The 57,671-nt window shown below is 69.2% G+C and carries 52 protein-coding genes, 1 pseudogene and 1 riboswitch (2 of these 54 running past the window's edge); of the genes and pseudogenes, 8 read left to right on the top strand and 45 right to left on the bottom strand.

From position 1 onward, the window contains the following. The 8 genes from uvrC to BPODLACK_RS15410 form a co-directional block, all read right to left on the bottom strand. Nucleotides 1–20, bottom strand: partial view of an excinuclease ABC subunit UvrC gene (gene uvrC / locus BPODLACK_RS15445; protein WP_024497120.1) — the 5' end (the start) only. 2,032 nt of this gene lie to the left of the window's left edge; the window shows 20 of its 2,052 coding nt (coding positions 1–20); the start codon lies at nucleotides 18–20; its stop codon lies beyond the left edge, outside the window. Between the two features lie 10 nt (nucleotides 21–30). After that, entirely contained in the window at nucleotides 31–495 is a 465-nt protein-coding gene (locus BPODLACK_RS15440; RefSeq protein WP_006436282.1) for a PH domain-containing protein, read from the bottom strand. Beyond that, on the bottom strand, nucleotides 492–1,004 hold the full coding sequence (ribH, locus tag BPODLACK_RS15435) for a 6,7-dimethyl-8-ribityllumazine synthase (RefSeq protein ID WP_024497121.1): 513 nt from the start codon (nucleotides 1,002–1,004) through the stop codon (nucleotides 492–494). Before ribH ends, BPODLACK_RS15440 begins: the two co-directional genes overlap by 4 nt. Beyond that, nucleotides 1,001–2,320, bottom strand: coding sequence for a bifunctional 3,4-dihydroxy-2-butanone-4-phosphate synthase/GTP cyclohydrolase II (locus BPODLACK_RS15430; RefSeq protein ID WP_024497122.1), 1,320 nt, complete (start codon nucleotides 2,318–2,320; stop codon nucleotides 1,001–1,003). Before BPODLACK_RS15430 ends, ribH begins: the two co-directional genes overlap by 4 nt. A 20-nt stretch (nucleotides 2,321–2,340) precedes the next feature. Continuing rightward, complete coding sequence (locus BPODLACK_RS15425) at nucleotides 2,341–3,000, bottom strand: riboflavin synthase (RefSeq protein WP_159405601.1); 660 nt, start codon at nucleotides 2,998–3,000, stop codon at nucleotides 2,341–2,343. 44 nt (nucleotides 3,001–3,044) lie between these two features. Continuing rightward, nucleotides 3,045–3,201: riboswitch (FMN riboswitch) on the bottom strand. A 94-nt stretch (nucleotides 3,202–3,295) separates the two neighbouring features. Then, a complete protein-coding gene (gene ribD / locus BPODLACK_RS15420; RefSeq protein WP_006436288.1) occupies nucleotides 3,296–4,321 on the bottom strand; it encodes a bifunctional diaminohydroxyphosphoribosylaminopyrimidine deaminase/5-amino-6-(5-phosphoribosylamino)uracil reductase RibD in 1,026 nt (341 codons plus the stop codon). Between the two features lie 8 nt (nucleotides 4,322–4,329). Beyond that, nucleotides 4,330–5,034 (bottom strand): ribulose-phosphate 3-epimerase, encoded by a 705-nt coding sequence (gene rpe / locus BPODLACK_RS15415; protein WP_040004721.1) that lies wholly within the window; start codon nucleotides 5,032–5,034, stop codon nucleotides 4,330–4,332. 559 nt (nucleotides 5,035–5,593) lie between these two features. Next, nucleotides 5,594–6,853 (bottom strand): DUF222 domain-containing protein, encoded by a 1,260-nt coding sequence (locus BPODLACK_RS15410; protein WP_201450621.1) that lies wholly within the window; start codon nucleotides 6,851–6,853, stop codon nucleotides 5,594–5,596. Nucleotides 6,854–7,043: 190 nt separating this feature from the next. On the opposite strand from BPODLACK_RS15410, the gene BPODLACK_RS15405 reads away from it, so the two are divergent. The 3 genes from BPODLACK_RS15405 to BPODLACK_RS15395 are packed head-to-tail and all read left to right on the top strand — an operon-like array spanning nucleotide 7,044 to nucleotide 8,502. Further along, nucleotides 7,044–7,379 (top strand): ArsR/SmtB family transcription factor, encoded by a 336-nt coding sequence (locus BPODLACK_RS15405; protein ID WP_159405599.1) that lies wholly within the window; start codon nucleotides 7,044–7,046, stop codon nucleotides 7,377–7,379. Beyond that, nucleotides 7,376–7,855, top strand: a complete 480-nt coding sequence (locus BPODLACK_RS15400) for an SRPBCC domain-containing protein (protein ID WP_159405598.1) — start codon at nucleotides 7,376–7,378, stop codon at nucleotides 7,853–7,855. Before BPODLACK_RS15405 ends, BPODLACK_RS15400 begins: the two co-directional genes overlap by 4 nt. Further along, nucleotides 7,852–8,502: a dihydrofolate reductase family protein gene (locus BPODLACK_RS15395; protein ID WP_159405597.1), complete on the top strand. Its 651-nt coding sequence runs from the start codon at nucleotides 7,852–7,854 to the stop codon at nucleotides 8,500–8,502. Before BPODLACK_RS15400 ends, BPODLACK_RS15395 begins: the two co-directional genes overlap by 4 nt. Here the strand turns inward: BPODLACK_RS15395 and BPODLACK_RS15390 are convergent. From BPODLACK_RS15390 to BPODLACK_RS15305, 18 genes are all read right to left on the bottom strand, one after another. Then, nucleotides 8,499–9,878: an RsmB/NOP family class I SAM-dependent RNA methyltransferase gene (locus BPODLACK_RS15390; protein WP_159405596.1), complete on the bottom strand. Its 1,380-nt coding sequence runs from the start codon at nucleotides 9,876–9,878 to the stop codon at nucleotides 8,499–8,501. The two genes, BPODLACK_RS15395 and BPODLACK_RS15390, sit on opposite strands and share 4 nt — an antisense overlap. Then, complete coding sequence (gene fmt / locus BPODLACK_RS15385) at nucleotides 9,875–10,834, bottom strand: methionyl-tRNA formyltransferase (protein ID WP_159405595.1); 960 nt, start codon at nucleotides 10,832–10,834, stop codon at nucleotides 9,875–9,877. Before fmt ends, BPODLACK_RS15390 begins: the two co-directional genes overlap by 4 nt. Then, nucleotides 10,835–12,802, bottom strand: coding sequence for a primosomal protein N' (locus tag BPODLACK_RS15380; RefSeq protein ID WP_159405594.1), 1,968 nt, complete (start codon nucleotides 12,800–12,802; stop codon nucleotides 10,835–10,837). A gap of 60 nt (nucleotides 12,803–12,862) precedes the next feature. Next, nucleotides 12,863–14,071 carry a methionine adenosyltransferase gene (gene metK, locus BPODLACK_RS15375; RefSeq protein ID WP_159405593.1) on the bottom strand — a complete coding sequence of 403 codons (1,209 nt, stop codon included), beginning with the start codon at nucleotides 14,069–14,071 and terminating at the stop codon, nucleotides 12,863–12,865. Between the two features lie 122 nt (nucleotides 14,072–14,193). Beyond that, a complete protein-coding gene (coaBC, locus tag BPODLACK_RS15370) occupies nucleotides 14,194–15,453 on the bottom strand; it encodes a bifunctional phosphopantothenoylcysteine decarboxylase/phosphopantothenate--cysteine ligase CoaBC (protein ID WP_159405592.1) in 1,260 nt (419 codons plus the stop codon). Between the two features lie 14 nt (nucleotides 15,454–15,467). Next, nucleotides 15,468–15,767 carry a DNA-directed RNA polymerase subunit omega gene (gene rpoZ, locus BPODLACK_RS15365; RefSeq protein WP_006436300.1) on the bottom strand — a complete coding sequence of 100 codons (300 nt, stop codon included), beginning with the start codon at nucleotides 15,765–15,767 and terminating at the stop codon, nucleotides 15,468–15,470. A 41-nt stretch (nucleotides 15,768–15,808) separates the two neighbouring features. Next, nucleotides 15,809–16,438: a guanylate kinase gene (gene gmk, locus BPODLACK_RS15360; RefSeq protein WP_182156064.1), complete on the bottom strand. Its 630-nt coding sequence runs from the start codon at nucleotides 16,436–16,438 to the stop codon at nucleotides 15,809–15,811. Nucleotides 16,439–16,478: 40 nt separating this feature from the next. Further along, a complete protein-coding gene (gene mihF, locus BPODLACK_RS15355) occupies nucleotides 16,479–16,793 on the bottom strand; it encodes an integration host factor, actinobacterial type (RefSeq protein WP_004021989.1) in 315 nt (104 codons plus the stop codon). Nucleotides 16,794–17,269: 476 nt separating this feature from the next. Then, nucleotides 17,270–18,100 carry an orotidine-5'-phosphate decarboxylase gene (gene pyrF, locus BPODLACK_RS15350; RefSeq protein WP_159405590.1) on the bottom strand — a complete coding sequence of 277 codons (831 nt, stop codon included), beginning with the start codon at nucleotides 18,098–18,100 and terminating at the stop codon, nucleotides 17,270–17,272. A 13-nt stretch (nucleotides 18,101–18,113) separates the two neighbouring features. Continuing rightward, a complete protein-coding gene (carB, locus tag BPODLACK_RS15345) occupies nucleotides 18,114–21,449 on the bottom strand; it encodes a carbamoyl-phosphate synthase large subunit (protein WP_159405589.1) in 3,336 nt (1,111 codons plus the stop codon). Further along, nucleotides 21,449–22,636 carry a glutamine-hydrolyzing carbamoyl-phosphate synthase small subunit gene (carA, locus tag BPODLACK_RS15340; RefSeq protein ID WP_159405588.1) on the bottom strand — a complete coding sequence of 396 codons (1,188 nt, stop codon included), beginning with the start codon at nucleotides 22,634–22,636 and terminating at the stop codon, nucleotides 21,449–21,451. Before carA ends, carB begins: the two co-directional genes overlap by 1 nt. Further along, nucleotides 22,633–23,247 (bottom strand): PH-like domain-containing protein, encoded by a 615-nt coding sequence (locus tag BPODLACK_RS15335; protein ID WP_096273928.1) that lies wholly within the window; start codon nucleotides 23,245–23,247, stop codon nucleotides 22,633–22,635. Before BPODLACK_RS15335 ends, carA begins: the two co-directional genes overlap by 4 nt. After that, a complete protein-coding gene (locus BPODLACK_RS15330; protein ID WP_006436306.1) occupies nucleotides 23,244–24,554 on the bottom strand; it encodes a dihydroorotase in 1,311 nt (436 codons plus the stop codon). The genes BPODLACK_RS15335 and BPODLACK_RS15330 overlap by 4 nt, the downstream gene beginning before the upstream one ends. 31 nt (nucleotides 24,555–24,585) lie before the next feature. After that, complete coding sequence (locus BPODLACK_RS15325) at nucleotides 24,586–25,536, bottom strand: aspartate carbamoyltransferase catalytic subunit (RefSeq protein ID WP_006436307.1); 951 nt, start codon at nucleotides 25,534–25,536, stop codon at nucleotides 24,586–24,588. After that, a complete protein-coding gene (pyrR, locus tag BPODLACK_RS15320; RefSeq protein WP_024497141.1) occupies nucleotides 25,536–26,120 on the bottom strand; it encodes a bifunctional pyr operon transcriptional regulator/uracil phosphoribosyltransferase PyrR in 585 nt (194 codons plus the stop codon). The genes BPODLACK_RS15325 and pyrR overlap by 1 nt, the downstream gene beginning before the upstream one ends. Before the next feature lie 122 nt (nucleotides 26,121–26,242). After that, nucleotides 26,243–26,728 carry a transcription antitermination factor NusB gene (nusB, locus tag BPODLACK_RS15315; RefSeq protein ID WP_006436309.1) on the bottom strand — a complete coding sequence of 162 codons (486 nt, stop codon included), beginning with the start codon at nucleotides 26,726–26,728 and terminating at the stop codon, nucleotides 26,243–26,245. 3 nt (nucleotides 26,729–26,731) lie between these two features. Continuing rightward, on the bottom strand, nucleotides 26,732–27,295 hold the full coding sequence (gene efp / locus BPODLACK_RS15310; RefSeq protein WP_006436310.1) for an elongation factor P: 564 nt from the start codon (nucleotides 27,293–27,295) through the stop codon (nucleotides 26,732–26,734). 21 nt (nucleotides 27,296–27,316) lie between these two features. Next, nucleotides 27,317–28,435: a M24 family metallopeptidase gene (locus tag BPODLACK_RS15305; RefSeq protein WP_096273926.1), complete on the bottom strand. Its 1,119-nt coding sequence runs from the start codon at nucleotides 28,433–28,435 to the stop codon at nucleotides 27,317–27,319. Between the two features lie 109 nt (nucleotides 28,436–28,544). On the opposite strand from BPODLACK_RS15305, the gene BPODLACK_RS15300 reads away from it, so the two are divergent. Continuing rightward, a complete protein-coding gene (locus tag BPODLACK_RS15300; RefSeq protein WP_096274953.1) occupies nucleotides 28,545–29,030 on the top strand; it encodes a B-4DMT family transporter in 486 nt (161 codons plus the stop codon). An 81-nt stretch (nucleotides 29,031–29,111) separates the two neighbouring features. On the opposite strand, the gene aroB is transcribed toward BPODLACK_RS15300, so the two are convergent. The 14 genes and pseudogenes from aroB to aspS form a co-directional block, all read right to left on the bottom strand. Beyond that, a complete protein-coding gene (gene aroB / locus BPODLACK_RS15295; protein ID WP_096273924.1) occupies nucleotides 29,112–30,224 on the bottom strand; it encodes a 3-dehydroquinate synthase in 1,113 nt (370 codons plus the stop codon). 10 nt (nucleotides 30,225–30,234) lie between these two features. Next, nucleotides 30,235–30,783, bottom strand: a complete 549-nt coding sequence (locus BPODLACK_RS15290; protein ID WP_096273922.1) for a shikimate kinase — start codon at nucleotides 30,781–30,783, stop codon at nucleotides 30,235–30,237. Beyond that, entirely contained in the window at nucleotides 30,780–31,988 is a 1,209-nt protein-coding gene (aroC, locus tag BPODLACK_RS15285; protein ID WP_040004723.1) for a chorismate synthase, read from the bottom strand. Before aroC ends, BPODLACK_RS15290 begins: the two co-directional genes overlap by 4 nt. Nucleotides 31,989–32,030: 42 nt before the next feature. After that, complete coding sequence (locus BPODLACK_RS15280; RefSeq protein WP_159405587.1) at nucleotides 32,031–32,438, bottom strand: A24 family peptidase; 408 nt, start codon at nucleotides 32,436–32,438, stop codon at nucleotides 32,031–32,033. Between the two features lie 51 nt (nucleotides 32,439–32,489). Next, nucleotides 32,490–33,350, bottom strand: a complete 861-nt coding sequence (locus tag BPODLACK_RS15275; protein WP_442903275.1) for a shikimate dehydrogenase — start codon at nucleotides 33,348–33,350, stop codon at nucleotides 32,490–32,492. Further along, a complete protein-coding gene (gene mltG, locus BPODLACK_RS15270; protein ID WP_159405586.1) occupies nucleotides 33,341–35,164 on the bottom strand; it encodes an endolytic transglycosylase MltG in 1,824 nt (607 codons plus the stop codon). The genes BPODLACK_RS15275 and mltG overlap by 10 nt, the downstream gene beginning before the upstream one ends. Then, nucleotides 35,151–35,600 (bottom strand): Holliday junction resolvase RuvX, encoded by a 450-nt coding sequence (gene ruvX, locus BPODLACK_RS15265; protein WP_006436319.1) that lies wholly within the window; start codon nucleotides 35,598–35,600, stop codon nucleotides 35,151–35,153. Before ruvX ends, mltG begins: the two co-directional genes overlap by 14 nt. Beyond that, on the bottom strand, nucleotides 35,600–38,275 hold the full coding sequence (gene alaS / locus BPODLACK_RS15260; protein WP_159405585.1) for an alanine--tRNA ligase: 2,676 nt from the start codon (nucleotides 38,273–38,275) through the stop codon (nucleotides 35,600–35,602). The genes ruvX and alaS overlap by 1 nt, the downstream gene beginning before the upstream one ends. 93 nt (nucleotides 38,276–38,368) lie before the next feature. Next, nucleotides 38,369–39,742: a replication-associated recombination protein A gene (locus tag BPODLACK_RS15255; RefSeq protein WP_006436321.1), complete on the bottom strand. Its 1,374-nt coding sequence runs from the start codon at nucleotides 39,740–39,742 to the stop codon at nucleotides 38,369–38,371. A gap of 7 nt (nucleotides 39,743–39,749) precedes the next feature. Next, on the bottom strand, nucleotides 39,750–40,970 hold the full coding sequence (locus BPODLACK_RS15250; protein ID WP_159405584.1) for a hypothetical protein: 1,221 nt from the start codon (nucleotides 40,968–40,970) through the stop codon (nucleotides 39,750–39,752). Between the two features lie 180 nt (nucleotides 40,971–41,150). Next, nucleotides 41,151–42,065, bottom strand: coding sequence for a transglutaminase family protein (locus BPODLACK_RS15245; protein ID WP_159405583.1), 915 nt, complete (start codon nucleotides 42,063–42,065; stop codon nucleotides 41,151–41,153). Further along, nucleotides 42,062–44,791, bottom strand: coding sequence for a circularly permuted type 2 ATP-grasp protein (locus BPODLACK_RS15240; RefSeq protein ID WP_159405582.1), 2,730 nt, complete (start codon nucleotides 44,789–44,791; stop codon nucleotides 42,062–42,064). Before BPODLACK_RS15240 ends, BPODLACK_RS15245 begins: the two co-directional genes overlap by 4 nt. Then, nucleotides 44,788–48,278: pseudogene (locus tag BPODLACK_RS15235) on the bottom strand (transglutaminase family protein). The gene BPODLACK_RS15240 and the pseudogene BPODLACK_RS15235 overlap by 4 nt, the downstream one beginning before the upstream one ends. Before the next feature lie 143 nt (nucleotides 48,279–48,421). Continuing rightward, the gene (aspS, locus tag BPODLACK_RS15230; RefSeq protein ID WP_159405581.1) at nucleotides 48,422–50,275 is read right to left on the bottom strand and encodes an aspartate--tRNA ligase; all 1,854 of its coding nucleotides are present in this window, start codon (nucleotides 50,273–50,275) and stop codon (nucleotides 48,422–48,424) included. Nucleotides 50,276–50,468: 193 nt separating this feature from the next. Here aspS and ypfJ point away from each other — a divergent pair, with 193 nt between their 5' ends. Both ypfJ and BPODLACK_RS15220 read left to right on the top strand, forming a co-directional pair. After that, the gene (ypfJ, locus tag BPODLACK_RS15225; protein WP_024497158.1) at nucleotides 50,469–51,323 is read left to right on the top strand and encodes a KPN_02809 family neutral zinc metallopeptidase; all 855 of its coding nucleotides are present in this window, start codon (nucleotides 50,469–50,471) and stop codon (nucleotides 51,321–51,323) included. 21 nt (nucleotides 51,324–51,344) lie between these two features. After that, nucleotides 51,345–53,015, top strand: a complete 1,671-nt coding sequence (locus BPODLACK_RS15220) for a DUF885 domain-containing protein (RefSeq protein WP_159405580.1) — start codon at nucleotides 51,345–51,347, stop codon at nucleotides 53,013–53,015. Between the two features lie 3 nt (nucleotides 53,016–53,018). On the opposite strand, the gene BPODLACK_RS15215 is transcribed toward BPODLACK_RS15220, so the two are convergent. The 3 genes from BPODLACK_RS15215 to BPODLACK_RS23850 are packed head-to-tail and all read right to left on the bottom strand — an operon-like array spanning nucleotide 53,019 to nucleotide 54,518. Beyond that, nucleotides 53,019–53,834 carry an SDR family oxidoreductase gene (locus tag BPODLACK_RS15215; protein ID WP_159405579.1) on the bottom strand — a complete coding sequence of 272 codons (816 nt, stop codon included), beginning with the start codon at nucleotides 53,832–53,834 and terminating at the stop codon, nucleotides 53,019–53,021. After that, the gene (locus BPODLACK_RS23855) at nucleotides 53,831–54,139 is read right to left on the bottom strand and encodes a hypothetical protein (protein WP_328722124.1); all 309 of its coding nucleotides are present in this window, start codon (nucleotides 54,137–54,139) and stop codon (nucleotides 53,831–53,833) included. Before BPODLACK_RS23855 ends, BPODLACK_RS15215 begins: the two co-directional genes overlap by 4 nt. Next, entirely contained in the window at nucleotides 54,090–54,518 is a 429-nt protein-coding gene (locus BPODLACK_RS23850) for a hypothetical protein (protein WP_328722122.1), read from the bottom strand. Before BPODLACK_RS23850 ends, BPODLACK_RS23855 begins: the two co-directional genes overlap by 50 nt. A 111-nt stretch (nucleotides 54,519–54,629) precedes the next feature. Between BPODLACK_RS23850 and BPODLACK_RS15205 the strand changes: the two genes are divergently transcribed. Next, nucleotides 54,630–55,298, top strand: a complete 669-nt coding sequence (locus BPODLACK_RS15205) for a TetR/AcrR family transcriptional regulator (RefSeq protein ID WP_159405578.1) — start codon at nucleotides 54,630–54,632, stop codon at nucleotides 55,296–55,298. Here the strand turns inward: BPODLACK_RS15205 and hisS are convergent. After that, a complete protein-coding gene (gene hisS / locus BPODLACK_RS15200) occupies nucleotides 55,279–56,544 on the bottom strand; it encodes a histidine--tRNA ligase (RefSeq protein ID WP_159405577.1) in 1,266 nt (421 codons plus the stop codon). The two genes, BPODLACK_RS15205 and hisS, sit on opposite strands and share 20 nt — an antisense overlap. Next, nucleotides 56,541–57,287: an MBL fold metallo-hydrolase gene (locus BPODLACK_RS15195; RefSeq protein ID WP_159405576.1), complete on the bottom strand. Its 747-nt coding sequence runs from the start codon at nucleotides 57,285–57,287 to the stop codon at nucleotides 56,541–56,543. Before BPODLACK_RS15195 ends, hisS begins: the two co-directional genes overlap by 4 nt. Nucleotides 57,288–57,515: 228 nt before the next feature. On the opposite strand from BPODLACK_RS15195, the gene BPODLACK_RS15190 reads away from it, so the two are divergent. Further along, nucleotides 57,516–57,671: the start of a peptidylprolyl isomerase gene (locus tag BPODLACK_RS15190; protein ID WP_024497164.1), read on the top strand. The gene runs 765 nt beyond the window's last position; only the first 156 of its 921 coding nucleotides appear in the window; its start codon is at nucleotides 57,516–57,518; the stop codon falls past the right edge of the window.

Below are 57,671 nucleotides of genomic sequence, written 5' to 3'. Positions count from 1 at the left end.
TAGGTAGTCGGGTCGGCCACGTGTTCCAGGCTAGTTGGCGGGTCGGACGGTCCCGCGATAGCGCTCTTCGAGCTCGCGGAACCGCGCCATCGCCTCGATGGCCCGCGGACCGTCGCCCGCCTGGACCGCCAGCACGGTGATGTGTTCGTCGGACGGGAACAGCAGCCAGGCGCCGAATCCCTTCTCCGGATAGGTCAGTCCGAGGACCTTGTCCCAGGTGAACAGGCGCGTGGGTACCAGGTTGCGCACCTCGACGCCCTCGGGGCCGACACGCAACCGCGGCCGGGTCAGCAGCAGGGTGGCGCCCGTGAACAGGACACCGATGAGGATGATCGCGACCTGGTCGGCGCCGCCGAGGTTACGGACGCCGACGTCCTCGATCGTCAGCAGCAGCCCGAAGGTGATGTGGATCGCCATGATCACGACGGCTGCCGCGATCGCGTATCGCGGCAGCTTGCGCGGCCGGTACACCAGGTCCCAACGAGGGGAGGTCACGCCGATGCTCCTCCGACCGCGGTCGGCGGGGCCTCGCCGCGTTGCAGCGCGCGAAGGGTCAGCGCCGAGGCCAGCGCGGCCACGGTCGCCTGCGCCCCCTTGTCCTCGGTCGAGCCGGGCAGGCCCGACCGCGCGATCGCCTGCTCCTCGGTCAGCACCGTCAGCACACCGTTGCCGACAGGGGTCGACTCGTCGAGCGAGACGCGGGTCAACCCGGCGGTCACCGCGTCGCACACGTACTCGAAATGCGGTGTCCTGCCCTTGATCACGACACCGAGCGCGACGACGGCGTCATGGGTGCGGGCGAGCGCCTGCACGATGACCGGCAGTTCGATCGCGCCGGCGACCTGCACGACGGTGGGCTCGGTGACACCGTTCTCGTCGGCCGCCCGCAGCGCTCCGTCGAGCAGTGCGCCGCAGATCTTCTCGTGCCACTGCGACGACACGATCGCCAGCCGGAGCCGGCCGGCGTCGGCGAGTTCGAGGGTCGGTTCTCCGTGGCCGCTCATGCGGGGGCTCCTTCGGATGCGTCGTCGCTGGGATGCTCGTGATCGTCGAGGCCCACGAGGTCGTGTCCCATCCGGTCGCGCTTGGTGCGAAGGTAGCGCAGGTTCTCGGCATTGGCGCGCACCGGCATCGGCACGCGGTCGACGATGTGCAGGCCGTAGCCGTCGAGGCCGACGCGCTTGGCCGGGTTGTTGGTGAGCAGCCGCATCGACGTGACCCCGAGATCGACGAGGATCTGGGCGCCGAGGCCATAGTCGCGGGAGTCGGCGGGCAGGCCCAGTTCCAGGTTGGCGTCGACGGTGTCGGCGCCGGCGTCCTGCAGCTGGTAGGCCTGCAGCTTGTGCAGGAGGCCGATGCCGCGTCCCTCGTGGCCGCGCATGTACAGGATGATGCCGCGGCCTTCGGCGGCCACCATCTCCATCGCGGCGTCGAGCTGCGGACCGCAGTCGCAGCGCAGCGACCGGAAGACATCGCCGGTGAGGCACTCCGAGTGCACACGCACCAGGACGTCGTGTCCCTCGCCGTCTTCGCCGGCGATGTCGCCCTTCACCAGGGCGACGTGCTCGACGTCGTCGTAGACGCTGGAGTAGCCGACGGCGCGGAAGTCGCCGTGGCGGGTCGGGATCCGGGCGTCGGCGACGCGCACGACGTGCTTCTCGTGGCGGCGGCGCCACGCGATGAGGTCGGCGATCGAGATCAGCGCGAGGTCGTGTTCGTCGGCGAAGACGCGCAGCTCGTCGGTGCGGGCCATCGAGCCCACGTCCTTCTGGCTGACGATCTCGCAGATGACGCCTGCCGGTGCGAGGTCGGCGAGGCGGGCCAGGTCGACGGCGGCCTCGGTGTGCCCGGGACGACGCAGCACGCCGCCCTCCTTGGCCCGCAGCGGGACGACGTGTCCGGGACGGGTGAAGTCGCCGGCCGTGGCCGCCGGGTCGGCGAGCAGACGCATCGTGGTGGCGCGGTCCGAGGCGCTGATCCCGGTGCCGATGCCCTCGCGGGCGTCGACGGTCACGGTGTAGGCGGTGCCGTGCTTGTCCTGGTTCATCGAGTACATCGGCGGCAGGCCGAGGCGGTCGCAGGCGTCGCCGTCGAGCGGGACGCACAGGTAGCCCGAGGTGTAGCGCACCATGAAGGCGACGAGTTCCGGGGTGGCCATCTCGGCCGCGAAGATCAGGTCGCCCTCGTTCTCGCGGTCCTCGTCGTCGACCACGACGACAGCCTTGCCCGCGGCGATGTCGGCGATGGCCCGTTCGATCGTGTCGAACGTGACTCCCTCACCACTGGTCACGTCGTCACCGTCACGCGGCGATTCGTTCATCAGAACCTCACTCGTTGTGCTCATTTCGCCTCTGTCACATCAAGCGCAGGGACATCAAGCGCACGGACATCTCTGTGCTCGGAGCCCAGGTGAAGGCGCTCCACGTACTTCGCGATCACGTCGACCTCGAGGTTGACCACGGTGCCCGGCGTGGTGGCACCGAGGTTGGTCTCGTTGAGAGTGGTGGGGATCAGGGAGATCTCGAACCACGAGTCGTCACCCGACCCACCGACCGACGAGACGGTCAACGACACCCCGTCGACGGTGATCGACCCCTTCTCGACGAGGTAGCGGGTCAGCTTCTCCGGGACGCCGATCCGCACGACCGTCCAGTTCTCCGACGGACTGACGGACAGGACGCGCCCGGTCCCGTCGACGTGGCCCTGCACGATGTGGCCGCCGAAACGCCCGTTCGCGGGCATGGCGCGCTCGAGATTGACGGTGCTCCCCGCGGCGAGGTCGGACAGGGAGCTGCGGCGCAGCGTCTCACCGATCACGTCCACGGTGAACTCCCCGGGACGGAGGTCGACGACGGTCAGACACACGCCGTTGACCGCGATGGAGTCGCCGTGGCCCGCATCGGCGGTGACGATGGGTCCCCGCACGGTGAAGCGGGCTGCATCAGAGAGATCCTCGCGGTCGGCGATGACGCCGAGTTCCTCCACGATTCCGGTGAACACGCACTCCTCCTGCTCGCTCGGAGCAGACAGGGCGGCACTGTGTCGCCTGTTCTCTCGCATCCGGACTGTGACCGTCGGCTCCGGAATCTCACCGAATCTGCTGTCCCTGCCGTTCGACAGGCGCTCGCGGGCTGGAAGATGCGTATCCACCGCACCCTCATCACCGCCGGTGGGGAATTTCACCCCGCCCCGAGAACTGGTGACATCGACGCTAGCACGATGCAAGAACGGCGTCGCATTGCGATTTCGCTGAGTGAAATGGATGCCTGTCGGTGTGTCGCTCATCTCGGCCTGCTCAGTCCTGCCGGATCGTCGGCGAACGCCGTGCGAGTGTGATCAAGACGTCATCGCCGAGCGTCGTCGTGTGCGCGGTGCGGAACCTCTTGGCGTCGGCGAGCGTGGTGACACCGGGTATCTCGACCGAGCTACGACCGGCGCCCAGCACCATCGGCGCCACGTAGGCGTGCACCTCGTCGACGAGCCCGGCGTCGAAGAAGGCGCCCAGGATGTGCGGGCCGCCCTCCACAAGGACCCAGAGCGCGTCGGGAAGTGCGGCGAGGACGTCGGCCGGGTCGTGTGATCGGACCAGGACCAGCGGCCCTCCGGTGTCGTCGCGGAGGTTGGCGTCGGTGGGCAGGTCGCGGTGTCCGAGCACCACGCGTGCCGGCTGCTGTGGGTACAGGCCGCCGGCAGAGGTGCGGGCGGTGAGCGTGGGGTTGTCGGCGAGTGCGGTGCCGGTGCCGATCACGATGGCGTCGAGGCGTGCGCGCTGCCGGTGGGCGTGGTCGCGCGCTTCGGGGCCGGTGATCCACTGACTGGTGCCGTCGGGTGCGGCGATCCGGCCGTCGACGCCGGCGGCGATCTTGGCGGTGACCATCGGCCGCCCGAGCCGCTGTCGGGTGAGCCACGGACGCAGTGGACCGTTCTCCACGGTGTCGGCCGCGACTCCCCCGGTCACCCGGACGCCGGCAGCTCGCAGGGTGTCGGCGCCGCCCGCGGCGACCGGGTTGGGGTCACCGACCGCGTAGTGGACCTCGGCAACGCCCGCTTCGATGAGTGCCTGCGAACACGGCCCGGTGCGCCCGGTGTGGTTACAGGGCTCGAGCGTGACGATCGCGGTACCGCCCCGCGCTGCCTCGCCGGCCGCGCGCAGTGCCATCACCTCGGCATGCGGGCCGCCCGGCGGTTGGGTCGCACCGACGCCCGCCAGGGTGCCGTCGGCCGCCAGGATCACTGCTCCGACAGGAGGATTGGGTGAACTGACACCCATGGCCGCATACGACGCCTCGATGGCGCGATCCATGGCGGCGGCGATGTCCACGAGGTGCGTCAGACGTCGCTCTTGGCGCGCGCCCGGGCGGCGGATTCGCGCAGGGCGGCGACGGCCTGGCCCGGGTCGGCGGCACCGTAGACGGCCGAGCCCGCGACGAAGCAGTCGATTCCGGCCTCGGCGGCTTCTTCGATGGTGTCGGCGTTGATGCCGCCGTCGATCTCGACGAGCAGCCTCAGGTCCTCGGCGTCGATGAACTTGCGGATGGCGCGGGCCTTCTCGAGGACCTCGGGCATGAACTTCTGTCCGCCGAAGCCGGGTTCGACACTCATGATCAGCAGGGTGTCGAAGTCGCGGAGGATCTCCAGATAGGGATCGAGCGGGGTACCCGGCTTGAGCGACAGACCGGCCTTCGCGCCGGCGGCGCGGATGTCGCGGGCGACGCCGATCGGGTTCTCGGTCGCCTCCGCATGGAAAGTGACGTTGTACGCGCCGGCCTCGGCGTACGGCGGCGCCCAGCGCTCGGGGTTCTCGATCATCAGATGGCAGTCGAGCGGGATGTCGGTCGCCTTCAGCAGGCTCTCGACGATCGGCAGACCCAGGGTCAGGTTCGGCACGAAGTGCGCGTCCATGACGTCGACGTGCAACCAGTCGGCGCGGGTGGCACCCGGCTTGGCGACAGCGGCCGCCTCGTCGGCGAGATTCGCGAAGTCCGCGGACAGGATGGACGGGGCGATCATGGGCGCGTTACCGGCGGTGCACATGGTGAACAAGTGTAGGACGAGGTGGGGTCTGCGGACGAAAGCGCTCGGGTGTCTCAGACCCCGCCGGCCGGCCACCCGGGGGACGGCAGAAGCGTCGGCCAGGGCTGCAATCCCTCTTCGACGCCAACCGCGGGCAGATCCGGGTTCGGGGGGAGGGCATCGCACGCCACGATATCGGCCCGGTTCTCGGGTCCGACGCCGAGTCGGTCGTAGAAGGTGACGTGCCAGTTTCCGAACACGGAATGCGAAGGAGCCCGCCTGGCGCCTTCTTGTTTCGCTGACGGGCTTCCGCTCTCCGACCGCGTGAACTCGATCGTGACCGATCCGTGGTACGCGATACGCCGGGAACTGAGGGCCAGTCCTGAGGCACACCACAGCCCGCAACTACGACCGCGAGGAGTAAGCACCCGACGAAATGGGCTCTCCCAAAACGATCCGCCATCAGGTCCGTTCCCCCGTCCCCGGCGCAGACGCTCACGACGACACGCCACGTCAGACAACCTAATAGAGCCTACGAATGTCGGGAAGTGTCATCCACAACCCGGACTCGACCGAAGACTCAGGCCACCGCGAGCAACTGCAGAAGCTTCGTTTCGATGCCGCTTCGTCTGGGGTCTCGATGCCCGACGACCGGCGGTGCAGTACTCCGATGTCGTGCACCGGTCGGAGTGATGACGTCGATGACCCGGATGTCGCCGGCCACGCGGACCGAATATGTCCAGCCATCGGCCTCTTTCGCACGATTGTGGGTGACGCAGATGCCGTCGGCGTTGGCCTCGCTCGTGGGACCGTCGTGACGATGGGGTTTCGCGTGATCGATCTCCGTGATGGGCGCACCGCAGTACGGAGTGCGGCACCGCTGATCTCGTAACCGGATGAAGTGCGCGAGTGCGGGAGGGAACCCGCGGGAACGGGACTCCATCGTCACCAACGCACCATCGGACGGACGTGCATAGAGGCGACGCAGCGTCGAGGCGGTCTCACCATCCGGCGAAACCGAAGCAGAGACAAGTTCCCGCGCCACTTCTGCCGGAACAGGTCCGTACCCCACCACTTCCGCGGCCGAATCGTTCAGCCCGAGCAGACACTCATCGGACATCATCATGTCCACCGCAACCGGAACAGGCTCTGCGGCAGCGCGACCGGTGACGCGTTCGACCAGCGTGTCGGCCATGATCTGGGCGTGGGTGCGATCGTCTGCACCGAGCACCGAATCGGCGTGCTTCTTGAGCGCGGCGTACACCGAGATCCCCTGCGCCATCGGCAACAGCGCCGACAGCTTGGTCATCAGATCGGGCGCCGGCCGCACGCTGACGCGACGATCTTTCTCGGCCTTGGCCTTTCGCGCGACCACTGCCGCCGGCTCGAGTTCGTAGGCGTGACGCTTCGCCCGGGCTTCGATCTCTCGATCGGAAGCACCCACCAGGGCCTGACGGTCGTCACACACCCGCCGGTCGATCTCCTCCCGCGATTCGCGAGTCAGATAAGCGGTTTCGCGGACGAGGATCGTGGCTCGCCATTCTGTCAACACCCCGTCCGTGAGTGCGGCCATCGTGTGCGGCATCTCGTGCGCCAGAGCACGAGCGAACCCGAGGTACTGACTCCCCTTCTGCGGTGAGGCCTTGCGCGCCAGCCCGACTTCAGCGGCGAGCCCTCGACCCCGTCGCTGCTGCGGTACATTCCGCGCCGCCTCATCGTCAGCACGCAACTGATCGAGATTAGCGGTCTCACGCACCTGGGCCGCAGCGCACGCCGACTTGATCTCCTCGAGCAGAGTCAGCCGCTCCACCGACTCGGCCTCGCCAGCCCCCGCAGCCATGCCGGCAAGGAGGCTCACGAGGGCGCGCAAGTCGCCCGTTGCCGGCCTCCGCGTTTCCGCTACATCGGTTTCGTACATACGTTCGATAGTACCTGAATACCCACTGCTCCGCCGCGCCTTTCCACAACCACTTCTCACCCAGATCACTTAGCCGTTGAGTTCAGCGACAAACCATGCAACACTTAGCCACGTGGCAAACAGTTCGGTCACGCTCGACGAGATCTTCGGTGCGCTGGCGGACCCGACCCGCCGCGCCGTCGTCGAACGTCTCGGGCGCGGCCCCGCGACAGTCGGAGAACTCGCCGGCCCCTTCCCCATGACGCTCCCCTCCTTCATGAAGCACCTGAAGGTCCTCGAGGAGAGCGGACTGGTCATGACCAAGAAGACCGGCCGAACGCGGATGTGCACGCTCGACCGGCGACGCCTGCGACGCCTGCAGACCTGGCTCGAACACCAGCGCACCACCTGGACCGAGCGCACTGACCGACTCGAAGCCTTCGTCACCGAGCCCGAGGAGACACCATGATCGACCCCGAACTCGACCTCACCCTGCAACGCATCATCCGCGCACCGCGACAACGGATCTGGGATGCCTGGACGCGTCCCGAACAGCTCGCGCAGTGGTGGACGCCCTCCCCGACCGTCACCCGGGTCGAACGACTCGAGCCACGTCCCGGCGGCGCTCTCGTCACGCAGATGAGCGACGACGGCGAGACCTTCGTCCCGCACATGGACGCTGTCTTCTTGGTCGTCGACGACAACGAACGCCTGGTGTTCACCAATGCCATCGACAGCTCCTGGCGTCCCGCAGAGCCCGCGCCGGTTCCCATGACCGCCGAGATCACCTTCGCCGAACACACCGACGGAACCCAGTACAGCGTCGTCGTACGCCACGGCAATCCATCCGATCGCGACCGACATCATGAACTCGGCTTCTACGACGGCTGGGGCTCGGCGACCGCGGCGCTCACCGAACTGGTGGAAAGCGAGGCCCGGCAATGAAGATCACCATCACCGAATTCATGACTCTTGACGGCGTCACCCAGGGACCCGGATCGGCCGACGAGGACACCTCCGACGGCTTCTCCGCCGGCGGATGGCTCGTGCCGCACATGGACGAGACCTTCATCCGGAAGGCATCGGCGTGGCTCGACCTCGCCGACGGACTGCTCCTGGGGCGTCGAACCTACGAGGCCTTCGCCCGCGACTGGCCGCAGATCACCGACCCCGGAGACCCGTTCACGGAACGGATGAACGGCCTACCCAAGTACGTCGTGAGCAGCACGCTCACCGAACTCCCGTGGGGGCCCGCAACTCTCCTCGGCGGCGATGCAGTGGCAGCGGTGTCAACCATGCGATCGAAGTCTGGCCGCGAACTCCAGGTCCACGGCAGCAACACCCTCGCCGGGTCGCTCCTCGAAGCCGGTCTCGTAGACGCGCTACGCCTGGTCGTCGCCCCGACAGCGCTCGGCACCGGCCGACAGTTGTTCGGTCGCAACGCAACCAGCCTCGGATTCCGGCTGAGACACCAAACGGCAACGCCCGCAGGACTCCTGATCCTCGAATACGAACCGACCGGCCAAGCCGCGGTCGCCGACTACCAAGGCGTCGCAACAGTGACAGGGTCTCAGCAGGACACTGACTTCTAGTCCCTGGTGAGGACCGCCATGAACATCGCGTCGGTGCCGTGGATGTGCGGCCACAACTGCACATGCGGACCATCGCCGAGCAGTTCCGGTCCGAGCTCTCCGACGGTCACCAGCGGGCGGGCGTCGAGCTGACGAGCGCCGTCGACCGAGGCCAGTACGTCGGCGACCACCGCGGTGGTCTCGGCCGGATGCGGCGAACAGGTCGAATAGACCACGATGCCACCGGGTTTCACGAGCCGAAGCGCCTCGGTCAGCAACTGCTTCTGCAGCACGACGAGCTCGTCGACGTCGGCAGCGGTTCGGCGCCAACGCGATTCGGGCCGGCGACGCAGCGAGCCGAGCCCGGAACACGGCGCGTCGAGCAGGATGCGGTCGTATCCCGGTTCGAGACCACTCGACCGGGCGTCGGCGACATGGATCGTCACCGGCAGGTCGCTGACCACCTTTCGGATCAGCTCAGCGCGATGCTTCGACACCTCGATCGCATCCAGCCGGGCGCCGTCGATGTCGGCGAGCGCACCGATCAGCGCGGCCTTGCCGCCCGGGCCGGCGCACATGTCGAGCCAGCGGCCGGAGTCGTCGGCGACCTCGGCGACCGTCACCGCGCGCGCGATAAGCTGGCTGCCCTCGTCCTGCACACCGGCATAGCCATCACGGATCGCATCCACGTCGCCCGGATCACCGCTCGGCAGATACACGCAGTACGGCGAGAACCTGCCTTCCTCTCCCCCGCTGGTCAGCGCCAGCTCCTCGGCGGTGATGTAACCCGGCCGGGCGACCAGATGTACGGGCGGACGTTCGTCGTCGGCAGCGAGTGCCGCCTGCAACTGGCCTGCCGACCCGCCGAGGGCATCCCGGAACACCTCCGCGATCCAGCGGGGATGCGCATACTGGAAGGCAAGGTAGCCGACGAGATCCTCGGCGGGCGACGGCGCGAGCTCGTCGACCCACATCTCCTCGGTCTTCTGCGACACCTTGCGCAGCACGGCATTCGCGAAACCCGAAGGTCCCATCCCGTTCTCGGAACGCACCAGGTCCACCGACGTCGACACCGCGGCATGGGATCCGACGCGCGTACGCAGCAATTGGTAAGCGCCCAACCGCAGCACATCGAGCACCGGGCCGTCGATCTCGCCGACGGGACGCTTGGCCGCCGAGGCGATCACCGCATCCAGCAGCCCCTGGGCCCGCGCCGTGCCGTAGGCGAGTTCGGTCGCGAAGGCCGCGTCGCGACCTTCGATCCTGCGGTCCCGCAGCATCTTCGGGAGAACCAGATTCGCGTAGGCATCACGTTCACGGATCGCGCGCAGCGTGTCCCGCGCCGCGACGCGCGCCGGGTCCAGATCCTTCTGCCGGAACTTCCGGTCCGCACTCATCCCAGCACCGTCCCATCGGTCAGTCGGGCACCACGGGCCCAGTCGGCGGCCGGCATCGGCTTCTTGCCGGGCGGCTGCACGGAGCCGAGTCGTACCGGCGTCGAACCGGTACCGACGAACACCGCCTTCTTGGTCACCGCGATGACCCCCGCGGCCAGAGGCTCCGCGCGTACCGATTCCGGCAGCGACGTATCGTCGTCGGCGACGGGCCGCACGGGGCCCACCTTGATCCTCGCTTCGTCGAGACTCGTCCACGAACCGGGTGCCGGGGTGTAGGCGCGAATGAGGCGATCGATGATGTGCGCGGGCAGATCCCAGCGGATCCGCGCATCCTCGACCTCGACCTTCGGCGCGTGGCTGACACCGGCAGCGGGCTGCGGTTCCGGGACGAGTCCCCCGGCCTCGATGCCGTCGAGCGTGTTCACCAGTAGACCCGAGCCGGCCTCGGCCAGACGCCCGAGAAGATCACCGCTGGTGTCGGTGGGCCGGATGGTCTCGGTGACGACGCCGAACACCGGCCCGGTGTCGAGACCCTTCTCCAGGCGGAAGGTGCTCGCACCGGTCACCTCATCGCCCGCGGCGATCGCTGCCTGCACCGGCGCGGCGCCACGCCAGGCCGGCAGCACCGAGAAATGCAGGTTGATCCAGCCGTGGGCCGGGAGCGCGAGAAGATCCTCCGGCACGAGTCCGCCGTAGGCCACCACCGCACCGCAATCCGGGGCCCAGCGTCGCAGAACCTCGGCGACGTCCGGCTCGGACATCCGTCGCGGGGTGATCACCTCCAGGCCGTGCTCGTCGGCGAGCACGCCGATCGGTGACCGCACGACCTTGCGACCACGCCCCGACACCGCGTCGGGCCGGGTGATGACGCCGACGACCTCATGTGACGGCGAGTCCAGCAGGGCCTGCAACGACGGCACGGCCACCTCGGGGGTGCCGGCGAAAACGATGCGCATTCATCCGATCGTAGGCGGGTCCACCTGAACCCGGATCGGCCCGGTCTGCCGGTGCGTGTTGCGCCGCGCCTGCCCCGCGGCGAGAGCCTGCGCGAGGAGCCGTCCGTGCTTGCGCGGCAACCGCACCAGGATGCGGTCCATCTCGTCGTGCGCGGCGGCCTCCCACTCGGCGCTACCGGCCGGCGGCCGAACTCCCGGTGGAAGCGGCACGGGCCCGAGCACGTCCGACCCCTCGGGTAGTTCGAGATGTTCGACGAAGTCGGTGATCACCTGCGTCGGACCGTCCACCGACGCCATCGTGACCGCCGGCGGGAAGCCCAGTTCGACACGCTGATTCAGCTGCAGCGACGCGAAACCGACCGGATCCCAACGGATCAGCGCCTGGACCGGCGCCAGCGTCGAGTCGGCGACGATCACCACGCGACCTCCGTCGCCGTGCGGTCGGACCATGCCGGCCAGCGCCATCCAGCGTCGCACCGCGTGTTCCTCCGCACGAAGATCGGCGCGGTCGAGTTGTGCCCACGTGTCGACGACGATCGCCGCCCCGTAGCCGTCCGGGGCGACCGGTTCGGCCCCCGGTGTCGCGACGACGAGCCGTGCGCCGGGCTCGATCTCGTCGATGATGGTGTCTCCGCCACTGGTGTGGACCGGCACGCCCGCGAAGGCGCGTCCGAGTTCCTCGGCGGTCCGTCGGGCGCCGGTGACCGTCGCCCGCACCTTCGTGTTGCCGCACTCGGGGCAGCGGAACGATCGCTCCGGGCGGCCACACCATCGGCAACTGAGACGTTGGTGGCCGTCCATCTGCAGTGGTCCGTTGCAGGCACGACACCGCGCGTGTTCCCGGCACCGGGTACACGCCAGCGACGGCACGTAACCGCGGCGCGGAACGCTGAACACCACCGGCTGATCGGCGGCGAACGCCGAACGGGCTGCATCGAAGGCGACCTCGGGGATGCGTGCGGACCTCGCCATCGGATCGCGCGCGATCTGGCGGTCGTCGTCGGAGATGGCCTGCACCCGTGGGCTGCGGTGGCGGACGAGCGGACGGTCGGCGACGAGGTCGTGTGCCCAGCCCGATGCGACGAGCGCCTGCGCCTCCGCCGTCCGGGCGAAGCCGCCGAGGATGAGTCCGCAGCGTTCCTGGTGCGACCGCAGCACCGCGACTTCCCGCGGGTGCGGATACGGCGCCCGCGGATCGGCCATGCTGTCGTCGCCGTCGTCCCAGACGACCACTAGACCGAGGTCGGTGACCGGCGCGAAAATCGCACTGCGCGTGCCGATCACGAGCTTCGCCGCACCCCGGCGCGCGGCCAGCCAGCGGCGGTACCGCGCGGTGGGCCCGAGCCCGGCGGCCAGAGCCACTCCCCGATCGCCGATGAGTGGTTCACATTCCGCCCACACCCGGTCGAGGTCCCGCTGGTCGGGCACGACGATGATGCATCCGCGTCCGACCGCCAGGGTCGCCGCGGCGAGTTCGGCGAGCCGACGCGGCCAGTCCTCACCCGGCAGGGCCTGCCACGCCGCCCGCGGGTGCCCACCGTCGGCGAGCGCCTCGAGGAACGATTCGGCCAACGGATAGCGACACCACGCCTCCAGGTCGGGCGCCTCGACGACAGTCGCGGGCTCGGGCGTCGTCTCCTTCTCGGTCCGCGCATGGCGCGGCGGGATCGCCAGACGGACAACGTCTCCCATCGTGCCGGCGTAGCGATCGGCGACCGCACGGCACAGCGTCGCCAACTCCGGCGACAGGACCGGTTCGGCGGAGACGACCCGGTCGAGCCACCCCAGTTTGCCGGGGTGATCGCTCTTCTCGATCCGGCCGAGCAGGTACCCGTCGACGAGACGACCGGAGAACCGAACACGGACCCGCACGCCCGGAACCGCCGTCGCATCCTGATCGGAGTCGATCAGGTAGTCGAACGGCCGGTCGAGGTGTGCGAGTCCGAGAATGGGCAGAACACGGGCCACCGGCAGCGAATCAGCCGGGACCCGTGCGCCTTTCGGGGGCAGGGACTGCGCCCTTCGGGGTCAGAGACCGGCGGCCGCGCGCAGCTTGTCCGCGCGGTCGGTCCGCTCCCACGGCAGATCGACGTCGGTACGACCGAAGTGGCCGTACGCGGCGGTCGGGCCGTAGATCGGGCGCAGCAGGTCCAGGTCGCGGATGATCGCGAGCGGACGCAGGTCGAAGTTCTCCTTGATGACCCGCTCGATGACCGCGGGGTCGACGTGTTCGGTGCCGAAGGTCTCGACGAACAGGCCGACCGGCGCGGCCTTGCCGATCGCGTAGGCCACCTGGACCTCGATGCGATCGGCCAGGCCGGCGGCGACCGCGTTCTTGGCGACCCAGCGCATCGCATAGGCGGCGCTGCGGTCGACCTTCGACGGGTCCTTGCCGGAGAAGGCGCCGCCGCCGTGGCGGGCCATGCCGCCGTAAGTGTCGACGATGATCTTTCGGCCGGTCAGGCCGGCGTCACCCATCGGGCCGCCGAGGACGAACTTGCCGGTCGGGTTGACCAGCAGTCGGTAGTCGGAGGTGTCGAGGGTCGGCAGGTCGATGTCGGCGAGCACCGCGTCGACGACCTGCTTCTTGATGTCGGGAGCCAGGAGGTTGTCGAGGTCGATGTCGGCCGCATGCTGGGTCGACAGGACGACGGTGTCGAGGCGGACCGGGGTGTCACCGTCGTACTCGATGGTGACCTGGGTCTTGCCGTCGGGACGCAGGTACGGCAGCGTGCCGTCCTTGCGGACCTCGGTGAGACGACGGGAGAGACGGTGGGCCAGCGCGATCGGCACCGGCATCAGCTCGGGGGTCTCGTTGGTGGCGTAACCGAACATCAGGCCCTGGTCACCGGCGCCCTGGCTGTCGATCTCGTCCTCGGAGATACCGCTGCGGCTCTCGTGGGAGTTGAAGACGCCGCCGGCGATGTCCGGCGACTGAGCGCCGATCGCGACGTTGACGCCGCACGACGCGCCGTCGAAGCCCTTGGTGGAGGAGTCGTAACCGATCTCGAGGATCTTGGCCCGGACGATGCCGGGGATGTCTGCGTACGCGGTGGTCGTGACCTCACCCGCGACGTGGACCTGGCCGGTGGTCACCAGCGTCTCCACCGCGACCCGCGCGTTGGGGTCGTCGGTGAGGATGGCGTCGAGGATCGAGTCGCTGATCGCGTCACAGATCTTGTCGGGATGCCCCTCGGTGACGGATTCGCTCGTGAACAGGCGTGACGAGGTGGTCATCAGATCCTCTCGAGATCTCGCGCGCGGATCTTCCGGCGCCGTTTGGCAGGTATCGTCCGGTCGTCGTGGCCGGTGGGAGTCACTTCAAAACTACACAGCGGTCGGTTTCGCTGCGTTGCCGCTCAGGCCCCCGGACCATCAGGCACCAGTTGTCGCACTTCGTCAAGTATTCGACTCGACATGAGTGTTTTCGACCCGAAGGGCAGCGCGGTCTCGTCACCCTTGGCCGACAGCAGCCAGCCGGTGTTGTCCTCGGTGCCGAACGCCTTGCCGTCGCCGACCGCGTTCACCACCAGCAGGTCGCAACCCTTGCGGGCGAGCTTCGCGCGACCGTGGTCGAGGACCCCGCCGGTCTCGTCGCCGGTCTCGGCGGCGAATCCGACGATGACGGTCTCCGAGGGGATACGGCCGTCGTCCCGCGCCTCGACGAGCCCGCGGAGAATGTCCGGGTTGGTGGTCAGCTCGATCGGGGCCGGACCCTGATCGCCCTTCTTGATCTTGGCGTCGGCCACCGCGACGGGCCGGAAGTCGGCCACGGCGGCGGCCATGATGACGACATCGGCGTCGGCCGCGCGCTTGGTCATCTCCTCGGAGAGTTCCTGGGCGTTCGAGATCCGGACGATGTGCACGCCGGCGGGGTCACCGGGGTCGGTCGTCGAACCGGCGACGACGGTGACGCTCGCCCCACGCTGTGCAGCTGCCCGGGCCAGGGCGAATCCCTGCTTGCCCGAGCTGTGATTGCCCAGGTAGCGCACCGGATCGAGCGGTTCGCGGGTGCCGCCGGCACTGATCAGCACGCGGACACCGGCGAGGTCGTACGGCAGTGCGTCGGCGCGGTCGAGGAGCAGCTCGCCGATGAGGGCGATCTCCTGCGGGTCCGGGAGACGACCGCGGCCGGAGTCGGTGCCGGTGAGGCGACCGGACGCCGGCGTCATGACGGTCGAACCGTGTTCGCGCAGGGTCGCGATGTTGGCCTGGGTGGCGGGGTGCTCCCACATCTCGGTGTGCATGGCCGGCACGAACAGCACCGGGCACCGCACGGTGAGCAGCGATGCGGTGAGCAGATCGTCGGCGCGTCCCTGAGCAGCGCGGGCCATGAGGTCCGCGGTCGCCGGCGCGACGATCACGAGGTCGGCGCCCTGGCCCAGACGCACATGCGCGACCTCGTCGACGTCGTCGAAGACGGTGGTGCTGACCGGGTTACCGCTGAGCGCCTCGAAGGTGGCCTTGCCGACGAACTCGAGGGCCGCCGGGGTCGGCACCACTCGGACGTCGTGCCCGGACTCGGTGAAGTGGCGGATCACCGAGCACACCTTGTATGCGGCGATGCCTCCACCGACGCCGATGAGGATTCGGCGTCGTTTCTTGGTCGGTGTGGTCATACCCGACGCCGCGACTATTCGCCCTCGGTGTGCTCGAGCAGATCGGAGTGGATCTCGCGGAGCGCGATCGACAGCGGCTTCTCCTGGAGGCCGGGCTCGACCAGCGGGCCGACGTACTCGAGGATGCCGTCACCGAGCTGGTTGTAGTAGTCGTTGATCTGGCGCGCACGCTTGGCCGCGTAGATGACGAGGGCGTACTTCGACGAGGCGCGCTCGAGGAGATCGTCGATCGGCGGATTGGTGATACCCAGCGGTGTGTCGTATGCCGGTGCGTCGGCGATCTCGGTGATGTCGAAATTGGTCGGGGTGGTCACACAAACTCCTGCGTCGAGGTCTGGGATGTCAGAGAGGCTGGTCAGGTCGCGGGCGCGGTGGGCTGCTCAGGTCCGACCAGCAAGGATACCAAGTCGGAGGCCGCTCGGTCGACTTCGCTGTTCACGATGACGTGGTCGAACTCGTCCTGGGCGGCCATCTCGACCTTCGCGGTGGCGAGCCGGCGCTCGATCGCCTCGGGGCTCTCGGTGCCGCGGCCGGTCAGCCGGGCGACGAGTTCGTCCCAGCTCGGCGGGGCGAGGAAGACGGTGGTCGCCTCGGGCAGACGGGTGACGACGTTACGCGCACCGACGAGGTCGACCTCCACCAGAACGGGTTTACCGGCCTCCAGAGCAGCGAGGACGGGCGCGAGCGGGGTACCCGATCGCTGCAGGCCACCGTGGATCTCCGCCCACTCCAAGAGCTCGTCGCCGGCGATCATCCGGTCGAAGTCCTCGGCCGAGACGAAGTGGTAGTCGCGGCCGTCGACCTCACCGGGACGCGGTGCGCGGGTCGTCGCCGAGACGCTGAAGTACAGGTCCGGCAATGCGGCGCGCACCCTGGCGACGACGGTGGACTTGCCGACGGCCGAGGGGCCGACCAAAACGATCAGTCGACCCCTCGTGCGTGCGGCTCCCGCGGTTTCCGGCCGGTTGGTCACCGCCGGTCCCACGAGACCGTCACGCTGCCGTGTTCGGTTGCATTGCTCACGTTCAGGAGCTGAACTTCTCGAGCAGGGCCTTGCGCTGACGGTCGCCGAGACCGCGCAGGCGGCGGGTCGGAGCGATCTCCAGCTCGGTCATGATCTCCTGAGCCTTGACCTTGCCGACCTTGGGCAGGGCCTCGAGCAGTGCCGAGACCTTCATCTTGCCCAGGATCTCGTCGTTCTCGGCGTCCTTGAGCACCTGCTGGAGATCGGTGCCACCGCGCTTCAGGCGCTCCTTGAGCTCAGCGCGGACGCGACGAGCGGCAGCTGCCTTCTCCAACGCAGCGGCGCGCTGCTCGTCAGTCAACTGGGGAAGGGCCACGGGTTCCTCCGTCTTTCGTTCTTGATTGGGGCTGTCGTCGTCCGCCGTGAGGCGTCCGACGGCTGTTGCCACGCGGGCGGCGCTGCGTCGTCTTCGCAACGATGCGGTCGGGTGGGGTACCCGTCCGGCACCGCCGATTGTTGGCGGCGAATGCGACCGTACCCACGTGATCAGGCATTTGCGAGCGCGACCCCCCGTTTTCGCGGTGTTTTCTCATGTTGTAGTGCACCGCGGCACTTCGGCCCGGCACACCGGCGCTCCACTCGGTGTTGCACCGCTCTGACGATGGGTTTTACATCATACCCGCAGGTCACGACAGTGGCGCCGGTGAACGAGATCGATAGCAATGCGAAGTACTCGCGATCGAGCGATCGACGTACTGAGACAGATGTGACTGGAGTGGTGTGACCAGATTCGTCTGGAATTCGACGGCGCTTTGCGCGTGTCGCGCCGTCGCACGGAACCGGGCGGTCGCCTCAGCCCAGTGCGGTCTCGACCTCGTCGCGGGCCCGGACGAACGCGTCGCGCAGTGCATTGACGTCGGGACCGGCGCGGAGCACTCCGCGCGAACTCGCCGGCAGCACCCACCCGGGGTCGGCGTCGGCGAAGACCACCTTCAGATCCTCGGCGGTGGCTCCCTGAGCACCCAGACCCGGCGCCAGGATCGGGCCGTTCAGGTCGGCCAGGTCGAGTCCGTGCTCGCGGGTCGCACCCACGACGAGGCCGGCGGTCGCGGTGCCGTCGGCGTTCTCGGCCGCCGCGGCATCGACGATCGACTGGGCGACCGTCCGCTCCCCCGTCCGCGCCTGCTGCACGTCTCCGCCCTCCGGGTTGGAGGTTCGCGCGAGGACGAACACGCCGCGTTCCCCCACCCGCGCCAGGTCAAGCGCCGGGCGCAGCGATTCGTAGCCGAGGTACGGAGAGGCGGTCACCGAGTCGGCGCACAGCGGTGAGGCGTCGGCCAACCACGCCCGTGCGTACGCCGACATGGTCGAGCCGATGTCACCGCGCTTGGCGTCGGCGATCACCAGGGCACCCGCCTCGCGGCAGCCCGCGATGACCCGTTCGAGCACCGCGAAGCCCGCGGCACCGAACGGCTCGAAGAAGGCGACCTGGGGCTTGATCACCGCCGCCGACGGGGCCAGCGCCTCGACGCAGATGTCGGCGAACCGCGACAACCCGTCGACGGACACGTCCAGGCCCCAGTCGGTCAGCAGCCCCGCGTGCGGGTCGATACCCGCGCACAGGCGTCCGCGTTCGGCCGTCACCCGCCGGTAGCGGGCGCCGAAGCCGGACGCCCCCGTCATGCGGACGCCACCGTCATGAGAGGCCGGCCATGTCCGCGTGGCGTCGCTGGATGGAGCGGACCCGGACATCGCCGTTGATCGCGGCCTCGATGCCCTGCACCGCTGCACTGGCGCCCTGCACCGTGGTGATGCACGGGATGTTCACCGACACCGCGGCACTGCGGATCTCGTAGCCGTCGACGCGCGGGCCGGAGTTGCCGAACGGGGTGTTGATCACCATCGTGACCTCGCCCGCCCGGATGATGTCCACAACCGTCCGCTCTCCCGCGGTGGCCTCGAAGTGCTTGAGGACGGTCTCACACTTGATTCCGTTGCGGCGCAACACATCTGCGGTTCCCTCGGTGGCCAGGATCTCGAAGCCGAGGTCGGCGAGGTGCTTGACCGGGAAGATCAGCGCCCGCTTGTCCTTGTTGGCCACCGACACGAAGATCTTGCCGCTGGTCGGCAGCGACCCGTAGGCGGCGGTCTGCGACTTGGCGAACGCGCGACCGAAGTCGGCGTCGATGCCCATCACCTCGCCGGTGGACTTCATCTCCGGGCTCAGCAGGTTGTCGACCCCGCTGCCGTCGTGGCGACGGAACCGGTTGAACGGCAGGACCGCTTCCTTCACCGAGATCGGCGCGGTCGCCGGGGTCTCGCCGCCGTCGCCGGCCTCCGGCAGGATGCCCTGCTTGCGCAGGTCGGCGATCGACGACCCGAGCATGACGCGGGCACACGCCTTGGCCAGCGGCACCGCGGTCGCCTTCGACACGAACGGCACCGTGCGGCTCGCGCGCGGATTCGCCTCCAGGACATAGAGGATGTCGTCCTTGAGCGCGTACTGGACGTTGAGCAGACCCTTCACCCCGATGCCCCTGGCGAGTGCCTCGGTGGAGGTGCGGACCATCGCCAGGTCGGCGCGGCCGAGGGTGACCGGCGGCAGCGCACACGCCGAGTCACCGGAGTGGATACCGGCCTCCTCGATGTGCTCCATCACGCCGCCGATGAAGACCTCCTCGCCGTCGCACAGGGCGTCGACGTCGATCTCCACCGCATCCTCGAGGAACCGGTCGACCAGCACCGGATGGTCGGGGGTCAGTTCCGTGGCGCGGGAGATGTAGTCCTCCAGGGACTTCTCGTCGTAGACGATCTCCATGCCGCGGCCGCCCAGGACGTAGGACGGACGCACCAGCACCGGATAGCCGATGCGAGCGGCGGTGTCACGGGCCTCGGCGAAGCTCGTCGCGGTACCGAACGCCGGGGCCGGCAGACCGGCCTCGGTGAGGACCTTGCCGAACTCGCCGCGATCCTCGGCGAGGTCGATGGCGGCCGGGCTGGTCCCGACGATCGGGACACCCGCCTCCTCGAGGCGACGGGCGAGACCCAGCGGAGTCTGGCCACCGAGCTGCACGATGACCCCGGCGACGGTGCCCGACTGGGATTCGGCGTGGTAGACCTCGAGCACGTCCTCGAAGGTCAGCGGCTCGAAGTACAGGCGGTCGGCGGTGTCGTAGTCGGTCGAGACCGTCTCCGGGTTGCAGTTGACCATCACGGTCTCGTAGCCGGCCTCGCTCAGCGTGAGTGCGGCGTGGACACACGAGTAGTCGAATTCGATGCCCTGTCCGATGCGGTTCGGGCCCGAACCGAGGATCAGCACCTTGGGACGATCCGGCTGCGGCGCGATCTCGCTCGTGGCCGCGGGATCGAGCTCATAGGTCGAGTAGTGGTAGGGCGTCTTCGCCTCGAACTCGGCCGCACAGGTGTCCACGGTCTTGTAGACCGGGCGCACACCGAGCGACAGGCGATGCGCCCGCACCGCGGCCTCGTCCTCGAAATCCGAACGGAGAGCGGCGATCTGACGGTCGGAGAAGCCGGTCGACTTCGCCTCGCGCAGCAAGGCCTCGTCGAGGATGTCGGCGTCGCGGATCTCCGCACCCAGCGCGGCGATCCCGCCGATCTCGGCCAGGAACCACGGATCGATGGCGGTGGCCTCGTGCAGGTCCTCGATCGTGGCGCCGGCCTCGAAGGCCAGCATCAGCTTGTAGAGACGCCCGTCCTTCGGCGTCTTGATCTCCTCGAGCAGCGCGGGCAGATCGACGGTCTTCGGGTCGGGCCGGTTGGCCTCCGCCCAGAAGCCGCCGGCCTTGGTCTCCAGCGAACGCATGACCTTGCCGAGCGCCTCGGCGAAGCTGCGGCCGAGGCTCATCGCCTCGCCCACCGACTTCATCGTGGTGGTCAGCGTGTCGTCGGCGCCCGGGAACTTCTCGAACGCGAACCGCGGCGCCTTGACCACGACATAGTCGAGCGTGGGCTCGAAACAGGCCGGGGTCTCCTTGGTGATGTCGTTGACGATCTCGTCGAGGCTGTAGCCGATGGCCAGCTTCGCGGCGATCTTGGCGATCGGGAAGCCGGTCGCCTTCGACGCCAGTGCCGACGACCGCGACACACGCGGGTTCATCTCGATCACGACGAGGCGTCCGTCGCGCGGGTCCTCGGCGAACTGGATGTTGCAGCCGCCGGTGTCGACGCCGACCTCGCGCAGGATGTCGATGGAGAGGTCACGCATGATCTGGTACTCGCGGTCGGTGAGGGTCATCGCCGGGGCGACGGTCACCGAGTCGCCGGTGTGCACACCGACCGGGTCGAGGTTCTCGATGGAGCAGACGACCACGACGTTGTCGCGGTTGTCGCGCATCAGTTCGAGCTCGTACTCCTTCCAGCCGAGGATCGACTCCTCGATGAGGACGTTGGCGGTCGGCGACGCGGCGAGACCGCCGCCGGCGATCCGCTCCAGATCGTTGTCGTCGTAGGCCATGCCCGAGCCGAGGCCGCCCATGGTGAACGACGGACGCACGACGACCGGGAAGCCGAGTTCGGCGACGGTCTCGCGGACCTCGTCCATCGTGTGGCAGACGCGGGAGCGCGCGCTCTCGCCGCCGACCTTCTCCACGATGTCCTTGAACATCTGGCGGTCCTCACCGCGCTGGATGGCGTCGAAGTCGGCACCGATCAGCTCGATGCCGTACTTCTCCAGCGACCCGCGGTCGTGCAGCGCGACCGCGGTGTTCAACGCGGTCTGCCCGCCGAGGGTGGCGAGCACGGCGTCGATGGGATGTCCGGCGTCGCGCTCGGCCTCGATCACCTTCTCGACGAACTCGGCGGTGATCGGCTCGATGTAGGTGGCATCGGCGAACTCGGGGTCGGTCATGATCGTCGCCGGGTTGGAGTTCACCAGGCTGACACGCAGGCCTTCGGCCTTGAGGACGCGGCAGGCCTGGGTGCCCGAGTAGTCGAATTCACAAGCCTGACCGATGACGATCGGCCCCGAGCCGATGACCAGGACGTGGTTGATGTCTTCGCGGCGCGGCATCAGGCACTCGCTCCTTGATTCTTGGTCTTCCGGGACGCACGGTCACCCTCGAGCAGGGTGACGAATTTGTCGAACAGATACGCGGCGTCGTGGGGGCCGGCGGCCGCCTCCGGGTGGTACTGCACGGAGAAGGCGCGGGCGGAGAGCAGCTCGACGCCCTCCACGGTGCCGTCGTTGGCGCAGACGTGACTGACCCGCGCGCGGCCGAAGTCGGAGTCGAACTCCTCCCCCGCCTCACCCTCGAGCGCGAAGCCGTGGTTCTGCGAGGTGATCGAGACCTTGCCGGTGGCGTGGTCGACAACCGGGATGTTGATGCCCCGGTGCCCGAACTTCATCTTGTAGGTGGACCGGCCGAGGGCCCGGCCCAGGATCTGGTTGCCGAAGCAGATGCCGAACAGCGGCAGGTCCTGCCCGAGGACACCACGCGTGAGCTCGACGATGTCGTCGGCGGTTGCCGGGTCGCCCGGACCGTTGGACAGGAACACGCCGTCGGGCCGGAGGTCGGCGATCGCGTCGAGCGCGACGGTCGCCGGCAGCACATGCGTACGGACGCCCCGCTCGGCGAACATCCGCGGGGTGTTGGTCTTGATCCCGAGGTCGATGGCGGCGACGGTGAAGCGGTGCGCCTCGAGGGGCTCGACGACATACCCGTCGGACGTGGTGACCTCGTCGGCGAGCCTGGCGCCCTTCATGTCCGGCTGGTTGCGCACCCGACCGACGAGTTCGTCGGTGTCGGCGAGCGCCGGTCCGGAGAAGATGCCGGCCTTCATCGAGCCGTGGTCGCGGAGGATACGGACCACGGTGCGGGTGTCGATCCCGCCGATGCCGACGATCCCCTGCTTGACGAGTTCGTCCTCGAGCGAGGTGGTCGCGCGCCAGTTCGAGACTCGTCGGGTGGGGTTTCGCACCGCATATCCGGCAACCCAGATCTTTCCGGAGTCGCCGTCGACCCCGGTGCTGCCCGCGCTGCCGGTGCTCTCGCCGTCCTCGGTGTTCCAGCCGGTGTTGCCGATCTGCGGCGCGGTGGCCACGACGATCTGCCGGTGGTAACTCGGGTCGGTCAGGGTTTCCTGGTAGCCGGTCATCGCGGTGCAGAACACCGCTTCACCGAGGGTCTCGCCCACTGCGCCGAAGCTCCGGCCGGTGAACACCTGGCCGTTCTCCAGCACCAAGACCGCTGTGTTCATTCCTGTGTCCCCTGTCCACTGTCATGCTGTCCGGCAAAGGCGTTCACCCAGCCGGGGTAGATCGATTTGTCGTCGGCGCGGAGTCCCGTGTCGATCTCGGTGCCGCTGGGCAGGACCCATCGGATCACCAGGACACCGTCGGCACTCATCACCTTGCCCGCGATGCCGCGTTCGGTGCGTACCGCGGTGATCGCCTCTCGCGGAATCCAGATGTCGCTCGCAGCCTGGCGGGAGATGAGGACGCCCGCTGCGAACTCGGCGATCGTCGCCGACGCGCGGTCGGAGATGTCACCGACGACCACGCGGTTCTGCCAACTCGGCGCCATCGTGGAACCGAGGTAGAGGCCGGTGTCGGGGCCGCGCTGCTCCGCCCCGAGGTCGGCCGGGGTGGAGGGCAGTTCGCCGATGAGCTCGGCCTGTGCCGCATGCTTCTTCTTGTTGCCGGTGATCAGCAGGTAGAACATCGACAGCAGGCCGAGGGCGATGAGCGCGCACACGCCGATGAACCATGCGTTGAACACCACTCGCCCGTAGCCGAGCACGGTGCCGATCACCGAGGCGACCACGACGAGCACGAGGATGCCGGGGATGAGGCCGCGACGGATGTTCATCGGGTCACCCGACCCTCGCGGGTGGTGACCACCCCGCGCAGGACGGTGGCGGTGATGGTCGCCGGCATCGTCATCTCCTCGTACGGAGTGTTGCGCGACAGGCTGGCCAGCTCGTCTCCGCGGACCACCCAGGAGGTGTCCGGGTCGACGACGGCGAGGTTGGCGGGTTCGCCGACCTCGATCGGGCGGCCCTGGTCGGTCAGTTCGACGATCTGCGCCGGCCGTTCGCTCATCACCCGCGCGACGCCTCGCCAATCGAGCAGACCGGTCTTCAGCAGGGTCTCGACGACGATCGGGAGCGCGGTCTGCAGCCCGAGCATGCCCGGCTTGGCCTGGGCGAACTCGCAGCACTTCTCCTGCGCGGCGTGCGGCGCGTGGTCGGTGGCCACACAGTCGACGATCCCATCAGCGAGGGCCTGGCGCAGGGCTTCCTTGTCACGGACCTCCCGCAGCGGCGGGTTGACCTTGTTGATCGGGTCGTACGTTTCGAGACGCGAGTCGTCGAGGAGCAGGTGGTGCGGGGTCACCTCGGCGGTGATCGCGATCCCCTGGTCCTTGGCCCAGCGCAGCAGCTCGACGGTGCCCTCGGTCGAGGCGTGGCAGATGTGGATGCGTGCTCCGGCGTCGCGGGCGAGAAGCGCGTCGCGGATGACGATCGACTCCTCGGCGGCACGCGGCCAGCCGGCCAGTCCGAGCCGGGACGCGGTGGCGCCCTCGTTGGCGACGGCGCCGACGGTCAGGCGCGGCTCCTCGGCGTGCTGGGCGATGAGCACGCCCAGTCCGGTCGCGTATTCCAGGGCGCGACGCATGAGGAGCGGGTCGTGGACGCATTTGCCGTCGTCGCTGAACATCCGGACGCCCGCGGCGCCGGCGTTCATCATGCCCATCTCGGCGAGCTGTTCGCCCTCGAGCCCGACGGTGACCGCACCCACCGGGTACACGTCGACGAGCCCGACCTCGCGGCCGGAGCGCCACACGTTGTCGGTGACGGTCGAGTTGTCGGCGACCGGGCTGGTGTTGGCCATCGCGAACACTGCGGTGTAACCACCCAGGGCGGCGGCCTCGGAGCCGGACCGAATGGTCTCGGTGTCCTCGCGGCCGGGTTCACGCAGATGGGTGTGGAGGTCGACGAAACCGGGCAGCAGCACACCGCCCCTGCCCTCGATGCGCTCGGCACCTTCGGGTGCGGACAGGCCCGCGCCGATCTCGGTGATCACGCCGTCGAAGACGAGGACATCGATCGGCTCGCCCTCGCCGTAGGGACGGACCTCGGCGATGAGGACGGTTCCGGTTGCCGGGGCGGTCACGGGCGAACTCCTGACGTGCTGGGGGTGGTGGTCACAGGTGGGCTCCCGCGGAGTCGGACCCGACGAGCAGCCGGAAGAGGACCGCCATGCGTACGTGGACGCCGTTGCGGACCTGCTCGAGGACGGTGGCCTTCGGCGAGTCGGCGACCGACCAGCCGATCTCCATACCGCGCAGCATCGGACCCGGATGCAGGACCACCGCATCGTCGGCGAGCATCGCCAGGCGGCGGTCGCTGAGACCGAAGCGGACCGAGTACTCACGGGGACTCGGGAAGTATCCGCCGTTCATCCGCTCGGCCTGGACGCGCAGCATCATCACCGCGTCGACGGCGGGCAGTTCGGCGTCGAGGTTGCCCGAGACGGTGACCGGCCACTCGCCCACTCCCGCCGGGAGCAGGGTCGGCGGGGCGACGAGGACGACCTCGGCGCCGAGGGTCGACAGCAGGTGCGCGTTGGACCGCGCGACCCGTGAGTGCACGACGTCGCCGACGATCGCGATGCGACGTCCCTCCAGCGAGCCGAGCCGCTGGCGCAGCGTGAGCGCGTCGAGCAGGGCCTGCGTGGGATGTTCGTGGGTGCCGTCTCCGGCGTTGATGATCGCCGGACCCTCACCGTTCGAATCGGTTGTCCAGTCGGCGATCTGGGCCGGCGCGCCCGACGCGGGGTGGCGCACGATCAAGGCGTCGGCACCGGCCGCGTGCAGGGTCTTGACCGTGTCGCGCAGCGATTCGCCTTTGCCCACCGACGAACTCGAGGCGCTGACGTTGATGACATCAGCGCTCATCCACTTGCCGGCGACCTCGAAGGAGACGCGGGTGCGGGTGGAGTTCTCGTAGAAGACCGTCATGACGGTCCGGCCACGGAGCGTCGGGAGCTTGCGGACCTCACGACCGGTGAGGGCCTGTTCGAAACGCTCGGCGTCGTCGAGGAGCGCAGTGGCCTCGTCGCGGTTCAGGTCCTGCGTGGAGAGCAGATGCCGCATCACGAATCGCCCTCGGCGGCAACGGCGTTCGAAGCCGAGCTGAGGACGACCTCGTCGACTCCGTCGTGTTCGGTGAGATGCACCGACACCTGCTCGTCGCGAGCGGTCGGGATGTTCTTGCCGACATAGTCGGCGCGCAGCGGCAATTCGCGGTGGCCGCGGTCCACCAGCACCGCGAGCTGGACCGCAGCGGGGCGTCCGAGATCGCGCAGCGCGTCCAGGGCGGCGCGGACCGTGCGCCCGGAGTAGAGCACGTCGTCGACGAGGATCACGATCGCGCCGTCGACGCCGCCGGCGGGGACCATCGTCCGTTCGAGCGGGCGATGGGGCTTGCCGCGCAGATCGTCGCGGTAGAGAGTGATGTCGAGGTAGCCCACCGGCACCTCGACACCGGCGAACTCGCCGATCTTGGAACCCAGACGAGTCGCGAGAGATGTTCCGCGAGTGGGAATTCCGATGAGAACGACGCGCGGGGCGTCGGGCGAGTCCAGAGCTGTCTTCTCGATCACCTGGTGTGCGACACGAGCAATCGTGCGCGACACGTCAGCGGCATCGAGCAGCACCCTGGGAGCGGGGCTGGCCAAAGCCGACCTCCTTCTCCGCCTCGCAGGACGGATCGTTAAAGGATGTCTGTCTCGCGACACTTTACACCGCGTCGCGAGACAGACGAATTCCCGCGACCTGCGCCACAGGGACGGTTGCCGTTTCAGTCCGCGGCGGAATCGCCGGCGGCCGGACCGCTCGGCTCGGCGGACGCGGCGGCACGGACCTGCGGCGCGAGCTCGGCGATCTTGGCGAGCACTCCGTTGACGAAGGCCGGCGAATCATCGGTGGACAGCTCCTTGGCGAGCTCCACCGCCTCGTCGACCACCACGATGGGGTCGACGTCGAGCGAGTTGAACAGCTCCCAGGTCGCCAGGCGCATGATGGCGCGGTCGACCGCGGGCAGACGCTCCAGCGTCCACTCGCGCAGATGGGAGGAGATGACCGCATCGATCTGGTCCTGATCGTCGGCCAGACCCTGGATCACCGTGGCGGTGTAGTCGTGGATCGAGCCGACGCTCTCGTCGCTGCGGACGTACTCTCGGCGTTCGGCGACGAGCTGGCTGGGACTGACCTTCTTGGCCTCGGCCTCGAAGAGCAGGTCCACCGCGCGCCGCCGCGCCTTGTGTCGGGTTCCGGGTTGTTTCACAGGTCAGGAGTTGACGCGGCCGAGGTAGCTGCCGTCGCGCGAATCGACCTTCAGCTTGTCGCCGGTGTTGATGAACAGCGGCACCTGGATCTCGGCGCCGGTCTCCAGCGTGGCGGGTTTGGTGCCGCCGGTGGAGCGGTCACCCTGCAGACCCGGGTCGGTCTGGGCGACGATGAGCTCGACGGTGACCGGGAGTTCGACGAACAGCGGGGTGCCCTCGTTGAGCGAGACCTGCACGGTCATGTTCTCGAGCAGGAAGCGCGCGCCGTCGCCGACCACGGCCGGCGGCAGGGCGAACTGCTCGTAGTCCTGCGCGTCCATGAAGACGTAGTCGGTGCCGTCGTTGTACAGGAAGGTCATGTCCCGACGGTCGACAGTGGCGGTCTCGACCTTGACGCCGGCGTTGAAGGTCTTGTCGACGGTCTTGCCGCTCATCACGTTCTTGATCTTGGTGCGCACGAATGCGGGACCCTTGCCCGGCTTGACGTGCTGGAACTCCTGGATCTGCCAGAGCTGGTCGTCCATGCGCAGCACGAGGCCGTTCTTGAAATCGGCGGTGGTCGCCATGTGGTGTTTCTTCCCTTGCAGTCAGATGACGGTGAATGTCTTGTCGGTGGTGGTCAACAGTTCCGGGTCGCCTTGTGTGACGACCAGGGTGTCCTCGATCCTGACCCCACCCCATCCGGGTAGGTACACACCGGGCTCCACGGTGACCGCAGCACCGCATGGCAGTGTACCCGTCGAGAGTTTGCCGATTCCCGGCGCTTCGTGGATCTCGAGGCCCACGCCGTGGCCGAGTCCGTGCACGTAGTGGTCGCCGTGCCCGGCGTCGTCGATGACGGCTCGCGCCGCGGCGTCCACGTCCCGCAGCTCCATGCCCGGGGCGAGAGCGGTCCGTCCGGCGGCCTGCGCGGTGGCGACGAGGTCGTAGATGTCGCGCTGCCAGTCCGCGGCGCGGTGCAGCACGAAGGTTCGCGTCATGTCGGAGTGGTAGCCGCCGACGACGGCGCCGAAGTCGATCTTGACGAGGTCGCCGTCGGCCAGCGCGGTGTGCGTGGGCCGGTGGTGCGGAATCGCCGAGTGCGGCCCGGCGGCGACGATCGTCTCGAAGGCGATGCCGTCGGCGCCGAGGCGATACATCTCGAACTCCAGGGCGCGGGCGGCTTCGCGTTCGGTGGTTCCGGCGCGCAGGACACCGTCGGCGATGATCCGGGCCAGAGCGGCATCGCCGATCGCGCAGGCCGCGCGCAACAACGCGATCTCCCCCGCATCCTTGACGGCCCGCAGACCCTGCACGACGCCGGTGAGACCGACCAGTTCGACCCCGGAATCCTCGATCGACGCGGTCAGCGCACGGTGCCCGGCGACGGTCTCGGCATCGGCCTCGAAGCCGATACGGGCGGCACCCGCGGTCCGCGCGTGCGCAACCAGGGCCGGGACGCAGGCGCGTTCGATGACGGGCTCGACATCGGGGACCTGCGCGGCGACCTGGGTGAGGTAGCGGCCGTCGGTGGCGATCCGGTCCCCCGCGGGGTCGGACACGTCGATGAGGACTGCCGCGTTGGAACCCGTGAAGCCGGTCAGGTACCGGACGTTGACGAGGTCGGAGACGACGAACGCCGCGACCTGCGCGTCGGCACCCGAGTGGTCGCGTAGCTGGTTCCGCAGCCGGTCTCGTCGGCCGGCGGTGTCGTGGATGATCGGCACCCGAGCAACGCTACGGCGGGACGTCCGACTGTGCGAACCCGGCACGCGGAGCCGGCCACATCGACCAGGTGTGTCCGCAACCACGGCACGGATGCGTAGTATGACGCGCATGTCTTCGTGGTTGGTGCGCGGTCTGGCGATGACCGCTGTTCACGTCCTCGCCCGAATCCTGCTCGGTGTGGCAGTGGTCGAGGCCCCGCTGAACTCGACCGTGTGGCGCACCGTCGCCATCGCGGCGGTCGTCCTGGTAGCGCTGGTCTGGGGTGGTTTCGACGGTATTCGCGATGCGCGCGCCAATCCCGATCCGGACGACTACGGGGACCTCACCGTGCGCTGGCTGAAGGCCGGTGTCCTGGCCGGGGTCGCCGCCGGGCTGATCTCGTGGATCATCGGCAACACGGTCCTCGCCGGGATCGGCCAGGCCGGCCTGTTCGTCGAGCTGATCGCGGGTGCCTCGTTCACCGCTCTGCTCGTGTTCGTCCCCGCGTTCGTCGGTGCCGCCATCGGCCGCTGGTTGATCCGCCGCGAGCAGAACAAGGGCGCCGAAGACGACTGGTCGGTCCACGAGGACCGGCACGCCGACGCGGCCCGGTAACCGGTTCGCCCCTCTCCGACAGCAACGAACCCACCGCTTCGAGGCGGTGGGTTCGTTCGTCTGTCGGTTGGTGGAGTCGGACTAGAGGAGGACCGAGGTGTTCTTGCCCGCCCCGCCGGCCACCGCGGAGTAGGCGGCGGCGAGGAGGCCGGGATCGGGTCCTTCGAGCCGGCCCGGCTTCGCCAGTCCGTCGAGCACGACGAAGCGCAGCACACCCGAACGGTTCTTCTTGTCCCCCGCCATGCCCTCGAGCAGGTCGGCGAAGGCGTCCGGGTCGTAGGAGGTCGGCAGGCCCACGAGTTCGAGCACCGACCGGTGACGGTCGGCGGTCGCGTCGTCGAGACGCCCGGCCAGGCGCGCCAGTTCGGCGGCGAACACCAGGCCCACCGACACCGCGGCACCGTGACGCCAGCGGTAGCGCTCGCGTCGCTCGATCGCGTGGCCCAGGGTGTGGCCGTAGTTGAGGATCTCGCGCAGCGAGGACTCCTTCAGGTCGGCCGAGACGACGTCGGCCTTCACCTGCACCGACCGGCGGATGAGATCCGGGAGCACCGGCCCGGTCGGGTCGAGAGCGGCCTCCGGATCGGCCTCGATGATGTCGAGGATGGTCGGGTCGGCGATGAAACCGGTCTTGATGACCTCCGCGAACCCGGCCACGATCTCGTTGCGCGGCACCGTCTCGAGCGTGCCGATGTCGATCAGGACCGCGTCGGGCTCGTGGAACGACCCGACGAGGTTCTTGCCCGCCTCGGTGTTGATGCCGGTCTTGCCGCCCACCGCGGCGTCGACCATCGCCAGCAGCGTGGTCGGGACGTGGATGACCCCGATGCCGCGCATCCAGGTGGCGGCGACGAACCCGGAGAGGTCGGTGGCGGCACCGCCGCCGAGGCTGATGACCTTGTCGTTGCGCTTGAGACCGATCCGGCCGAAGACCTCCCAGCAGAACGCGGCCACCGACAGGTCCTTGCCCGCCTCGGCGTCCGGGATCTCGATGCGGTGCGCGTCGAAGCCCTTGTCCGCCAAGAATTCCCGGATCTGCTCGGCGGTCTTGTTGAGCGGGGGCTGGTACAGGATCGCGATGCGGTCGGCGCCGGCCGCGGCCGCGGCGACCTCGCCGAGCAGCCCGCGGCCGATCGTCACGTCATAGGGCGCGCCGGCATCGACGCGGATCGCAACGGGTTCGGTGTCGGTCATGGGTCTGTCCTCACATCAGTTCGCGGGCGAGTTCGGTGACGATGGCGTCGGCGACGGCCTCGGGAGCGGCGTCGGCGTCCACCTCGAAGGAGCACACCGACGAATAGGTGTCGGTGCGCTCGGCGAGAAGTTCGGCATAGCGGGCGGCCGGGTCCTCGGTGTCGAGCAGCGGCCGGTCGGTGCCGGAGACCCGCTCGTAGCCGCGTTCGGCGCTGACCCGCAGGTAGACCACACGGTGACCGGTCAGTGCATCCCGCACTCCGGCGGTGGTCACCGCACCTCCACCGAGCGACACCACCCCACTGTGGTTGTCGAGGACGTCGGTGACGACGTTCTCCTCGATCGTGCGGAACCCGTCGACGCCGTCGGAGGAGAAGATCTCGGGGATGCTGCGCCCGGTACGCCGGACCAGCTCGATGTCGGTGTCGACGAAGTCGACCCCGAGCCGGTCGGCGAGCAGACGCCCGACAGTCGACTTGCCCGCACCCATGAAGCCGATCAGCACTGCGGCGGGGCGGCGCCCCGTGGTCGGCCGCGTGGGGGTCGGCGTCTGCGTCATGGGCGCGGCGGGCGCGCGTGGACGGCTGTCAGGTAGGCGCCGAGGTTCGTGGAGGTCTCGGCGACCGAGTCGCCGCCGAACTTGTCCAGTGCCGCCTGGGCGACGACGAGCGCCACCATCGCCTCGGCGACCACACCGGCCGCGGGCACCGCGCACACGTCCGAACGCTGGTGGATCGCGCTGGCGGTCTCCCCCGTCTCCATGTCGATCGTCGACAGCGCGCGCGGCACCGTCGAGATCGGCTTCATCGCGATCCGGACGCGCAGGTCCTCGCCGTTGGTCATGCCGCCCTCGAGGCCGCCCGCGCGGTTGGTCGACCGCAGCACGCCGTCGGGTCCGGGCACCATCTCGTCGTGGGCCTCGCTGCCGCGGCGGCGGGCGGTCGTGAAGCCGTCGCCGACCTCAACTCCCTTGATGGCCTGGATGCCCATGAGAGCGGCCGCCAGGCGCGCGTCGAGCCGGGTCTCTCCGCTGACGTGCGAACCCAGTCCGACCGGCACGCCGGTGGCGACGATCTCGACGACACCGCCGAGGGTGTCGCCGTCCTTCTTGGCGGCCTCGATCTCGTCGATCATCGACTTCTCGGCGGCGGCGTCGAACGCGCGGACCGGGCTGGCGTCGATGGCCTCGAGGTCGCTGAAGCGCGGCGGCGGACCGACATAGGGATCGCTCGCGCCGATCGAGATGACGTGGGAGACGACCTCGATGCCGAGGACCTGGCGGAGGAAGTTGCGGGCGACGGTGCCCGCGGCCACGCGGGCAGCGGTCTCCCGGGCGCTGGCACGTTCGAGGACCGGACGGGCGTCGTCGAAGCCGTATTTGAGCATGCCCGAGTAGTCGGCGTGCCCGGGGCGCGGACGGGTCAGCGGCGCGTTCCGGGCGCTGCCCTCGAGTTCGGCGGGATCGACCGGGTCGGCCGCCATCACGGTCTCCCACTTGGGCCACTCGGTGTTGCCGATCTCGATGGCCACCGGGCTGCCCATCGTGCGCCCGTGGCGCACGCCACCGAGCACGGTGACCTTGTCGGCCTCGAACTTCATCCGCGCGCCCCGGCCGTAACCGAGGCGACGGCGGGCAAGCTGTTCGGCGATGTCCGACGAGGTCACCTCGACCCCGGCGACCATGCCCTCGACGAGGGCGACCAAGGCGGGTCCGTGGGATTCTCCGGCAGTTATCCAGCGCAGCACAGTGATCAATTGTTCCATGTGCCCCACGAGTGGCCGACAGCGGTCGTGGGGCGGGCGTCGTCAGAGCAGATCGGACACGACGATCAACGCGCCGACGAGCGCCGGTGCGTGCGCCCGGCCTCGCGACCGCGCCGTCGGCGATGCCTCTACCATCGTCGCGACCGGGACCGCGACCAGGGAGAGCAGTGCGGCGAGAGCCACCATGACCAGCGCGGTGTCCCAGGACAGCGTGAGACCGCCGCAGGCGAAGGCCAGTTTCACGTCACCCCCGCCGCACCACCCGGCGGCGAAGGTCAGCAGGTACGGCGCCGCGGCCGCCGCGGCGGCGAGTCCGACGGACGGCTGCGCGACCGCGCTGAGCGCCACCGCCCAGAGTCCGGGCCAGACCATCACGTTGGGGATGCGCCGGGTGCGCGCGTCGGTGACGGCGATCGTGAGCAGCCACACCGAAATCGAGAGCTCGACCATGCGCCGAGCATCGCGGCCCGGCGGGTGCCGGCGAGCGAGGTCTCCACAGCCTCAGGCGTTGGGGATGAGCACCTTCGTCATCGCCTCGCGAGGTGCCGGCAACCCGGTGAACAGCTCGACCTGACGGAACGCCTGGTTCAGCAGCATGACCAGTCCCCCGACGACGGCACCACCAGCCGCCTCGACGGCCTGCGCCAGCGGCGTCGGCCAGGGGTCGTAGATCACGTCCACGACCTTGCCCGCGTGGGCGACGGCCGGGGCGAGGATCTCGGCGGCCGGCGCGGGCACCGTCGACACCACGACGGAGGCGTCGTGACAGCGATGTTCGAGTGCGGCACCGGCCGCGAAGGCGATGACCTCACCGGCGATGCCCAGGCGGTCGCACAGGTCGAGGACCGCCGCGGCACGTCCGGCGTCGCGCGCCACGATCGAGATCGTCGAGACGCCGACCTCGGCGAGCGCCACGACGGTCGGCAGCGCCGTGCCGCCGGCGCCGATCACGACCGCATCGGGGGCGGCCCCCGCGGCGATGTCGGCGTCGACGCCCAGTGCCGCCAGCGCGCCCGTCATGCCGTCGATGTCGGTGCAGTCGGCCCGCCAGCCGTCATCGGTGCGCACCAGAGTGTTCGCCGATCCGACCAGCGCAGCACGTTCGGTCCGCTCGGTCGCGAAGTCCAGCGCGGCCAGCTTGTTCGGCATCGTCACCGAGAACCCGATGAACTCGGGTGCCGCACCCGACACGATCCCGGGCAGCTCGTCGGCCGTGCACTCGATCCGGTCGTAGGACCAGCCGTCGAGTCCGAGGGCGTGATAGGCGGCGAGATGCACCGCCGGTGACCGCGAATGGCCGATCGGCGAACCGAGCACCGCCGCCCGGCGGTTATCCCCGTACGGCGAACGGATCACCGGCATCCCGTCGACACCAGCTTGTTCTCACAGGCGACGAGGCGATTGCGCTTGTGTTCTTCGAAGGTGTTCGCGAACAACGTGGTTCCCGCCGTGTCGACGGTCACGAAGTACAGCCACGATCCCGGTGCCGGGTCGAGCATCGCCTCGAGTGCCGGGACACCGACGGCCGCGATCGGGGTCGGCGGAAGACCCTTGTAGCGGTAGGTGTTCCACTCGTTGTCGGCCTTGTAGGCCTCACCGTGCACGTCGATGTTGGTGACGGCGGCGGTGTAGTTCTGCGTCGAGTCCATCTCCAGCCGCTGATCCTCGTCGAGACGGTTGCGGATGACGCGGGCGACCTTGGGGGCGTCCTCGACGTGGCGCACCTCGCGTTCGACGATCGACGCGGCGATCAGCGTCTCGTACGGCGCCAGTCCGGACTTGTTGTTGTCCACCAGGCCCCACTGGTCGAACATCACCGCGCTCTGGGAGATCATCTCGTTGAGAATCTGCACGGCGGTGTGATCGGGTTCGACCCGTTCCCAGGTGGTCGGCGCGATGAGGCCCTCGATGCGGCGGTGGTCCCCGGTCATCGACGCCACGTTCTCCTTCGCCCACTCGGGCACCCCGAGCTCTTCGGGGGTCGCCTTCGCGGCCGCCTCCTCGAGCTGGGCCACGGTGACGCCCTCGGGCTGGCCGTTGACCTCGGTCGACGTGGCGTCCTGGATCATCTGGAAAATGCCCGGCGTGATCTTGCCGTCGATGCCGGTCTTGGAATCGAGCTGGAGACCCGGCGGGATCACCACGCGCCCGACGCGGTGCTGGGCGCTGTCGTCGGTGAGCATCTCCACGGCGGTCGACGCCGGGATCTGGGTCCTCATCTTGTAGAGCCCACCCGACATCGGCTGACCGTCCGCGGCGTCGATGAAGGCACGCACACTGCCGACGACATCGGCGTCGACCAGGATGCGCCCGAAGTCGGCGAGGGTCGAGTTCTCGGGGATGTCGACGATCACGTCGCCGGCGCCCGCCGTGGTGGTGTAGTCCTTACGCGACTCCAGAACCCCGGTTGCACGCAGACCGTAGTATCCGACACCGCCGACGAGCGCGAGCATGAACACGACAGCGAGCGCCAGAATCACCCGGCGTTTCTTCTGGTTCGCGCGGGAGCGTCGTCGCGGGCGCCGTGATGCCGGTGCCGGCTCGACGTCGTCGGCGCCCGGCCACCAGTCCTCCTCGTCGCGACCGCCGTGTCCGCGCCGGCCGTCCGGCACGGGTTCGGTGTACGCGGGGTCGGTGTACGCGGAGTCGGAGTACGCGGACTCCTGATTGTCGACGTCGCTGAACTCGCGCTCGTCGTAGCGTGGTTCGAGGTACTCGGGTTCGGCCTGCGGCAGCTGGGGTTCGGCCTGCCGCAGCTCGGGCTCGGCGTCGGCCGCCTCGTGAGAGGGCGTGGGCGGAGGGGGCGGCGGCGCGGGCCGGCGCGGAGCGACCGGCGGCGGAGGTGCCGCCTGGGCACGCGGAGGCCGCGGGGGCTGTCCGCCCGGCGGGATCCGGACGGGCGTCGCACGCCGGGGGGCGCCGACCTGACCGGCCGTGCCACCCTGAGGCGGGTTCGCGAGGTCACCGGGCTGGCCGAGCTGTCCCGTACGCCGATGACGATGCCGTGTGTTGGGCGATCCCTCGGCCGGCTGCGTGAAATACCGCAGACGTTCCGGATCCATGCCCTCGGCACGACCGCCATGGTTGTCCCGGTGTCGCGTACGACGCCGTTCTTCGGTCACCGCCGGTTCCCCTCCCGACTCTGTCGAGGGACCATCGGACTCACCGTCGCGCATCCAGCCATCCCTGAAGGATAGCGACCGCGGCCGCCTGATCGATGACCCCTCGTGACGACTTCACCGACCGGCCGCTCGCGTGCAGCGCCTGCTGCGCGGTCACGGTGGTGAAACGTTCATCCTGCCAATGCACTTCGGCCGGCGCGATGCGCTCGGCGAGCCGGTCACCGAAGGCGCGCGCGGTCTCCGCGGCCACCCCGGTCGTGTTCTTCAGCGTCTTCGGCAGCCCGATGACGACGCCGATCGCCTCGTACTCGTTCACCAGGTCCACGATCCGGTCGAGATCGGTTGCGGCCGAAGGGGTTCGGCGGACCGTCTCGACCGGTGTGGCGAGGATGCCGTCGGGGTCGCACACCGAGACACCGATCCGGACACTCCCGACGTCGATGCCGAGCCGGCGACCGCGTCGGGGCGACGGGCCCTGATCTGAAGGCATCAGCCGACGAACTCGCGGATACGCGACAGGGCGGCATCGACACCGCCGGGTTCGGTTCCCGATCCCTGGGCGAGGTCGGGCTTGCCACCTCCACGGCCACCGACGAGCGGCGCCACCTCCTTGACGAGGTCGCCGGCCTTGATACCTGCGTCGCGGGCCGCGGCGGTCGTGGCGATCACGAACGGCACCTTGGCATCCGGTCCCTCACCGTTCGGCGAGAAGATGGCGATCACGGCCTGGCGGTCGGCGACCCGGCCACGCAGGTCGGTGACGACCGAACGCAGTCCGTTGGCGTCGAGCCCGGGGACCCGGCCCTCGACGACGAGCGTGGAGCCGATGGTGGTCGCGGTGTCGAGGAGACCGGAAACGGCCGCCTGAGCCTGTTCGGCACGCACCCGTGCGAGTTCCTTCTCGGCGTCGCGCAGCTTGGTGACGAGCTGCTCGACGCGGCCGGGCACCTGCTCGGACGGCACCTTCAGCGACGACGACAGCCCGGCGAGCAGCGCTCGCTCCTTCGACAGGAAACGGAACGAGTCCATGCCGACGTAAGCCTCGACACGGCGCACCCCGGAACCGACGGAGGACTCACCGATCAGCGTGATCGGACCGATCTGCGACGACGACACGACATGCGTGCCACCGCACAGCTCCATCGAGAACGGGCCGCCGATCTCGACGACGCGGACGACATCGCCGTAGTTCTCGCCGAAGAGCGCCAGCGCGCCCATCGCCTTGGCCTCGGTGAGTCCGGTCTCGAAAGTGTTGACCTGATAGTTGGCCTCGACGGCCGCGTTGGCGATCTCCTCGATCTCCCGACGCTGGGACTCGGTCACCGGGCCGCGGGCGTTGAAGTCGAAACGCAGGTAGCCCGGGCGGTTCAGCGAACCGGCCTGCGTCGCACCGGGTCCGAGCACCTCGCGCAGGGCGGCGTGCACCATGTGCGTGCCCGAGTGGCCCTGCGTCGCTCCGTGGCGCCACGCGGTGTCGACGGCGGCGAGGACCTCGTCGCCCTCCTCGATCTCGCCCTCGTCCACCCGAACCTTGTGCAGCCACACCGACTTTCCGACCTTCTGCACGTCGGTGACCGAGAGGCGCACACCGGAACCGGTGGTGATGGTGCCGACGTCGGCCATCTGGCCACCCGACTCGGCATAGAGCGGGGTGCGGTCGAGCACGAGGGTGAGTTCCTGCCCGGCGGTCGCCACGGGCACACGTGCGCCGTCGGCGACGAGTCCGAGGACGCGCGCCTCGGAGACGAGTTCGTCGAAGCCGGTGAACTCGGTGGGTCCGCGGTCGAGGAAGTCGCGGTACACGCTCAGGTCGGCGTGCCCGGTCTTGCGCGCCGTGGCATCGGCCTTGGCGCGCTGCTTCTGCTCGGCCATCAGGGCGGTGAAGCCCTCCTGGTCCACCGACAGCCCGGCCTCGGCGGCCATCTCGAGCGTGAGGTCGATCGGGAAGCCGTACGTGTCGTGCAGGGTGAACGCGTCGGCGCCGGTGATGGTGGTGCTCGAAGACTTCCTGGTGGCGGTCGCCGCGTCGGCGAACAGCTTGGAACCGGCGGCCAGCGTCTTGGCGAAGGAGGTCTCCTCGCCCACCGCGACGTCCACGATGTGGGTGCGCTCGGTCTCGAGTTCCGGATACGACGGTGCCATCAGGTCGATGACCTTGCCGATGATCGCGCCCATGGTGGCCTGGTTGTCCCCGGCCCCCAGCAGACGCATCGACCGCACGACGCGGCGCAGCAGGCGACGCAGCACGTAGCCGCGGCCGTCGTTGCCGGGCAGCACGCCGTCACCGATCAGCATCGCCGAGGTACGGGCGTGGTCGGCGATCACGCGGAAGCGCACATCGTCGGCATGCGAGCCGGCGCCGTAGGCGCGGCCGGTGAGTTCGGCGGCCAGATCGATGATCGGCTTGAGCAGGTCGGTCTCGTAGACGTTGTCGACGCCCTGCAGGATGCAGGCGACGCGCTCGACGCCCATGCCGGTGTCGATGTTCTTCTTGGGCAGGGGCCCGAGGATCTCGTAATTGTCCTTGCCACCCCCCGGACCACGCACGTTCTGCATGAACACGAGATTCCAGATCTCGATGTAGCGGTCCTCGTCGGCCTCCGGGCCGCCTTCGACGCCGTATTCGGGGCCGCGGTCGTAGAAGATCTCCGAACACGGACCGCATGGACCGGGGACGCCCATCGACCAGTAGTTGTCCTTCAGGCCGCGACGCTGGATGCGCTCGGCGGGCACGCCGATCTCGTCCCGCCAGATGGCCTCGGCCTCGTCGTCGTCGAGATAGACGGTGGGCCACAGCTTCTGCGGATCGATGCCGTAGCCGCCGTCATCCACGCTGTTTGTCAGCAGGGTCCACGCGAAGTTGATGGCCTCGCGCTTGAAGTAGTCACCGAAGGCGAAGTTGCCCGCCATCTGGAAGAAGGTGTTGTGGCGGGTGGTGATGCCGACCTCGTCGATGTCGAGGGTGCGGACACACTTCTGGACGCTGGTCGCGCGGGAGTACGGCGGGGTCTGCTCGCCCAGGAAGTACGGCTTGAACGGAACCATGCCGGCGTTGACGAACAGCAGGTTGGGGTCGTCGAGCAACAGCGAGGCGCTGGGCACCTCGGTGTGGCCGGCCTTGATGAAGTGGTCCAGAAAACGCTTCCGGATGTCATGCGTCTGCACTGTTGGTCTTGTCCTCGCCGTTGGTTGTCGCGACATCCCAGAGTACCGTCGGCGCGTCGCGGAACCGGTCCCGGTACGTCATCCCCGCCGTGATCAGCGGGATCGGCGACGTGTGACGGCACCCCGGACGATGGATCTCAGGCGTGCGACGCGCGGCCCGATCTCGCGTTCGAGCCCGTGATCGGTGGGCTCGTAGTAGTCGACGCCGACGAGTTCGTCCGGCGCGTACTGCTGGGCCACCACCCCGTCCGGATGGTCGTGCGGGTACTGGTAGGCGACGCCGTTGCCGAGTTTCTTGGCCCCTGCGTAGTGGCTGTCGCGCAGGTGGGCGGGTACCGCTCGGGCCTTGCCGGCCTCGACGTCGGCGAGCGCGGCGCCGATCGCCGACACCACTCCGGCCGACTTGGGTGCGGTCGCCAGATGGATGGTGGCCTGGGTCAGTGCCAGCTTGGCCTCGGGCATGCCGACGAGGTTGACCACCTGCGCGGCGGCCACCGCGGTCTGCAGCGCGGTGGGATCGGCCATGCCGATGTCCTCGCTGGCGTGGATCATCAGGCGTCTCGCGATGAAGCGCGGGTCCTCCCCCGCCGCGATCATCCGCGCCAGATAGTGCACGGCGGCATCGACGTCGGAACCGCGGATCGACTTGATGAACGCGCTGGTCACGTCGTAATGCTGGTCGCCGTCGCGGTCGTAGCGCACCGCCGCGCGGTCGATGGCCGTCTCGACGTCGGCGAGGTCGACCCGGGTGGTCGAGTCGGCACTCGCCTCGAGCGCCGTCAGCGCCCGGCGGGCGTCGCCGCCGGCGACCGCCACCAGGTGGTCGTACGCGGCGTCGGTCACCTCCACCTGCCCGTCGAGGCCGCGCGGGTCGGCGACGGCCCGGGTGAGCACCTCACGGATGTCGTCGTCGGTGAGCGACCGCAACTGGAGCACCAGCGACCGCGACAGCAGGGGCGCGACGACAGAGAACGACGGGTTCTCGGTGGTCGCCGCCACGAGCAGCACGATGCGGTTCTCCACCGCGTCGAGCAGCGCGTCCTGCTGGGTCTTGGAGAAGCGATGGACCTCGTCGATGAACAGGACCGTCTGCTGGCCCTCGATCAGGCGGCGCCTCGCCACGTCGATGACGGCGCGCACCTCCTTGACGCCCGCGGACAGCGCCGACAGCGCCTCGAACCGGCCGCCGGTCGCGCGGGCGATCAGCGACGCCATCGTCGTCTTGCCGGTGCCGGGCGGGCCGTAGAGCAGCACCGATGCCGCACCGACCCCGCTGATCAGTCGCCGCAGCGGCGAACCGTCGCCGAGCAGGTGCTGCTGGCCGACGATCTCGTCGAGGGTCTGTGGGCGCATCCGGACCGCGAGCGGTGCGGTCGGTGACGGCGCCGCGGTCAGTCCGTTGGCGCCGGGCGTCGGCACACCGGCTCCGGCCCGGGGGTCCACGGGCGGGTCGAACAATCCGTCCACGAGCCGATCAGGCCATCCAGATGCGCTGCAACGCGAGGCCCGTTGCAGTCGCGAAATCGGCGATCGCGTCCTCACCGGCACGGCCGGCGGCTGCCGCGAGATCGGTCCAGCGGGACACGAGGACGCGCGGATCGTTCGTGTGCAGCGCCCAGTCGTGGGTGAATCCGCCACTCTCGATCGGGGTACCCACCGGGTCGAACGGGGGCATCTCCAGGCTCGCGTCGGCGTCCTGACCGATCGCGGACTCCGGGTCGACCAGGTCGGTGTCGGCAGGCAGCATCCAGGCGGTCGACAGCCACACCCACAGCAGCCGGGCGACGAGCACCTTGCGCTGCATCTCGCGCTCGTGTGCGAGGGCCGGCCAGATCGGGTTCACCTCGGAGCGCCAGGCGTCGACCATCGACACCTCGAGGTCGGTGGCTCGGGACGCGGCGCGCGCGGGCAGCTGCGCGGTCATGGTGACCACTGCGTAGGCGATGTCGAGCGTGGCGTCGCGGAACCCGCCCCACTCGTAGTCCATGAACTGCACGCCGTCGTCGTTGAGCATGATGTTCTCGGGACCGACGTCCGACGGGCTGAACGCGCGGTGCTCGCCGTCGTCGAACAGGGCGGCGGCGGTCTCGAGCGCCTCGAGAACCCGATCCGGCACCTGCACGCCGAGCGCGGCGGCGTGTCCGGAGAGCGCATCGACCGAGCGTCTGGCCTCGTCACGGAGGATGTCGCGCCCCTCGGTACCCGACGGGCCGCGGCGGACCAGCGCCTGGAAGTCGATCTCGCCGCCGACGGTCGCCGCGTGCATGCGGCCCAGGGCCTGACCCCAGGCGCTCACCGCGCGGGAGGTCTCCACCGGGTCGTCGCCGTCGAGGAACTCCATCATCGACCGGCCGTGACCGAGATCAGAGAGAACCATCAGGCGCAGGTCGGGGTCGGAGGCGATGAGCTGCGGGCCCGGTCGCGATTCGTTCGGGAGCGCGGTGGCGTACTTGTACGACGCGATCTCGCGGTGGAAGGCCTGCGGGTCCTCGTGCTCGGGCAACGCCTTGATCACCAGCGAACGGTCCATGCTGAGGGGGTTCTGCGCCACCCGCACCCGAACGACCGTCGTACGGCCGCTACCTCCGAGGTCCTCGGGGTCGTCGAGGACTACCGAGGAACCGGCGCGGTGTGACAGCAGCGCCTCTGCCGCCCGCACCACGCTGGTGATGCGGCTTTCAGTAATGACCGTCATGGCGTATCCCAAGGTACCCGTTGCAACGGTGGTGCAACACCATTGTTCATCCTTCTGTACGACGTTGCGGATCTTGTACCCGCGAGCGTGTGCGTCGAAACCACTGCGTTGCAGGGGTTTCGGTGCCCTGGTCACAATTCGTGCCGCGATGTGCCCACGATGGTCCCGACGCGCGGTGTCTCAGACCCCGGTTCCGGGTTCGGGTGACTGCGCCGGACTCACGTCCACGGAGACGTCGATGTGGCTCTTCGTCGAGTCGGTGTAGATGACCCCGCGCAACGGCGGGACGTCGTCGTAGTCGCGGCCCCAGGCCAGCGTGACGTGGCGTTCGTCGACCAGTTTGTCGTTGGTCGGGTCGAACGCCAGCCAGCGGCCGTCGGGCATCCAGACCGCCGCCCACGCATGGCTCGCGTCGGCGCCGAAGATCTTCTCCTCGCCCGGCGGCGGATCGGTCGCCAGGTAGCCCGATTCGTAGCGGGCGGCGAGTCCGACCGAGCGCAGGCACGCGATCGCGACCCGGGCGAAGTCCTGGCAGACGCCCTCGCGTCGTTGCATCACGGTGTCGACCCGAGTCGAGATGGCCGTCGAGCCGGAACGATAGGCGAAGTCGGTGAAGATCCGGGTCGTCAGGTCGGTGACCGCCTCGATCAGCGGACGCTGAGGGGTGAACACCGCGGCGGCGTAGTCGCGCACCGACCGGGTGATCTCCGGCGGGTCGAGGTCGAGGACGAACTCGACGGCGAGCGCGGCCTCGCGGCCCCCGAGCACCGCCGGGCGTGCCGACTCCCACGGGGCCCGGGCCGCGGGGCCGATGAGCACGCCCTGATCGACCGGATCGACCTCGACGACCGACCGTGCGGTGACCGTCAGTTCCCGGTGCGCGGTGCGGACGTGGAAGTAGCTGTCGTGGTTTCCGTAGACGTCGATGCCCGTCGACCGGTCGTCGGGTTCGGGTTCGATGTCGACCGTGGTCGACCGCACCCGTTGTCCGGGCAGGTCGCGCGGGGTCAGGTAGCAGCGGCCGTACGACGAGGACACGTCGTCGTTGTAGGTGTACCGGGTGCGATGCATGACCCGGTAGACGCGCGTGTTCACATCTCACCTCCGCCCCAGATCGGCTGCGCCTGGCGAGGCATTGCGAAACGGCTCCTGGCCAGCAGATCGGACAGGTCGCGGGCCCCCGCGCGGAGTGCGGTCATCAGGTCGGCGAGCTCTGCCCGGCGGCCCTGTGAGTCGACGCCGGCGAGGTCGGCCGGCCCGCTCCGACGCAGCTCGGCGATCATGTCCTGCACACCTCGTTCGGCCCCGGCCGATCGCAGCGGTTCGGGCACCGCCGTCAGATCGTGGTTCATCTTCTCGAGCTGGAAGATCATCGACCGCGGGTTGGTCGGGTCGAACAGCAGCAACTCGGCGACGCTCGAGAACCGGTACAGACCGCGGTTGCGGCGCCGGTAGATCACCGACGACTCGTTGGCGACCAGATACGACTCCAGCAGGGCCTGTTCGACGTCGGTGTCGTGCGCCTGCGCGAACATCGCGAGAGTCAGGTCGGCGAGGGTGATCGCGCGTTCGATGCGCCGGCCCAGATCCATGAACATCCAGCCCGGGTCGTGGACCATCGACTCCTCCTGCAGGCCGGTCAGCGCGAGCACGCCGTGGAGGACCTCCTCGTGGGCCCGCGCCAGATCCGGACCGAGGTCCAGGGCGGAATCGGATTCCGCCCGCGACCGCGAGACCAGCCGCGCGGTGCTCGCGACGACCCGTTCGACGGGCGCCAGGACCATCCAGGTACTGGTCGACATCTGGTCACGGACCGCCCGGGCAGAACCGACGAGCCGGTCGACCGAGTAGGCGACCGTACCCGGGATCGAGCGGGCGACGGTCAGATCGGCGATCTTCTCGATAGCCTCGTTGACCTGGTCCGGCGAGGGCTGACGGTCGGTGCCCGAGACCAGCAGATCGGCGGTGTCGAGGTAGCCGTCGGTTCCGGTGATCGTGGCGACCGCGTGCAGCAGCAGCGGTACCGCCGGGGTCCCCGACATCCATGGGCGGTACTGGAAATCCTGATAGCGCTGGCGCGAGACCTTCGCCAGCCGGGTGACCTGCTCGGTGCGTTCGGCGTAGCGGCCGAGCCAGAACAGATCGGCGAGCACGCGGGGACTCGCGGCAGCCGCGACCTCCGAGTACTCGAGCGGCACGGGCCGGCCCGTCTCCGGTACGACCTCGCCGGCCGGTTCGACGCGGGTCTCCGAACGGCGCGACACGTGTCCGCCGACCTCCGTGCTGGTGACCCAGACGTCCTTGGCCGACACGACGTGGTGGGCGGCCCCTTCGACCCCGTCGGCCAGGACGGCGCCGAGACCACCCGGCATCACCGCGTAGGTGGGCCCCTGGGCGACGCTGAAGGCCCGCACCGACACGGGCGCGGCACGCAGCGCGGTCGTGTGACGTCCGGGTCGCGTCCCGGCGGTGACGGTCGGCGCCACCGAGTAGGCGTCGAGTTCGCGCCCGACCCAGGCCCACGGTCGCGATTCGATCCGCGCGGCGACCTCGGCACGGGTTCGCGCGTCGAGCAACGGCCCGATGAACTCGTCGTCGGTGCGGGTGTCGGTCAGCACCAGCGAACCGATGCGACTCTGGATCTTGCTGCGCTCCAGCGCATCTCCGGCCCAGTAGGTGGTGACCGACCCGAGCGCGAGTTCCTCGTCGAGCAGGACCGGCGCAAGCCGTTCGAGCACGGTGTGCAGCGCGGGATTCTCGAGAACACCGGACCCCAGCGTGTTCAGCACCGTGACGTTGCCTCGCGAGATCGCCTCCACCAGACCGGCGACGCCGAGTCGGGAATCGGTCCGCAGATCGAGCGGGTCGGCATATGCGGCGTCGACGCGGCGCAGCAGGACGTCGACCCGCTTGTACCGCCCGAGCGAACGCATGTAGACCGCGCCGTCACGCACGGTGAGGTCCGCACCTTCGACCAGCGGATAGCCGAGGACCGAGGCGAGGTAGGCCTGGTCGAAGGCAGTCTCGGACATGCTTCCCGGGCTGAGCACGGCGACCGTCGGGTCGTCGACCCCGGGCGGGGCGTACTCGGCGAGCGCGAGGCGCATCGTCCCGACGAAACCGGTCACCGGTCGCGGCGCGCAGGCCTGGAACACCTGCGGGAACGTCTTGGTCAGCAGTCTGCGGCCGACGATCGAGAAGCCGATGCCCGACGGGGCCTGGGTGCGGTCCCGGTAGACCACGAAACGCCCATCGGCGGAACGCGATACGTCGACCGCGTGCAGGAACAGGGCGTGAGGTCCGGCGACCTCGAGACGTGCCGCCTTGCGGATGTAGCCGGGGTGCCCGAAGACCATCTCGGGGGCCACGAGACCGGAGGTGATGGTCTTCTGGTCGCGGTAGAGATCACGCAGCAGCAGATCGAGCAGCATCGACCGCTGGGTGATGGCCCTCTCCAGCTCGGCCCACTCGACACCGTCGACGATGAGCGGCACCGCGTCGATGTCCCAGTCTCGGGTGTGCGTGGCCTGACCGTCGAACTCGTTGTAGACCACACCGTCGTCACGGACCGCCGCGGCGAGACGATCCGCGGACTCGCGCAACCGGGCGTCACCGCGCCGCTGATAGAGCCGGACGAGATCTTCCCACGCGGGACGAACGATGCCGGCGGAGTCGAGGAGCTCGTCGTGGTGGGCGCCGGCGGCCGGTTCGGCATCGCCGGGTCCGGGGACGTCGAAGAGCGTGTAACCCTCGTTCCGGTAACGATCGAAGACCGTGGAGGCATCGAACACCGCGGAAGCGTTGCCCGGCGAAGAAGTCACCGGAGAACTGTACGTGCCCGACGCAGATCCAGGATCCCAGGGACCCCGAAGTCGATGGCCTGCCGGGCCTGTCGTTCCCGGAGAAGCCCGACGTCGACGGTGCCGGTTGTGTGACCGGTCGCCTCGAAGCGCCCGTTGCGGCGCGATTCGGCCTCCACGGCGTTCACCGGTGGTCGGTCGTAGGCGCGTCCACCCGGATGGACGACGTGGTAGGTCGCGCCGCCCACCGACCGCCCGTTGACGGTGTCGACGAGGTCGAAGGTCAGCGGGGTATCGATGCTGATCGTCGGATGCAAAGCGCTCGGCGGCTGCCAGGCCCGGAACCGGATGCCCGCCACCCGTTCGCCGGATCGGCCGGTGGACCGGAGCGGGATCGGGAAACCGTTGCAGGTCAACAGGTAACGATCGTCCTCACCGCCGAGGACACGCACCTGGACCCGTTCGATCGAGGAATCGACGTAGCGGGCGGTACCGGTTCCGGTCGACTCCTCCCCCAGCGTGTTCCACGGTTCGATGGCGCCGCGCAGTTCGACTTCCTGGTCGCGGATCTGCACGGTCCCCAGCCGCGGGAAACGGAACTCGGTGAACGGATCGAGCCAGGCGGTCTCGATGGGTAGCCCGCCTCGCGGAGTTCCTCGGCGACGAGCGCGATGTCGGCGATGACGTGGTGCGGCAACAGATGTTTGCCGTGCAGGTCGCCGCCGTGGCGGATGAGCCGGGCCCGGTAGGGCTTGCCCCAGAACCACGACACCAGGCTGCGCACCAGCAGCGACTGGACCATCGCCATCCGGTGGTGCGGCGGCATCTCGAAGGCACGCAGTTCCAGCAGTCCGAGCCGCCCGCGCACCGAGTCGGGGCTGTAGAGCTTGTCGATGCAGAACTCGGCGCGGTGGGTGTTGCCGGTGATGTCGGTGAGCAGATGCCGCAACGCACGGTCGGCGACCCACGGATTCGGCGGCGACCCCTCGCCGGTTCCGGTCCTCGCGGCGAGCCGGTCGATCTCGGCGAAGGCGATCTCCAACTCGTAGAGCGCCGATTCCCGGCCCTCGTCGACGCGCGGCGCCTGCGAGGTGGTGCCGACGAAGCGTCCGGAGAACAGATAGGACAGCGACGGGTGGCGCTGCCAGTAGGTCAGCATCGACACCAGCAGATCGGGGCGGCGCAACATCGGCGAGTCGGCGGGCGTCGTACCGCCCAGCGTGATGTGGTTGCCGCCGCCGGTGCCGCCGTGGCTGCCGTCGAGGTCGAAGCTCTCCGTGCCGAGCCGGACGCGGCGGGCGTGATCGTAGAGGGACTCGAGCAGTTCGGACTGTTCGGCGAAGCTCGCCGTCGGCTGGATGTTGACCTCGATGACGCCCGGGTCGGGAGTCACCGACAGCGACGTCAGGCGCGGATCCGACGGCGGCCCATAGCCTTCGATCACGACCGGGGTCGCGGTCGTCGCGGCGGCGCCCTCCACCAGTTCGACGAGGGCGAGGAACTCCTCGCCCGTCGACGTGGGCGGCATGAACACGTATGTGACGCCGTCGCGGACCTCGGCGACGAGCGCCGTGCGCGGCAGGAACTGCGTCGGGTCCACCGCGCGCACGGTGTGCCCGAGTGCGGCGGCCGGGTCGATGGGCAGAGCGTCGTGGCGCGCCGACGGGTCGGCCTCGAACAGGGTCGGCGACGGCCCCCATGACAGTGAGTTCAGCGGCAGGCGCAGACCCGCGGGCGAGGTACCCGGCGTGAGGACGATCCGACCGCGCCGGGTCGACCACACCGCACTCTGCCAGGCGGTCCGGTCCTCCGACCGGTTCAGCGGAAGGACGTGGGCGCTGGGGTCGGTGACCGCGGCGTCGAGCCGGGACAACACGGAGCGACGCCGGGCCACCGAATCGTTCTCGGGCGCCAGTACCTCCTCGTCGCCGTCCGCCAGGCTATCCAGCTCGACGTCGAACTCCGCCTGGGTGAACCTCCGTGCGGTGGGCAGGGTCGGGTCGTCGCCGGGGTCTCCGGGCGGCATGGTGGCCAGCTCGCGCATCCGCACGAGCGGATCCTCGTAGGCGGGCAGCACCTGTTCCGTGGGCAGACCGAGATTCGCCGCGAACGCGGTCAGCAGTTTGTGTGCCGGTTCGGCCCGGGCCGGTTCTCCACCGCCGCTCGTGTCCGGGTGGGCGCCGTAGGTCTCCGTCTCGATCGCCGCGCCACACTGTTCGGGCATCGACCACGGATCGGCGAGCAGGTCTGGGTCACGCCAGATCGGTTCGCCGTCGGCGCGCCAGATGATCTCGATCTGCCAGCGCGGCAACGGTTCTCCGGGATACCACTTGCCCTGGCTGCGCCGCACCAGACCCTGCGGGGCGTAGGCCCCCCTGAGCCGTTCGGCGAGACGGGATGCCAGGAGCCGTTTGTGGGGTCCGTCGGCGGCGGTGTTCCACTCGGGGTCGGCCTGGTTGTCGATGGAGACGAAGGTCGGTTCGCCACCCATCGTGAGGCGGACGTCGTCGCGCTCCATGCGTTCGTCCACGAGTGCACCGAGGTCGACGACGCGGTTCCACTGCTCGGGTGTGTACGGCAGGGTGACGCGCGGGTCCTCGTGGAATCTCGTGACGGTGTTGGAGAAATCGAGCGTCGCGTGACAGGGACCGGTCGCGCCGGTGATCGGTGCGGCCCCCACCGGATGCGGCGTGGCCGCGAGCGGGATGTGTCCCTCGCCGGCGAACAGGCCGGACGTCGGGTCCAGACCGACCCAACCGGCGCCGGGCAGGTAGACCTCGGTCCAGGCGTGCAGGTCGGTGAAGTCGGCGTCGGGACCCGAGGGCCCGTCGAGCGACGTGATGTCGGAGGTCAGCTGCACGAGGTAGCCGGAGACGAACCGCGCAGCCAGGCCGAGTTCGCGGAGCAACGCCACGAGGAGCCACGCCGAGTCGCGGCACGAACCGATGGCACTCGACAGCGTGAACTCGGGTGGCTGCACCCCTGCCTTGAGACGCACGGTGTAACCGACGGCCTCGCGCACGGCGGTGTTCAGCGCCACCAGGAAGTCGATGACACGCGTCCTGCCGACCGGCTTGTTCTGCGCGGCGAAGGCGGCGACCTCCGGATGGACCGGCGCACCGGCGAATTCGCCCTCGCCGACGCCCACCGGCCGCAGGAAGATCTCGAGATCGCGGCGTAGCTCCTCGGGGTACTCGAACCCGTAGTGCTCGGCCCAGTCCTCGATGAAGAAGTCGAAGGGGTTGATCGCCGTCAGGTCGGCGACGAGGCTGACGGTGATGCTCAGCGAGGTCGACGGCTCGGGGAACACGAGCCGCGCGAGGTAGTTGCTGAACGCGTCCTGCTGCCAGTTGAGGAAGTGCTCACCGGGCTCGACCCTCAGCGAATAGGCCTCGATCGGCGTCCGCGAGTGCGGCGCGGGGCGCAGGCGGACCACATGCGGGTAGATCTTCGTCGGGCGATCGAAGGAGTAGCTCGTCCGGTGTTCGAGAGCCACCTTGATCGTCACCGACGCACCTCCGGGAATCCCTTGCTCGCAGACATGGGGAGAATCTCTCACAGGTGGTGGGCGCCCGCTCGGCGGCAACCGTCCGGAAACGAAAGCGGTGGCCGAACTCACGCTCGGCCACCGCTTTTCGTTGCTCGACGGAACTACTTGTCCGTCGTTGCCTTGTCCTTGTCCGTCGTTGCCTTGTCCGTCGTCGCCTTGCCCGGGACGCTCGCGTCCTGCTCGGCACCGCCACGCGGCACCGGCTTGGCGTCGATGCCCGACTCCTTGCGCTGCTGCGGGGTGATCGCCGCGGGCGCCTCGGTCAACGGGTCGACGCCGCCGCCGGACTTCGGGAACGCGATGACCTCGCGGATCGAGGCCTCACCCGCGAGCAGCGCGGTGATCCGGTCCCAGCCGAAGGCGATGCCGCCGTGCGGCGGGGCGCCGTAGGCGAAGGCGTCGAGGAGGAAGCCGAACTTCTCCTGCGCCTCGTCGTGGCCGATGCCCATGATCTCGAAGACGCGCTCCTGCACGTCACGCTGATGGATACGGATCGAGCCGCCGCCGATCTCGTTGCCGTTGCAGACGATGTCGTAGGCATAGGCGAGCGCCTCACCCGGAGCGGTGTCGAGCTTCTCGATCGACTCCGGCTTGGGCGAGGTGAACGCGTGGTGCACCGCGGTCCATGCCGAGTTGCCGAGTGCGACGTCGCCGGAGGCGGTGGCCTCGGCCGTCGGCTCGAACATCGGCGCGTCGACGACCCACACGAATGCCCAGTCGTCCGGCTTGATCAGACCGAGCTTCGAGGCGATCTCGCCGCGGGCGGCGCCGAGCAGGGCGCGGGAGGACTTGACCTCGCCGGCGGCGAAGAAGACGCAGTCGCCCGGCTGTGCACCGACGTGAGCGGCGAGCCCGGCGCGCTCCTCCTCGGACAGGTTCTTGGCGACCGGACCGGTGAGGGTTCCGTCCTCGCCGACGAGCACGTACGCGAGGCCGCGGGCGCCGCGCTGCTTCGCCCACTCCTGCCAGGCGTCGAGCTGACGGCGCGGCTGCGAGGCACCACCGGGCATGACGACGGCGCCGACATACGGCGCCTGGAACACGCGGAACGGGGTGTTCGCGAAGTACTCGGCACATTCGACGAGTTCGATGTCGAAGCGCAGATCCGGCTTGTCCGAACCGAACCGGCGCATCGCGTCGGCATAGGTCATGCGCGGGATCGGGGTCGAGATCTCGACGCCGATGAGCTTCCACAGCGCCACCAGGACCTCCTCGGCGACCGCGATGACGTCGTCCTGGTCGACGAAGCTCATCTCGATGTCGAGCTGGGTGAACTCGGGCTGGCGGTCGGCGCGGAAATCCTCGTCGCGGTAGCAGCGCGCGATCTGGTAGTAGCGTTCCATGCCGGCGACCATCAGCAGCTGCTTGAACAGCTGCGGGCTCTGCGGCAGGGCGTAGAAGGTGCCGGGCTGCAGACGCGCGGGCACCAGGAAGTCGCGGGCGCCCTCCGGCGTCGAACGGGTCAGCGTCGGGGTCTCGATCTCCACGAAGTCGTGGGCGGCGAGGACACCGCGGGCGGCGGCGTTGGCCTTCGACCGCAGACGCAGAGCGGCGCTCGGCCCCTCGCGCCGGAGGTCGAGGTAGCGGTGACGCAGACGCGCCTCCTCGCCCGGCGACTCGTCGAGCTGGAACGGCAGCGGTGCCGATTCGTTGAGCACCTCGAGTTCGACGGCGTTGATCTCGACCTCGCCGGAGCTGAGGTTCGGGTTCTCGCTGCCCTCCGGACGGACCTCGACCACACCGGTGACGGCGACGCAGTACTCGGCGCGCAGGCGGTGGGCGGCCGTGGCCACCGTCTCCTCGCGGAACACCACCTGCACCAGGCCGGTGGAGTCGCGCAGGTCGATGAACACCACACCGCCGTGGTCGCGTCGGCGCGCGACCCAACCGGCGACGGTGACGGTCTGCGACGCGTCGGCGCGGCGCAGCGAACCTGCGGAATGCGTGCGGAGCACTGAGAGTCCTTCCCAACGTCACACGGCCGGCCCGGCTGGCGGGCGGCGTGGAGAAGCGTTGTTTGTGTCGGCTTGTTCGTGACCCGGTGGAAACGCAGGCCAGGTACCCATCGTGCCGCATCGGCGTCGGTGCCCCGAATCCGGCCACCCGGAGATGTCCGGCGCGGGCACCACGGCGTGCCAGAATGACCGCGTGACCTTCCAAGGCAGCGGATCGATCGACACCGGCAACGTCTCCGGCGGTGGCGGCGGTGGCGGGCGGATCGCGCTCGGCGGCGGTGCAGGGCTGCTCATCACCATCGTCGCTCTGCTGTTCGGCGTGAACCCCGGCGAACTACTCGGCGGCGAGACCGGCCAGCAGGGAACGTCGTCGGCTGCGGCCGAGATCCAGCAGCAGCTCGACGCCTGCACCTATGAGATGGCGAACGAGAACACCATCTGCCGCATCAAGGCGACCACGGTCAGCGTCGACGACGTGTGGTCCGACCTCATGCCGGGTTACCAGCCGCCGAAGACCGTCATCTTCGCCGACTCGGTCAACACCGGGTGCGGCGCGGCCAGTGCGGCGACCGGGCCGTTCTACTGCCCCGCCGACCGTACCGCCTACTTCGATCCGTCCTTCTTCACGCAGCTGCGCCGCATGGGCGGCAGCGACGGTCCGCTCGCCCAGGAATACGTGGTCGCCCACGAGTACGGGCATCACGTGCAGAACCTCACCGGTGCCCTCGCCAAGGGCCAGCGGATGGGTTCGCAGGGCCCGCGCTCGGGGTCGGTGCGCGTGGAACTGCAGGCCGACTGCCTCGCCGGCGTCTGGGCCAATCACGCCGACGACGGTCCCGATGCCCTGCTCGCCCCCATCTCCGAGCAGCAGATCACGACCGTCATCCAGACCGCGAAGGCGATCGGCGACGACACCATCCAGGGACCGGGCTCCAACCCGGAGGGCTGGACGCACGGTTCGGCCACGCAGCGTGCGCGGTGGTTCGGCATCGGATACCAGTCCGGCGACCCCAACCGGTGTGACACCTTCGCCACCAACGACCTCTGACGCGATGTCGAGATGACCCCCATGGCCGCAACCCCCACGAGTCCCCGTCGACGCACCGAAGTGGACGCGATCGCCGAGGCCCACCTCGATCGACTGTGCGAGCTCGATCCGCTGCTGAGCACCGAGATCGGGTACGACGGCCGGAACGACGCGCTGACCGACTTCTCCGCGCACGGGTGTGCCGAACGGGCCGCGGTCGCCGCAGACACCCTGGCCGCACTGGCCGACGCTCCCGTCGCCGACGCGATCGACCGGGTGACCGTCGCGACGATGACCGCATCACTGCGACGGGAACTCGCCCTCGCGGACGCGGGTGAGCACATCGGCGAGTGCAACGTCATCGCTTCACCGCTGCAGGCCATGCGGGACATCTTCGACCTGATGCCCACCGACACCCGGTCCGATCGCGAGGTGTTCCTCGCCCGCCTCACCGCGATCCCCGGCGCGTTGAACCGGGCCGTCGACGGGTTGGCACACCGACTGCGGCACGGTCCCCCGATCGCGCGCCGTCAGGTCGCCGCGGTGGTCCGGCAGGCCGATTCGGCCACCGATGCCATCGCCGAGAACACGGGTGCCATCGCCGACGACCCGGCGCTCGCCGGCACGCTGGGCACCGCCCTCGACGCGGCCCGGACCGCGTTCGGCACCTTCGCCCACTACCTCGAGACCCAGGTCCTCCCGTCCGCCGTCGACGACGACGCGGTGGGCCGGGACCGCTACCTGCTCCACCTGCCGTCGTATCTGGGCGCCGACGCCGATCCGGAGGAGGCCTACGCGTGGGCGATCACGCGCCTCGAACAGATCGTCGCCGAGCAGCACGAGATCGCAGAGGGGCTCCTCCCCGGACGCGGGGTCGCCGAGACCCTCGCCTGGCTGGATCGGCAGCCGCAGTACCAGATCCACGATCGTCACGAATTCGTGGAGTGGATGCAGGAGACCTCCGACGCCGCCGTCGCCGGACTAGGCGGCCGCCACTTCGACATCCCGGAACGACTGTCCCGCCTCGAATGCCGCCTGGCGCCGTCGTCGACCGGGATCATCTACTACACCCAGCCGACCGCCGACCTGTCGCGGCCGGGCCGCATGTGGTGGGCGGTCCCCGACGACCAGACCGTTTTCCACACGTGGCAGGAGAAGACGACCGTCTACCACGAGGGCGTCCCCGGCCATCATCTCCAACTCGGTTCGGCCATCGTCGATCCCGACCTCAACGTGTGGCGCAAGCTGGCGTCGTTCACCTCGGGACACGGTGAGGGCTGGGCACTCTACGCCGAGCGGCTGATGGACGAACTCGGCTGGCTCGAGGATCCGGGCGATCGGATGGGCATGCTCGATTCCCAGCGGCTGCGCGCGGCCCGGGTGGTCGTCGACATCGGTGTGCACTGCCGCCTGCCGGCTCCGGAGCCGCTCGGTGGCGGGATCTGGAACGCGGAGAAGGCCTGGGAGTTCCTGACCGCCTCGGTCGCCATGGACCACTCGGTGCTGCGCTTCGAACTCGACCGCTACCTCGGCTGGCCCGGGCAGGCGCCGTCATACGCACTGGGACAACGGGTCTGGGAGCACACCAGGCACGCCGCCCTGAGCGCTCATCCGGAGTGGACGCTCAAGGACTTCCACACGCGCGCACTGGCGTTGGGCGGTGTGTCGCTGGACGTACTGGCCGACGAGATGACCGGCCGGCACGAGGCCTGACCCCTACGACGCCCGACTGCGGTCCAGGTAGGCCTTCCGCCTGGCGGGGTCGAAGGCCCCGTAGTCGACTCCGCCGACGAACCTCTTGAGCCACCACATGATCGGCGACGGGATGAGTTCCTCGAGGACTCCCATGCCGGCGAGGTACCGCGGGACGGTGACCTCTCCCCGCCCGTGCCGCGCGCTGTCGACGATCGCCGCCGCCACCTCCGCGGGATCGAGCGTCGGCTGCAGTCGCAGCAGCACCCCCGAGGTGAGGTCGGTGCGGGTGGCCGCGGGCATGATCGTCGTCAACGTGACACCGGTGCCCGCCAGTTCGGCGCGGACCGCCCGTGAGAGCGCCACGACCCCGAACTTCGAGGCGCAGTAGGTCGCGATCCCCGGCGTGGTGATCTTGCCCGCCATCGACGACACGTTGACCACGTGGCCGCGTCCGCGCTCGATCATCCCGGGCAGAACGAGGCGGGTGCCCGTCAGCACCGCGCCGAGATTGATGTCCAGCTCGCGCTGCAACGCGTCGAGGTCCTGGTCGACGAGACGTCCCATGTGTTGGATTCCGGCGTTGTTGACCAGCATGTCGACCGGCCCGCGTGCCGAGGCCGCGTCGATGAACCCGGCGAAGGAGTCGGTGTCGGTGACATCGAGATGATGGGCGTGTGCCCGGGGTCCGAGCCGGTCGGCGGTCGCGGTGGCCGCCACCAGGTCACGGTCGCCGATCCACACCGTCGCCCCACGCTCGACCAGCGCCGCGGCGGTCGCGGCACCGATCCCGCGAGCACCGCCGGTCACGCAGACGCGAGCACCCGCAAGCGCGATCACAGCGGGCTGCCCACGGGCTGACGCAGCGCGAAGTAGGCGATCAGGCGCACGTCCTCGTCCGACGCGAACAGCAGCGCACGACCGAGGTACACGCCCGGTGTCAGTTCGACGATCTCGTCGCGGGTCCGGCGGATCGGGAACGTGCGCACCGCCGGGTTGTTGTACTGCGGGACACCGTAATCGAGGGCCCGCACCCGGACCCGCGGCTCGATGAGCCCGATGTCCGGGGCATGGTCGAAGTGGAACCCCTCCATCTCACCGTCGACGTAGCGCAGCCCGAGGTGGCCGGCGGTGATGATCGGCATGACCACCGCCGCGATCGGAGACAATCGGAGACAACCGGTTGAGACCCGTACCCGCCCGCGCGTCGAACGACTTCCCTCGCCACGTGGGATCGATCTTCATCAGCGGATTGGCCAGCGCGGCCTCGGGGATCCCGAACAGCTTGCCGACGATCTGGCCTTCGAGTTTGCCGTCGAGGCCTTCCGGTTCGTCACCCTCGCCGAACAACAACCGCAGAGCTTCCCGGTCCTGACGAGATCCCAACTGGCGCAGATAGTTCCAGGTCTCCACGCGCGCCCGGTGCGGATGGTCGGCGGCAAGCGCTCGAAGTTCGGACAGCATGGCGAGCGGCGCCCGCTCCCCTCCGCGTCTCTGATCGGCCGTGGTCAACTCTGCACTCATCGCATCCTCATTTCTGGTACCAGCGCGTGCCACATCCATGTGGTACCGAAATGTGCCAGATAGGGTGTGGGGTGTCAACACCCCAGGCATCGCGGATGGAAGGATGGGCCGGTGAGTTCGACGAGCACTGAGCGCAGCTACGGCGGCGAGTCCGCCGCGGACAGGTCCGCGCGCCGACGCACCGCGCTCGTCGACGTCGCCTCGACCCTCATGAGTGAAGGACGGTGGCGGGCGGCGACCGTGGCCGGCATCTGCGCCGATGCCGGCCTCAACAAGCGCTACTTCTACGAGAGCTTCCCCGATCTCGACACCCTCGCGGACGCGGTGATCGACACCATCTCGACCGAGGTCGCACAGTCGGCGATCGCCGCATACCTGGCATCGCTGGACGCCCCCCTCGACGTACAGGCCCGCAGAGCGGTCGACGCGATCATCGGTGTGCTCGGCACCGATCGGCGCAAGGCTCGAATCCTGTTGGGCGGGGCAGCCGGGACACCTGCCGCGCTCACCCGGCGAACCGACGCGATGGCCGGCCTCACCGCGATCCTCGTCGAACACGCGCGGACCATCCACGGCGTCGAACTCGAGGCCGATTCCCTCGCCCACACCGCGCCGGCCTTCGTCATCGGCGGCACGGCCCAGGCGATCCTCTCGTGGGCCGAGGGCACCCTCCCGGTCAGCCGGGAGCAACTTGCCGACGACCTCGCCGAACTATGGCTCGGAATAGGCGCGTCCGCGACCGATCTGGCGCGCTCGCGCCTCAGCCCAGGAGGCGCGTGACCTCGGCGACGACGTCGTCGAGCGAGACCTGCTGCTGCTCACCGTTGCCCAGATCCTTGATCTCGATGCGGCGCCCCGCGAGTTCGTTCTCGCCGAGCACGAGCGCGAGACGCGCGCCGGACCGGTCGGCGGCCTTCATCGCACCCTTGAGTCCGCGATCGCCGTAGGCGATGTCGACGCTGATGCCCGCAGCACGCAATGAGCCTGCGACGCCGACGAGTTCGGCCTTGGCGTCTGCACCGAGCGGGACGCCGAAGACCTGGCAGCGCGCCGCCTGGGTGCCGGCGACACCCTCGGCCTCGAGCGCCAGCATCGTGCGGTCGACACCGATACCGAAACCGATACCCGACAGATCCTGTTTGGCGCCCAGCTGGCGCATCAGTCCGTCGTAGCGTCCGCCGCCGCCGATGCCCGACTGCGCGCCGAGACCGTCGTGCACGAACTCGAAGGTGGTCTTGGTGTAGTAGTCCAGGCCGCGCACGAGTCGCGGGTTGATCTCGTAGGCCACGCCGAGGCGGTCCAGGTTGGCCAGCACGAGGTCGAAGTGCGCCTTCGCCTCGTCGGACAGATAATCGATCAGCAACGGCGCGTTCGCGGTCGCCTCACGGATCTCCGGACGCTTGTCGTCGAGCACGCGCAGCGGGTTGATCTCGGCGCGCTTACGGGTCGCCTCGTCGAGATCGAGCCCGAAGAGGAACTCCTGCAACGCCTCCCGGTAGCGCGGACGGCTCGCATCGTCACCGAGCGAGGTGATCTCCAGGCGATAACCGGACAGTCCGAGTCGCTTGTAACCCTCGTCGGCGACGGCCACGACCTCGGCGTCGAGTGCCGGGTCGTCGACGCCGATCGCCTCGACGCCGACCTGCTGCAGCTGCCGGTAGCGACCCGTCTGCGGCTTCTCGTAGCGGAAGAACGGTCCGGCGTAGCAGACCTTGACCGGCAACTGACCGCGGTCGAGGCCGTGCTGGATGACCGCGCGCACCACGCCCGCGGTGCCCTCGGGTCGCAGCGTCACCGACCGGTCACCGCGGTCGGTGAAGGTGTACATCTCCTTGCTGACGACGTCGGTCGACTCGCCGACGCCGCGGGCGAACAGCGCCGTCTCCTCGAAGATCGGCAGCTCGATGTGTCCGTATCCCGCACGACGCGCCGCGTCGGTGAGCGTGTCCCGCACCTTCCGGAAGTCCGCCGAACTCGGCGGGAAGTAGTCCGGGATACCCCGGGGTGCCTGAAATGCTCCGCTCACAGTCCGTGTCGTCCCTTCGGTCGATCAGTGGCGATGGTGTCGGTTCCCGGAGCCCGAAGGTCGACCAGGAAGGGGTTTGCAGCGCGTTCCTGCGCGATCGTGGTCTGCGGTCCGTGCCCGGGCAGCACCAGGGTGTCGTCCGGCAACGGCAGCAGCTTCGCGGCGATGGAGTCGAGCAGCTGCTGATGGTTGCCGCCGGGCAGGTCGGTGCGTCCGATGGACCCGGCGAACAACACGTCACCGGAGAAGCAGACCGGGACCGTCGTCGGAGCGTCGGACCCGGACTCCCCCGGAACGGTCACCTCGATGCCCAACAGCACCGAGCCCTGGGTGTGGCCGGGTGCGAGGTCCACCGAGAAGTGGATGCCGGCGAGTTCGACGGGCTCACCGTCGTCGAACTCGACGACCTTCTCCGGTTCGCGGAACTTCTCGTCGCCGATCATCGCGCCGAGCGCGCGCCCGATGCCCAGTCCGGGATCGGTCAGCATCGGCCGGTCGGCGGCATGGATGTAGACGGGAATGGAGTACTCGTCGCACAACTGCGTGGCGTTCCAGGTGTGGTCCAGATGGCCGTGGGTCAGCAGGACGGCGACCGGGGTGAGGTCGTTCTCGGCGAGCAGTTCGCGCACGCGCGGCGCGGCGTCCTGGCCCGGGTCGATGATCACCGCATCAGATCCGGCTTCGGCCGCCACGAGGTAGCAGTTCGTCTGAAACATGCCGGCAGGGAATCCGGTGATCAGCATGGCACTCCTCGAGGGTCTCGGATCGGGTCGCGGGTCCCTCCATTGTGTCCTAGCTGCCCACGGCGGCCGACAGGCGGTGCGGTCGCGCTGGCACGCGTGCCGCGACACCCCACTCCACCACCCACTGAACGCTGTTCTCAGGTACAACTGGCACACTTGCCTCTCGAGTAAGTGACGTCCGCGCAGATCGTCGGCAGACTATGCCGGGATTCAGGAGGATCCACCCGCGTGACCACCAATGAGGAGCGCCGCGAGGCGGCCAAGCGGAAGCTCGAGGAACGCCTCGAAACCGAGCGTCTCGCACGGCGCAAGCGGAAGATCGTCATCGCCTCGGTCTCGACCGCCGTCGTGGTCGCCGTCGTCGCCGGCGTGACCGCCGTCGTG

The sequence above is a fragment of the Gordonia sp. YY1 genome (assembly GCF_009872315.1).
GTDB lineage: Bacteria > Actinomycetota > Actinomycetes > Mycobacteriales > Mycobacteriaceae > Gordonia > Gordonia amicalis.
The sequence above is the reverse complement of the archived record's forward strand: the minus strand, read 5'-3'. Positions and strand labels throughout refer to the sequence as shown.

Coding starts and splice junctions, on each gene's coding strand:
- ribH (WP_024497121.1), bottom strand. CDS start 1,004: ATGAGCGGCCACGGAGAACCGACCCTCGAACTCGCCGACGCCGGCCGG.
- BPODLACK_RS15430 (WP_024497122.1), bottom strand. CDS start 2,320: ATGAACGAATCGCCGCGTGACGGTGACGACGTGACCAGTGGTGAGGGA.
- rpe (WP_040004721.1), bottom strand. CDS start 5,034: ATGTGCACCGCCGGTAACGCGCCCATGATCGCCCCGTCCATCCTGTCC.
- BPODLACK_RS15410 (WP_201450621.1), bottom strand. CDS start 6,853: ATGGCTGCGGGGGCTGGCGAGGCCGAGTCGGTGGAGCGGCTGACTCTG.
- BPODLACK_RS15400 (WP_159405598.1), top strand. CDS start 7,376: ATGATCGACCCCGAACTCGACCTCACCCTGCAACGCATCATCCGCGCA.
- BPODLACK_RS15395 (WP_159405597.1), top strand. CDS start 7,852: ATGAAGATCACCATCACCGAATTCATGACTCTTGACGGCGTCACCCAG.
- BPODLACK_RS15390 (WP_159405596.1), bottom strand. CDS start 9,878: ATGAGTGCGGACCGGAAGTTCCGGCAGAAGGATCTGGACCCGGCGCGC.
- fmt (WP_159405595.1), bottom strand. CDS start 10,834: ATGCGCATCGTTTTCGCCGGCACCCCCGAGGTGGCCGTGCCGTCGTTG.
- metK (WP_159405593.1), bottom strand. CDS start 14,071: ATGACCACCTCGTCACGCCTGTTCACGAGCGAATCCGTCACCGAGGGG.
- coaBC (WP_159405592.1), bottom strand. CDS start 15,453: ATGACCACACCGACCAAGAAACGACGCCGAATCCTCATCGGCGTCGGT.
- pyrF (WP_159405590.1), bottom strand. CDS start 18,100: ATGACGGGGGCGTCCGGCTTCGGCGCCCGCTACCGGCGGGTGACGGCC.
- carB (WP_159405589.1), bottom strand. CDS start 21,449: ATGCCGCGCCGCGAAGACATCAACCACGTCCTGGTCATCGGCTCGGGG.
- carA (WP_159405588.1), bottom strand. CDS start 22,636: ATGAACACAGCGGTCTTGGTGCTGGAGAACGGCCAGGTGTTCACCGGC.
- BPODLACK_RS15335 (WP_096273928.1), bottom strand. CDS start 23,247: ATGAACATCCGTCGCGGCCTCATCCCCGGCATCCTCGTGCTCGTCGTG.
- BPODLACK_RS15325 (WP_006436307.1), bottom strand. CDS start 25,536: ATGCGGCATCTGCTCTCCACGCAGGACCTGAACCGCGACGAGGCCACT.
- efp (WP_006436310.1), bottom strand. CDS start 27,295: ATGGCGACCACCGCCGATTTCAAGAACGGCCTCGTGCTGCGCATGGAC.
- BPODLACK_RS15300 (WP_096274953.1), top strand. CDS start 28,545: ATGTCTTCGTGGTTGGTGCGCGGTCTGGCGATGACCGCTGTTCACGTC.
- aroB (WP_096273924.1), bottom strand. CDS start 30,224: ATGACCGACACCGAACCCGTTGCGATCCGCGTCGATGCCGGCGCGCCC.
- BPODLACK_RS15290 (WP_096273922.1), bottom strand. CDS start 30,783: ATGACGCAGACGCCGACCCCCACGCGGCCGACCACGGGGCGCCGCCCC.
- aroC (WP_040004723.1), bottom strand. CDS start 31,988: ATGGAACAATTGATCACTGTGCTGCGCTGGATAACTGCCGGAGAATCC.
- BPODLACK_RS15280 (WP_159405587.1), bottom strand. CDS start 32,438: ATGGTCGAGCTCTCGATTTCGGTGTGGCTGCTCACGATCGCCGTCACC.
- BPODLACK_RS15275 (WP_442903275.1), bottom strand. CDS start 33,350: ATGCCGGTGATCCGTTCGCCGTACGGGGATAACCGCCGGGCGGCGGTG.
- mltG (WP_159405586.1), bottom strand. CDS start 35,164: ATGCGCGACGGTGAGTCCGATGGTCCCTCGACAGAGTCGGGAGGGGAA.
- ruvX (WP_006436319.1), bottom strand. CDS start 35,600: ATGCCTTCAGATCAGGGCCCGTCGCCCCGACGCGGTCGCCGGCTCGGC.
- BPODLACK_RS15250 (WP_159405584.1), bottom strand. CDS start 40,970: ATGACGGTCATTACTGAAAGCCGCATCACCAGCGTGGTGCGGGCGGCA.
- BPODLACK_RS15220 (WP_159405580.1), top strand. CDS start 51,345: ATGGCCGCAACCCCCACGAGTCCCCGTCGACGCACCGAAGTGGACGCG.
- BPODLACK_RS23855 (WP_328722124.1), bottom strand. CDS start 54,139: ATGCCGATCATCACCGCCGGCCACCTCGGGCTGCGCTACGTCGACGGT.
- BPODLACK_RS23850 (WP_328722122.1), bottom strand. CDS start 54,518: ATGAGTGCAGAGTTGACCACGGCCGATCAGAGACGCGGAGGGGAGCGG.
- BPODLACK_RS15195 (WP_159405576.1), bottom strand. CDS start 57,287: ATGCTGATCACCGGATTCCCTGCCGGCATGTTTCAGACGAACTGCTAC.